Origin of the sequence: Mucilaginibacter galii (assembly GCF_014635825.1) — a bacterium.
In the GTDB taxonomy this organism is placed as follows: Bacteria; Bacteroidota; Bacteroidia; order Sphingobacteriales; family Sphingobacteriaceae; genus Mucilaginibacter; species Mucilaginibacter galii.
Genome location: NZ_BMDO01000001.1, coordinates 1037411 through 1095081, shown reverse-complemented (window position 1 = coordinate 1095081; position 57671 = coordinate 1037411). Strand labels below are relative to the sequence as shown.

General features: G+C 43.7%; 58 protein-coding genes (2 of these 58 running past the window's edge). 32 read left to right on the top strand and 26 right to left on the bottom strand.

What is annotated here, in order from left to right:
• Positions 1-739 carry the 5' portion of a glycosyltransferase family 2 protein gene (locus IEV61_RS04800; RefSeq protein ID WP_188414248.1) on the bottom strand. 176 nt of this gene lie to the left of the window's left edge, so the window shows 739 of its 915 coding nt (coding positions 1-739); it begins with the start codon at positions 737-739; its stop codon lies off the left edge, out of view.
• Positions 740-799: 60 nt separating this feature from the next.
• On the opposite strand from IEV61_RS04800, the gene IEV61_RS04795 reads away from it, so the two are divergent.
• Genes IEV61_RS04795 through IEV61_RS04780 form a run of 4 tightly spaced genes read left to right on the top strand, consistent with a single transcriptional unit; the run spans position 800 to position 3348 of the window.
• The gene (locus tag IEV61_RS04795; protein ID WP_188414246.1) at positions 800-1348 is read left to right on the top strand and encodes a hypothetical protein; all 549 of its coding nucleotides are present in this window, start codon (positions 800-802) and stop codon (positions 1346-1348) included.
• A complete protein-coding gene (locus IEV61_RS04790; protein WP_188414244.1) occupies positions 1348-2484 on the top strand; it encodes a fused response regulator/phosphatase in 1137 nt (378 codons plus the stop codon). The genes IEV61_RS04795 and IEV61_RS04790 overlap by 1 nt, the downstream gene beginning before the upstream one ends.
• 2 nt (positions 2485-2486) lie before the next feature.
• Positions 2487-2825, top strand: coding sequence for an STAS domain-containing protein (locus IEV61_RS04785; RefSeq protein WP_188414242.1), 339 nt, complete (start codon positions 2487-2489; stop codon positions 2823-2825).
• A 7-nt stretch (positions 2826-2832) separates the two neighbouring features.
• The gene (locus IEV61_RS04780) at positions 2833-3348 is read left to right on the top strand and encodes an ATP-binding protein (RefSeq protein WP_188414240.1); all 516 of its coding nucleotides are present in this window, start codon (positions 2833-2835) and stop codon (positions 3346-3348) included.
• Here IEV61_RS04780 and IEV61_RS04775 read toward each other — a convergent pair.
• Positions 3337-4203 carry a beta-1,6-N-acetylglucosaminyltransferase gene (locus IEV61_RS04775; RefSeq protein WP_188414239.1) on the bottom strand — a complete coding sequence of 289 codons (867 nt, stop codon included), beginning with the start codon at positions 4201-4203 and terminating at the stop codon, positions 3337-3339. The two genes, IEV61_RS04780 and IEV61_RS04775, sit on opposite strands and share 12 nt — an antisense overlap.
• Before the next feature lie 66 nt (positions 4204-4269).
• A complete protein-coding gene (locus IEV61_RS04770) occupies positions 4270-5634 on the bottom strand; it encodes an oligosaccharide flippase family protein (RefSeq protein WP_188414238.1) in 1365 nt (454 codons plus the stop codon).
• 75 nt (positions 5635-5709) lie between these two features.
• On the opposite strand from IEV61_RS04770, the gene IEV61_RS04765 reads away from it, so the two are divergent.
• Both IEV61_RS04765 and IEV61_RS04760 read left to right on the top strand, forming a co-directional pair.
• Positions 5710-6501 carry a glycosyltransferase gene (locus IEV61_RS04765; RefSeq protein WP_188414237.1) on the top strand — a complete coding sequence of 264 codons (792 nt, stop codon included), beginning with the start codon at positions 5710-5712 and terminating at the stop codon, positions 6499-6501.
• A gap of 133 nt (positions 6502-6634) precedes the next feature.
• Positions 6635-7396 carry a glycosyltransferase gene (locus tag IEV61_RS04760; protein WP_188414236.1) on the top strand — a complete coding sequence of 254 codons (762 nt, stop codon included), beginning with the start codon at positions 6635-6637 and terminating at the stop codon, positions 7394-7396.
• On the opposite strand, the gene IEV61_RS04755 is transcribed toward IEV61_RS04760, so the two are convergent.
• From IEV61_RS04755 to IEV61_RS04715, 10 genes are all read right to left on the bottom strand, one after another.
• Complete coding sequence (locus IEV61_RS04755; protein WP_188414235.1) at positions 7368-8588, bottom strand: glycosyltransferase; 1221 nt, start codon at positions 8586-8588, stop codon at positions 7368-7370. The two genes, IEV61_RS04760 and IEV61_RS04755, sit on opposite strands and share 29 nt — an antisense overlap.
• 5 nt (positions 8589-8593) lie before the next feature.
• The gene (locus tag IEV61_RS04750; RefSeq protein ID WP_229747035.1) at positions 8594-10120 is read right to left on the bottom strand and encodes an O-antigen ligase family protein; all 1527 of its coding nucleotides are present in this window, start codon (positions 10118-10120) and stop codon (positions 8594-8596) included.
• Positions 10121-10248: 128 nt separating this feature from the next.
• On the bottom strand, positions 10249-10398 hold the full coding sequence (locus tag IEV61_RS04745) for a hypothetical protein (protein WP_188414234.1): 150 nt from the start codon (positions 10396-10398) through the stop codon (positions 10249-10251).
• The gene (locus IEV61_RS04740; protein ID WP_188414233.1) at positions 10395-11585 is read right to left on the bottom strand and encodes a glycosyltransferase; all 1191 of its coding nucleotides are present in this window, start codon (positions 11583-11585) and stop codon (positions 10395-10397) included. The genes IEV61_RS04745 and IEV61_RS04740 overlap by 4 nt, the downstream gene beginning before the upstream one ends.
• A 26-nt stretch (positions 11586-11611) precedes the next feature.
• Entirely contained in the window at positions 11612-13783 is a 2172-nt protein-coding gene (locus IEV61_RS04735) for an exopolysaccharide transport family protein (protein WP_188414231.1), read from the bottom strand.
• Entirely contained in the window at positions 13780-14508 is a 729-nt protein-coding gene (locus tag IEV61_RS04730) for a TolC family protein (RefSeq protein WP_188414230.1), read from the bottom strand. Before IEV61_RS04730 ends, IEV61_RS04735 begins: the two co-directional genes overlap by 4 nt.
• Positions 14509-14655: 147 nt before the next feature.
• Positions 14656-15114, bottom strand: coding sequence for a DegT/DnrJ/EryC1/StrS family aminotransferase (locus IEV61_RS20675; protein ID WP_262890590.1), 459 nt, complete (start codon positions 15112-15114; stop codon positions 14656-14658).
• A 38-nt stretch (positions 15115-15152) separates the two neighbouring features.
• Positions 15153-15740 carry a DegT/DnrJ/EryC1/StrS family aminotransferase gene (locus IEV61_RS20670; protein WP_262890589.1) on the bottom strand — a complete coding sequence of 196 codons (588 nt, stop codon included), beginning with the start codon at positions 15738-15740 and terminating at the stop codon, positions 15153-15155.
• Complete coding sequence (locus IEV61_RS04720; RefSeq protein WP_188414228.1) at positions 15737-16111, bottom strand: sugar 3,4-ketoisomerase; 375 nt, start codon at positions 16109-16111, stop codon at positions 15737-15739. Before IEV61_RS04720 ends, IEV61_RS20670 begins: the two co-directional genes overlap by 4 nt.
• Positions 16112-16135: 24 nt before the next feature.
• Positions 16136-16975 carry a beta-1,6-N-acetylglucosaminyltransferase gene (locus IEV61_RS04715; protein WP_188414226.1) on the bottom strand — a complete coding sequence of 280 codons (840 nt, stop codon included), beginning with the start codon at positions 16973-16975 and terminating at the stop codon, positions 16136-16138.
• Positions 16976-17181: 206 nt separating this feature from the next.
• Between IEV61_RS04715 and IEV61_RS04710 the strand changes: the two genes are divergently transcribed.
• The 4 genes from IEV61_RS04710 to araA all read left to right on the top strand — a co-directional run bounded on the left by IEV61_RS04710 (position 17182) and on the right by araA (position 22072).
• Positions 17182-17889 carry an NUDIX hydrolase gene (locus tag IEV61_RS04710; RefSeq protein ID WP_188414224.1) on the top strand — a complete coding sequence of 236 codons (708 nt, stop codon included), beginning with the start codon at positions 17182-17184 and terminating at the stop codon, positions 17887-17889.
• 74 nt (positions 17890-17963) lie between these two features.
• Entirely contained in the window at positions 17964-19637 is a 1674-nt protein-coding gene (locus tag IEV61_RS04705; RefSeq protein WP_188414223.1) for a ribulokinase, read from the top strand.
• A gap of 130 nt (positions 19638-19767) precedes the next feature.
• A complete protein-coding gene (locus IEV61_RS04700) occupies positions 19768-20466 on the top strand; it encodes an L-ribulose-5-phosphate 4-epimerase (protein WP_188414221.1) in 699 nt (232 codons plus the stop codon).
• Between the two features lie 106 nt (positions 20467-20572).
• Positions 20573-22072: an L-arabinose isomerase gene (araA, locus tag IEV61_RS04695; protein WP_188414219.1), complete on the top strand. Its 1500-nt coding sequence runs from the start codon at positions 20573-20575 to the stop codon at positions 22070-22072.
• Positions 22073-22158: 86 nt separating this feature from the next.
• Here araA and IEV61_RS04690 read toward each other — a convergent pair whose 3' ends face one another.
• A complete protein-coding gene (locus IEV61_RS04690) occupies positions 22159-22755 on the bottom strand; it encodes a hypothetical protein (protein ID WP_188414217.1) in 597 nt (198 codons plus the stop codon).
• 174 nt (positions 22756-22929) lie between these two features.
• Between IEV61_RS04690 and IEV61_RS04685 the strand changes: the two genes are divergently transcribed.
• Positions 22930-23667 carry a head GIN domain-containing protein gene (locus tag IEV61_RS04685; RefSeq protein ID WP_188414215.1) on the top strand — a complete coding sequence of 246 codons (738 nt, stop codon included), beginning with the start codon at positions 22930-22932 and terminating at the stop codon, positions 23665-23667.
• Positions 23668-23947: 280 nt separating this feature from the next.
• Here IEV61_RS04685 and IEV61_RS04680 read toward each other — a convergent pair whose 3' ends face one another.
• From IEV61_RS04680 to IEV61_RS04670, 3 genes are read right to left on the bottom strand one after another with little or no spacing between them, the layout of a single operon-like run.
• The gene (locus IEV61_RS04680) at positions 23948-24220 is read right to left on the bottom strand and encodes a UBP-type zinc finger domain-containing protein (protein WP_188414213.1); all 273 of its coding nucleotides are present in this window, start codon (positions 24218-24220) and stop codon (positions 23948-23950) included.
• Positions 24221-24230: 10 nt separating this feature from the next.
• Entirely contained in the window at positions 24231-25268 is a 1038-nt protein-coding gene (locus IEV61_RS04675) for a lipid A deacylase (protein ID WP_188414210.1), read from the bottom strand.
• A 7-nt stretch (positions 25269-25275) separates the two neighbouring features.
• Complete coding sequence (locus IEV61_RS04670) at positions 25276-26991, bottom strand: ArnT family glycosyltransferase (RefSeq protein ID WP_188414209.1); 1716 nt, start codon at positions 26989-26991, stop codon at positions 25276-25278.
• Positions 26992-27512: 521 nt separating this feature from the next.
• Between IEV61_RS04670 and IEV61_RS04665 the strand changes: the two genes are divergently transcribed.
• Positions 27513-27692 (top strand): hypothetical protein, encoded by a 180-nt coding sequence (locus tag IEV61_RS04665; protein WP_188414207.1) that lies wholly within the window; start codon positions 27513-27515, stop codon positions 27690-27692.
• Between the two features lie 265 nt (positions 27693-27957).
• Here the strand turns inward: IEV61_RS04665 and lpdA are convergent, their stop codons facing one another.
• The 3 genes from lpdA to IEV61_RS04650 all read right to left on the bottom strand — a co-directional run bounded on the left by lpdA (position 27958) and on the right by IEV61_RS04650 (position 32071).
• The gene (lpdA, locus tag IEV61_RS04660; RefSeq protein WP_188414450.1) at positions 27958-29361 is read right to left on the bottom strand and encodes a dihydrolipoyl dehydrogenase; all 1404 of its coding nucleotides are present in this window, start codon (positions 29359-29361) and stop codon (positions 27958-27960) included.
• Positions 29362-29645: 284 nt separating this feature from the next.
• Entirely contained in the window at positions 29646-30038 is a 393-nt protein-coding gene (locus tag IEV61_RS04655) for a lysozyme inhibitor LprI family protein (protein ID WP_188414205.1), read from the bottom strand.
• A 92-nt stretch (positions 30039-30130) separates the two neighbouring features.
• Positions 30131-32071 carry a hypothetical protein gene (locus tag IEV61_RS04650; RefSeq protein WP_188414203.1) on the bottom strand — a complete coding sequence of 647 codons (1941 nt, stop codon included), beginning with the start codon at positions 32069-32071 and terminating at the stop codon, positions 30131-30133.
• Positions 32072-32261: 190 nt separating this feature from the next.
• Here IEV61_RS04650 and IEV61_RS04645 point away from each other — a divergent pair, with 190 nt between their 5' ends.
• The 3 genes from IEV61_RS04645 (at position 32262) to IEV61_RS04635 (ending at position 36905) form a co-directional block, all read left to right on the top strand.
• Entirely contained in the window at positions 32262-34127 is a 1866-nt protein-coding gene (locus IEV61_RS04645; protein WP_188414201.1) for a CocE/NonD family hydrolase, read from the top strand.
• An 83-nt stretch (positions 34128-34210) separates the two neighbouring features.
• Positions 34211-35029: a hypothetical protein gene (locus IEV61_RS04640; RefSeq protein WP_188414199.1), complete on the top strand. Its 819-nt coding sequence runs from the start codon at positions 34211-34213 to the stop codon at positions 35027-35029.
• 214 nt (positions 35030-35243) lie between these two features.
• Positions 35244-36905 carry a M1 family metallopeptidase gene (locus IEV61_RS04635; RefSeq protein WP_229747034.1) on the top strand — a complete coding sequence of 554 codons (1662 nt, stop codon included), beginning with the start codon at positions 35244-35246 and terminating at the stop codon, positions 36903-36905.
• Positions 36906-37006: 101 nt separating this feature from the next.
• Here the strand turns inward: IEV61_RS04635 and IEV61_RS04630 are convergent, their stop codons facing one another.
• Entirely contained in the window at positions 37007-38086 is a 1080-nt protein-coding gene (locus IEV61_RS04630) for an Ldh family oxidoreductase (RefSeq protein WP_188414197.1), read from the bottom strand.
• A gap of 183 nt (positions 38087-38269) precedes the next feature.
• Between IEV61_RS04630 and IEV61_RS04625 the strand changes: the two genes are divergently transcribed.
• From IEV61_RS04625 to IEV61_RS04605, 5 genes are all read left to right on the top strand, one after another.
• Positions 38270-39013, top strand: coding sequence for an AAA family ATPase (locus IEV61_RS04625; protein ID WP_188414195.1), 744 nt, complete (start codon positions 38270-38272; stop codon positions 39011-39013).
• A gap of 191 nt (positions 39014-39204) precedes the next feature.
• Positions 39205-41700: a M1 family aminopeptidase gene (locus tag IEV61_RS04620; RefSeq protein ID WP_229747033.1), complete on the top strand. Its 2496-nt coding sequence runs from the start codon at positions 39205-39207 to the stop codon at positions 41698-41700.
• A gap of 410 nt (positions 41701-42110) precedes the next feature.
• Positions 42111-43463, top strand: a complete 1353-nt coding sequence (locus IEV61_RS04615) for a M28 family peptidase (RefSeq protein WP_188414193.1) — start codon at positions 42111-42113, stop codon at positions 43461-43463.
• A gap of 12 nt (positions 43464-43475) precedes the next feature.
• Positions 43476-44039: an NUDIX domain-containing protein gene (locus tag IEV61_RS04610; protein ID WP_188414191.1), complete on the top strand. Its 564-nt coding sequence runs from the start codon at positions 43476-43478 to the stop codon at positions 44037-44039.
• 102 nt (positions 44040-44141) lie between these two features.
• Entirely contained in the window at positions 44142-44873 is a 732-nt protein-coding gene (locus IEV61_RS04605; protein ID WP_188414189.1) for a lysophospholipid acyltransferase family protein, read from the top strand.
• A gap of 127 nt (positions 44874-45000) precedes the next feature.
• On the opposite strand, the gene IEV61_RS04600 is transcribed toward IEV61_RS04605, so the two are convergent.
• Complete coding sequence (locus IEV61_RS04600; RefSeq protein ID WP_188414187.1) at positions 45001-45726, bottom strand: LytR/AlgR family response regulator transcription factor; 726 nt, start codon at positions 45724-45726, stop codon at positions 45001-45003.
• Between the two features lies 1 nt (position 45727).
• On the bottom strand, positions 45728-46741 hold the full coding sequence (locus IEV61_RS04595) for a sensor histidine kinase (RefSeq protein ID WP_188414185.1): 1014 nt from the start codon (positions 46739-46741) through the stop codon (positions 45728-45730).
• 201 nt (positions 46742-46942) lie between these two features.
• Between IEV61_RS04595 and IEV61_RS04590 the strand changes: the two genes are divergently transcribed.
• The 3 genes from IEV61_RS04590 to IEV61_RS04580 are packed head-to-tail and all read left to right on the top strand — an operon-like array spanning position 46943 to position 48849.
• Entirely contained in the window at positions 46943-47158 is a 216-nt protein-coding gene (locus IEV61_RS04590) for a hypothetical protein (protein ID WP_188414183.1), read from the top strand.
• Entirely contained in the window at positions 47152-48051 is a 900-nt protein-coding gene (locus IEV61_RS04585) for an ABC transporter ATP-binding protein (protein WP_188414182.1), read from the top strand. The genes IEV61_RS04590 and IEV61_RS04585 overlap by 7 nt, the downstream gene beginning before the upstream one ends.
• Positions 48052-48057: 6 nt before the next feature.
• Positions 48058-48849, top strand: a complete 792-nt coding sequence (locus tag IEV61_RS04580; protein ID WP_188414180.1) for an ABC transporter permease — start codon at positions 48058-48060, stop codon at positions 48847-48849.
• A 500-nt stretch (positions 48850-49349) separates the two neighbouring features.
• Here the strand turns inward: IEV61_RS04580 and IEV61_RS04575 are convergent, their stop codons facing one another.
• Complete coding sequence (locus IEV61_RS04575; protein ID WP_188414178.1) at positions 49350-50276, bottom strand: EamA family transporter; 927 nt, start codon at positions 50274-50276, stop codon at positions 49350-49352.
• A 78-nt stretch (positions 50277-50354) separates the two neighbouring features.
• Complete coding sequence (metK, locus tag IEV61_RS04570) at positions 50355-51605, bottom strand: methionine adenosyltransferase (protein ID WP_188414176.1); 1251 nt, start codon at positions 51603-51605, stop codon at positions 50355-50357.
• Between the two features lie 218 nt (positions 51606-51823).
• On the opposite strand from metK, the gene IEV61_RS04565 reads away from it, so the two are divergent.
• Together IEV61_RS04565 and IEV61_RS04560 are read left to right on the top strand one after the other, a co-directional pair.
• Positions 51824-52711: a diacylglycerol/lipid kinase family protein gene (locus IEV61_RS04565; RefSeq protein WP_188414174.1), complete on the top strand. Its 888-nt coding sequence runs from the start codon at positions 51824-51826 to the stop codon at positions 52709-52711.
• Positions 52712-52717: 6 nt separating this feature from the next.
• On the top strand, positions 52718-53062 hold the full coding sequence (locus tag IEV61_RS04560; protein ID WP_188414172.1) for a translation initiation factor: 345 nt from the start codon (positions 52718-52720) through the stop codon (positions 53060-53062).
• A gap of 426 nt (positions 53063-53488) precedes the next feature.
• Here IEV61_RS04560 and IEV61_RS20570 read toward each other — a convergent pair whose 3' ends face one another.
• On the bottom strand, positions 53489-53650 hold the full coding sequence (locus IEV61_RS20570; protein ID WP_229747032.1) for a hypothetical protein: 162 nt from the start codon (positions 53648-53650) through the stop codon (positions 53489-53491).
• A 7-nt stretch (positions 53651-53657) separates the two neighbouring features.
• Between IEV61_RS20570 and IEV61_RS04555 the strand changes: the two genes are divergently transcribed.
• The 7 genes from IEV61_RS04555 to IEV61_RS04525 form a co-directional block, all read left to right on the top strand.
• Positions 53658-54377: a MotA/TolQ/ExbB proton channel family protein gene (locus tag IEV61_RS04555; protein WP_229747047.1), complete on the top strand. Its 720-nt coding sequence runs from the start codon at positions 53658-53660 to the stop codon at positions 54375-54377.
• A gap of 94 nt (positions 54378-54471) precedes the next feature.
• A complete protein-coding gene (locus IEV61_RS04550; protein WP_188414168.1) occupies positions 54472-55083 on the top strand; it encodes an ExbD/TolR family protein in 612 nt (203 codons plus the stop codon).
• Between the two features lie 4 nt (positions 55084-55087).
• Positions 55088-55624, top strand: a complete 537-nt coding sequence (locus IEV61_RS04545) for an ExbD/TolR family protein (RefSeq protein WP_188414166.1) — start codon at positions 55088-55090, stop codon at positions 55622-55624.
• Positions 55625-55662: 38 nt separating this feature from the next.
• Positions 55663-56499 carry an energy transducer TonB gene (locus IEV61_RS04540; RefSeq protein ID WP_188414164.1) on the top strand — a complete coding sequence of 279 codons (837 nt, stop codon included), beginning with the start codon at positions 55663-55665 and terminating at the stop codon, positions 56497-56499.
• Positions 56500-56508: 9 nt separating this feature from the next.
• Positions 56509-56733: a hypothetical protein gene (locus tag IEV61_RS04535; RefSeq protein WP_188414162.1), complete on the top strand. Its 225-nt coding sequence runs from the start codon at positions 56509-56511 to the stop codon at positions 56731-56733.
• Positions 56730-57644: a PstS family phosphate ABC transporter substrate-binding protein gene (locus IEV61_RS04530; protein WP_188414160.1), complete on the top strand. Its 915-nt coding sequence runs from the start codon at positions 56730-56732 to the stop codon at positions 57642-57644. Before IEV61_RS04535 ends, IEV61_RS04530 begins: the two co-directional genes overlap by 4 nt.
• 25 nt (positions 57645-57669) lie before the next feature.
• Positions 57670-57671, top strand: a 2-nt sliver of a protein-coding gene (locus tag IEV61_RS04525) for a tetratricopeptide repeat protein (RefSeq protein ID WP_229747031.1). Its footprint extends 1699 nt past the window's final position; a 2-nt sliver of its 1701-nt coding sequence is all that appears in the window; its start codon straddles the right edge of the window (only 2 of its three bases are visible, at positions 57670-57671); its stop codon lies off the right edge, out of view.

Genomic DNA, 57671 nt, shown 5'->3' with positions numbered 1-57671 from the left:
GTGCATTACGCCTGATGAACAAGATGCGGTTACGGTTCATGAAATATTCTTTCAGTCCGCTTGCTCGGCCAACCGATACCGACTCTTTATGGTAGATCAACGCCTTTGGCTCTACCCATATTTGGTAACCCGCCCGTTTAATATGGTCGTTCCAGTCCATTTCCTCGTAGTACAAAAAAAAGTTTTCGGCCATTAATCCCGCCTTATCAATAGCATCGCGCCTAACCATCATGGCTGCACCGTGTATATAGCCAGTGGGGCCGGTGGTATTGTCGTACTGTCCTTTATCTTCCTCAAACTGGCCAATGCAGCTATTGCGCATGGTATAATAGTTCATGTTGGTAAAGCCGGCATACTGCAAAACGGTGGGCTGGTCATGGTACCTTATCTTGGGCGATACCATTCCCACCGTAAGATTTTTATCCAAAATATTTACCAGATCTTGTACCAGTCCGGCGGTAAATTCGGTATCATTATTCACAAAAAACAGGTAATCGCCTTTGGCTTGTTTAACCCCCAGGTTATTGCCTCCCGCAAAACCTAAATTAACTTCGGAGCGTATAAAGGTAATGTTGGGGTATTGGGTTATCCAGGCCGGTATAGGGTTATCTTTGCTGGCGTTATCAACCACAATAAGTTCAATGGCCGTATAGGTATTGGTCTCAAATATAGAGGCCAATAGTTGTTCTGTGATATAACTTTGGTTATAATTGACCGTAATGATAGAAACCATTTTCATTTAACAGGTTTACGATATTTGAGCCGTAAAAGTTTGATGGTATAAACGAGTACTTGTAAATTGAGTAAGCACGAAGATATAAAAAAAGAAGTGGTGCAGTTGCAGCAGGCAAGCAATAAACAGGCTGCTATTGACACCAAACTCGACGAACTGGTAAAACTGCTGGCACAAAGCGATATTGACAGTGAAAAGGTAAAACAAATAAGGGGTACTGTGAACGACGCGCTTGATAAAGCCGGCACTTACCGCCACCAGATTGATGCCTTTAAGCAAATAGATGAGCATGATAACGCCAACCGCGCCAACCTGTTAGATGAGTTCAGCGTTTTGCTGGCCAACCACCAGGTAGACAGTGCCATGTCAAAAAAATATTTGCAGGGCGAAAGGGTAAAGCAGGTGGTTCTTGCGGCCATTGGGCTGGTGCTTATTATGCTGGGCTTTGCCATGATTATTATGCCGGCACCGCCTTACTTTGAGATGTTTACCATCTTTTACTTTAACCCGCAAGATGGGGTTACCTTAATGGATGTTATCTCGCTGCTCATTATTCTTTCGGGCGTGTACCTGCTGGTCAAATCTATCTACAAACAATTAAGTACCGATAAATAATGGCTGTTGTGTCTAAACAGATCTTACTGGTTGATGATAACCCGCTGTTTTTAAAGCTGCTTGCACGGGCGTTTGATAAAGCGGGATTCAGCTGCCATAGTGCAAACTCTGGGCAGGGAGCACTGGCTTACCTGCAAACCAGCATGCCCGATGCCATCCTGTCTGACTATGAGATGCCCGAAATGAACGGACTGGAATTTAGGCGCAGTGTATTGCGCAATGATCGCCTTAAGGATATTCCTTTTATGTTCCTCACCGGTTTTGATGATGAAAAAATAAGGTATTCGGGGCTCGATTTGCAGGCCATTGACTATGTAATTAAAGACACGCCCGTTGAAGTAATTATAGCCAAGGTAAATAATCTGCTGCATGCCGTTAATAAACAACGCGAGCTTTCGGAAATGGAGATCAGGCAAACGGTAGCTGCTTTGAACATTAAAGCGGTACCCGAAAAGATACCGGTTATTAACGGGCTCACTATTGATTTTTGGCACCAGGATTACCAACAAATTCCGGGAGGCGACTTTATTGATTTTATTGAAGCCGATGACCGGTACTTGTTTATTGTGCTGGGCGATATTATGGGTAAGAAGTGGAAGGCCTGGTTTTTTACCTTCACTTACCTTAGCTACATAAGGGCGGCAGTACGTTTTGGTGTTTCGGATACTGATAATTCTACAGCTTCCATCCTACAAAAGATCAATAAAGTAATTTATCATGATGAAGGCCTGCGCGATATTTTATCGAGTGTGTCGCTCATTAGGGTTGACCGCCAAAGCGGGCAGTTAAGCTATGCCGGTGCCGGCGATTTACCCTTGCTGCATTATAGGCAGGCTTCGCAGCAGCTTACGCAAATTGATTCTTCGGGTCTGTTGCTGGGCTTATTACCCGAAGGTAATTATACCGAACAGGATATTGCCCTTGAACCCGGCGACGAACTGTTTATATTTACCGACGGCTTAATTGATTTTGCCTTTGCCGATGGTAAAAAAAGCGATTACCCCGCCTTTGCGCAAAAATTGCAGCAACATATAGCAAACAAACAAAGCTTTAATGAGCTTAAACATACGTTACAGCAGCAATCGGCCCAATTGGTAGACGATAGCAGCATCATACATATTTATAAAACAACCTAACAATGATCAATATCAGTAAAGAGGAAGCCGCTTATATATTGGTAGACGTAAATCTTACCGAGGCTAACCTAAGTCATTCAGATCAATTTAAAAGTGAGTTGATAGCGCTTTTGAATGATAAGCAGCGCAGCATATGGCTCAATATGCAGCACGTATCTTATGTAGACAGTTCTTTTTTAGGGGCCATGGTAGCCGGCCTAAAACATGCTATAGGCATGAAACGCGATGTAGTGTTAATTAACCTGCAAAAAGATATAGATGATATGCTGAAACTTATAAGGCTAGACAAGGTTTTTAAAATATACAGTACCGAAGAAGAGGCACAGCAAGCCATAGCTTAATTAGAATATGACAGCAACCCACGTATTTACGTTTGATAACCGGCCCGAAAACATTACCCGGTGCAGCCGTACTATACTGGCCTATCTCGAACCCCTGCTTACAGAACATGGCCAATCGAGGGCTTTATTATTGAGGGCCAAATTTATTGTAGGTGAGTTATTGAATAATGCGGTAAAACATTCGGGCACCGAAAAAACCGACATTGAAGTAAATTTAGGGGAGAAGGTATTAACCATTAATAAGATTGATACCGGTGCGCCATTTAACCTAGTGAGTAAAATAGAAAAGCAGGATGCCCAGCTTATTGTAAGTTCTGACGTAATGCACCTGCTTTATGCCATTAAGAAAGATGAAAATTCGGTAAGCTTTTTTTGTAAGGAAAACCTCACTTTTGAGCTTGATGTGAATAAACTGGCCGAGCACCTGGGCTTACTCATTATTACCAAAGCAGCCGATGAGTTTACCTATCATTACCACCAACCCACCAACATTTTTACCGTAAAGCTTAATTTAAGCCGATAGCAGTTCGCCTTTATTATCCAGCTTAAGGTCTATTTCTTCCATAACATCGGCATGGTTAATGATGTCGAATTTGCGGGCGTACAGTTTTTTTGAAGACAACAACGCATCTTTATCGGCTATAGTAAAGGTTTTAGGGCTGGCTCCGCCGGCAGACCAGTCTATATAGCGTAAATTGGTATTTACAATTTTTCCCCGATAGTGCGAGTTGTACAAAATGGTTTGAAAAATGAACTCATCGGGCCCCCAGGTTAGTTTCATAAAGTGCCTGAGATCATCGTTGCATTCTATATAGTCAACGATATATTTAATGCACTCTAACGGCGCTGTAAACCATTGTGAGCGCCCAACCGGAACCAAGCCACCCGGCATTTTACGTTTAGGAAGAAACATGTTGAGCATTTTTTGCACAGCATGACATCCCGGAAACGAATAGTTGGTTAAATGATATGCTTCGATCCGGGGTAATGCTTCCTGCCACTCGGTTTGAATGGGCAAATAGCTCATGAATGCCTTGCCTTTATTTTCTTGTAAAAAATGATGAATGTGCGCGGGTGTTTGCAGAGGGTAATCGCAGCCGCTAAGCAAGTTTACAAAGTTGTAATCAACCCTTGAGTTCAGAATAGCCTTAAACCCTTGCAAGGTTGCCTCTACAATACTGTAAGCGCCCCACTTAACAGTTATGCGGTTGGCTACAAAATGTACATTATCTAATTCTGCCAGGTGCTGGTAGGGGAGCATCGATGTCTTTTTATCCAAATGCACATATACGGCATCATCAGCATAGGTAAGCCTTCTAATCAGCTGTTCCAGCTGTTTAGGGTTGTTGTGAGCTAAAATTAAATGCGCTATTTTCATAACTGTGACAAGCAAAGGGTTGATTTAATACACCGGCAAGCGGCTTAATTCACTCTTGTAATTTTTTTATAATACGTCAAAAAGAGGGTTCCGGTTACCTGGTTTGTTATTAAACCATGGCTTTATCCACGCTTTAATTTGCTGGTAGCCTGTTACGTAAATGCTGCCTAAACTGAACGGGTGGTAGCGGCATAACGCCTTATACCCTATCATTACCCCAATCATTACCGGGAACACCGTGGCTATAGCTATTCCGTAAATGCTGCCCAGCAGGGTAACGCCCAGCCAATCAAAACCTACATTGGCAATCAGCATCACCACTACTTTGTAAAAGTTAACTTTAGGGTGATGGATCACATCGAGCGTAAGCGCAAAAAAGCGGTCGGCAGGGTAAAGCAGTGCAAATGTTAAAAAGAGACGAAACACGTTTGCGGCATCGGTACCCACATATTTACCTCCTCCAATTAAGTAAACAGGTAGGTCGGCAAGTATACAGCCCAAAATAACTGCAGGTATTAAAATTACGGTAAGCGTGCCGGTATACCTCTTCATAGTACCTATTACGGTAGACCGGTTGTTTTGGTTATAAGCGGCTGATAATTCGGGCATTCCGGTGGCGGCAAAGCTGCGCAACGGAATTTCTACCAGCTGCATCAGGGTTTGGCCCAGATTGTAAATGGCCACTGCCTGCTTATTCAATATAAAGTTGATGATAAAAGTATCTGAAGTACGAAACAGGTTTGATATCATGGTGGTACCTACACTGTACTTTCCAAAATGGAACAGTTCGGTGATGCCGTTAGTTGTGCGTTTGGCAATGTTAGAAATTTGGGTCCAGCGCATGAGCAGGACGTAAACACTGGTAAGTAAGTTGGATGCCAGGTAAACATAAAGCACGCCTAATACATTAATGCTTCCTGCAAAGTACAATGCGGCAACGCCTAATAAAAAGCTCAGTTGGTTTACCATGCGCACATATAAGAGTTTATCAAAGCGTTGTTGCCCCTGCAATATACAGGTGGCCATAAACCATGGCAGCGAGAAAATATAGCTCAATCCTGCCCATTTCATAAAAAGTACCAGGCTTTCGTCATGTATAAAGGGGATGAGCAGGTAGGCAGGTATGTTAAGCAACAGTAAAATGCCTGTAATGATAAGGCTTATCCACCAGGCAGAACCCGCCACCTCGGCCATGCGCTGCGGACTGGCCCCCGCATAAAATTTTATAAATGCGGTGGTAATAAATCCTGAACGGAAAGTATCGACCAAAATTAGCACCGATTGAAAGAAAACCCACACACCAGCATCGCCCAACGATAATGCATGATAAAGGATGATCATAGTCACCAGCGACAGGCCCGACATGATCACGTTACCCGCCAGCGAGAGAAAATGTTTGTTTTTGATTAGGGGAACAACTTTTAGCAACATAACACGTACAATTGGCAAGCAAACCAAGAATAATGCCCTGCAAAACTGCGGCACACTATTAGCATATTAACCATTATGGATGTTAACGTAAATTCCTTTCCAGAAGTTACCTTATTAATTACACATTATAACCGCAGCCAGTCTTTAGAGCGGTTGTTAATTACGTTTAAACAGCAGGGGATAGCTTTTGGAGGTATTGTGGTATCTGATGACGGTAGTAAACCGGAACATCAGCAGCGGTTAAAAGAGTTGCAATCCCAATATGATTTCAATTTGGTAACCACCCCGAAAAACCGGGGATTGGGTAATAATATCAACAAAGGGCAAGATGCCGTTACCACACCCTACACATTATATGTACAAGAGGACTTTGAACCTAAGCCGGTTTTTATGCAGCATTTCAAAGATGCGCTAAATTATATGCAGGCTGATGCCGGGCTGGATATTGCCCGCTTTTACGCTTACTTTAGTTACCCGTACACCAAAGCTTATGGTAAGGGTTTTGTAGAAATGGTATTTAAGCCGCAGTTAGGGGCTAATAACCACTTGAAATTTTACGTATACAGTGATCATCCGCATTTGCGCCGTACCTCGTTCTTCCAAAAATTTGGCCGTTATGCCGAGGGTGTAAAGGGTGATATTACAGAATATCGAATGGCTAAATCGTTCATCCAGCATAAAGGCAGGGGATTATTCTTTGAGAACTTTAATGACCTGTTTTACCAGAAAAACTCGAGCGACGAACCCAGCACCATGAACCGTGCTGGCTGGCGCGAAAGCAAAAATCCGTTTGCGCTTGCCGCACGTTATATATACCTGCAGGTAAAGTTAGTCAAGTGGACTTATGATGTGCTGTACAAGAAGTAACATTTTATTCCCCTCTTGAGAGGGGCAGGGGTGTGTTTTTAACGCTTTGCAATAACCCACCCAACTAAGACATAAACCCAACCACACCCCTCCATGGAGGGAAATTTGAAGTTAAAATTATTAAGTTTACAACATGCCTTTCCATTTTCCAACCATTACCCTTTTAGTTACCCACTATAACCGCAGCCAGTCTTTAGCCCGTTTATTGCAGGCTTTTCAAAAGCAGGAAATAACTTTTGGCAACATTGTGGTATCTGATGATGGCAGTAAACTTGAACAGATAGATAAGCTAAACGACCTGGTGCCACAATATCAATTTAACCTGGTAACCACGCCGCAAAATAAAGGGTTGGGCAATAATATTAATAAGGGGCAGGATGCTGTAACTACTGCTTATACGCTATATGTACAGGAAGATTTTGATCCGTTTCCAGACTATGGCAGGCATTTAAAAAATGCACTTGGCATTATGAACGAGCGGGCTGATGTTGACATGGTGCGCTTTTACGCTTACTTTAAATACCCGTACTTAAAACCTTACCGGGATGGCTTTTCGGAAATGATATTTAAGATATGGTATCCCGGTTATAAAAAATTTCATGTATATAGCGATCATCCTCATTTGCGCCGCACTACTTTCTTTGAAAAGTTTGGCCGCTATGCCGAGGGCATCAAAGGCGACCGTACCGAGTTTTTAATGAACTTATCATTCATCAAAAAGAAAGGCAAGGCCATGTTTTATGAAGATTTTAAAGGCGTGTTTAACCAGGTAAATTCATCAGACGAGCCCAGCACCATGACGCGCAGTGATATGCGGCAAAGCAATAACCCGTTAATTGCAGTGGCCCGTGCGGTTTACCGCAACGTTAAGCATACGTGGGAAGTACTTTTTTAATAGCCTTATAAATCTCATCTACGTTATTAGTCCAGGTGTGTGTGCCCGCAAAACGGATGCGTTCCTGCTGCAGAGCTTCGCTGTTTTCGGCAAGGGCCTGGTCTATGAGTTTAACGTAGTCTTCTTTGGTATCGCCCAGGTATACATGGTCGGCAAAGGCGCTCATGGCTTCGGTACGGGTAGCCACAACCGGTTTGCCCATAGCCAAGTACTCGTCAATTTTGCGTGGGTAATTGCCAATGGTTACCTGGTTAACTATCTGTGGGTTAAGGCACACGTCAAACGCGCTGATGTAGGCCGGCAGCAGGTCGGGGTTCTTTCCGCCCAAAAAGTGAATGTTATGAATATTGTGCAGATCGCTTTTTTGGAACTCGCCATCTTCGGGCCCAACCAGTACAATGTTCCATTGCGGCCGTTGCTTAGCTATATGGCGTAGTATTTCCATATCCAGCCTAATATTCTGCAATGCACCTACGTAACCAATTACCGGTCCCGGAATGTACATAATATCTTTAGGCGGGTTTTGTTCCTGGTTATAACCCGTAAAAGTGTCGAGGTCGCAACCCTGGCCTACGTAAAAAGAATTAGGGTTGTACTGCCCGCAATAATTGGCCAGGTAGGTAGAGTTGGCTACACACAAATCGCTTTTGGCAATTAGTTCGGGTTCCATTTTGGTGCCGTGCAGTTTCCAGTAGTCTACCGCCAGCATAAAATCGCGCGAGTAATAAATGCTTAGGGTTGGCTTCAGTAGTTCTTTAAGGTAAAAGCTGCGAAACATATCATTATCATTAAACAGCACAAAATCTTTAAACCCTAATTGCTGTGCAGCTTTTTTAATACTGCGGGCAAAGCGCTTGTTATTAAGCTTGTTTAAAAGGGTATAGGCGGTATTGTTCTTGATCCAGTTAACCGATTCGATGATCTCGTCCGGGTAGTAATTCCACAGGTTTTCCTGTAACCTTACCAAGCCGTTACGCTTGCCTTTAATTACCTCTACCCGTTTTTTAACGTTGGCCGAATCTTTATGCTTCAACAGCGTAATACGGTCAAGGGGAGAGTTTACGTACAGTACACGATTGTGCTTGCTTAGTTCGAGCGCTATGTTTTTGCAGTTGCTGCCAATCTCCACATCCCAGGGCTGCTGCCCTACAATAATGATATCCTTGTTTTGAATAATGGCGCTACTGCTCATATTGCTTATAATACGTTTGAAGTGTTAAAAGATTGTACTTGTACAGCCTCTTTTTGCTTAGCCTGATCTAACCGGAAAGTGATCTCAATTAAAGCTACTTCCAGGTAAAAGAAAACGTTGGATGGATACTGCACCAGCGCTTCCTGCGGAAAGTTAGCAATATTATAAGCAAATACAATCAGCGTCATGGCCAGGCAATAAGTTTTCAGTTCCGGGTCTTTCATCTGGTAGTAATTGTTAATGCCCCGTTTAAGGATGGTGAACATCATTAAACAAAACAGGAACAAACCTATCCAGCCTTCTTCTACCGCCACGCGGATGTAACCGCTATCGGGCGGAAAACTGGCCAGCATAGAGCCCGGTGCAAATTTTTTACCCCAATCGCCCGTGGCGCCTAAGCCGCCGCCCATGGGGTGGGTTAGTATGTAAGGTTGTATGCGCTTTTGGTTTCGCTTCCGGAGGATGTAAGAATCATCGTTATTAGGGCGAAATGCCGTTTGAAAGCGCTGTATATTGGCATTGCCGGTAGGTATATTAATGAGTATGACCAAGAATACGGCAGCAATACAGGTAAACACTAACACCTTTTTGCTGTAATTTAAAATTGCAAAAAGCAGTAAAGCCGCAGGCAAAAGCACGTTAGCACCCCGGGTACCCGAAAATAACATAGAAGACATGTACAAGCCGGCCAGTATAGCAAGTACCACTTTTTTCCAAAGCTTCATTTTACCCGCAATAAGGCAAATGCACAAGATGGTAGGCATTACCATGTTATAAGAAAACGAAACAGGATCTGAAAAGGTGGAGAACTTACGCCAGTGCCCGGCAATAAATAGTAGTGATGCAATAGCAGGGTCGGAGTGGAGGTACGCTTCTTCGGCATCAGAAAAGCCAATGTATTCCTGTTTATAGGCGTACAAAGCAGCAATGAGGCTCATGAAAAGCCATAGCTTTAACAACGTACGCACATAAGTAACAGAACGAATACTATAAATGTGTACAAAGTAACCCAAGAGTACAATAGCCACAGTACGTATGGTATACATCCAGGCCATGCGCGATTCGGCAAAGGGGTTGCCAAACTCAAGGATGTTATAAATTAGCCAGATAAGTAGTACAGTGGTAATGGGGTTCTTAAAGTAGGTCCAGTCGTTACCGTTTTCTTTTACCCTAATAATCAGGCCCAGCAGAAGTAAAGCTTGTATACCATCCATAAGCGTACCTATAGGCCCCGGTACGCCAATACGCCCCAGCATGAACAGGAAGTAGGCCATGATGAGTTGCAGGATGATGCCGAACTTGGGATAGTTAACAATGCCGTTCAGTAATGGCAAAACTCCGACACCTAAAATTAGCAAGATACCAAACGTTAACCCCATTTTGGCCGTTCCGGCTGCAATAATACCTGCTACGGCTAATAACAGGGCAATACCCACAGGGCTCTTCAGCTTATCAATAAGAAACAGCCTAACCAGCCGCTGCCTTATGCTGCCGCCCGTTTTACTGCCCGGTATGGTTGCCTGAAATTCCACTGGTTTTTTCTTTTATATTCCTCACCGTCATTGCGAGGTACGAAGCAATCTCTGAACTGTGTTATCGTCACTTATCTGCGCAGGGATTGCTTCGTACCTCGCAATGACGTTTTTTATTTCAATGTCCTCTACAAGAACAAGATCTTGATAAAGAAAAAGAACGTGCTTAAAAACGCTACTACAATAGCCACTATCCGTGTAATATGGTCTATCTTTTTTTGTACCGACGGATCGGGTTTGTAGTCGCGCAGCGCTTTATCTGATGGTTCTATTCTCATATCCCGGTTTTATTGTCCTCAGTGTCTGTAGTGCTTTGCGCACCGCGGGTAGCTACCGAATACTGGTTAGCTTTCCGCGATTTCAGCAGTGAAAGAATTTGGAAGTAGATAAACTTTGGAATATTGATCAACGACTGGTATATCCGCTTATCGGTGTCAGACTTAGCCAAGGCTATATAAAAGCCCAACACAAATAGAAGGAAACCGGTTAGCCATAACGCCACCGCAATAACGCTGATAAATACATTAGCCAGCATACAAAATACGGCCAGTATTAAGAAAATGAACAACGGCGGCCTTAACAAGATCAACCCAAACAAGAACTGGTTCAAGCTGAAATTTTTAACCGAATTTAACAGCAGGGTAAAACCATATTTAAAATACTTGAACCAGGTATTGATCCACCGTGCGCGTTGTTTTACCAACTGCTCGGAGTGGGTGGTTTTTTCGTCGTATACAATAGCCTTGCCGGTAAAGGCAATGCGCTTGTTTTGGTTGAGGATGGCTGCCTGTAACACTTTGTCAAAACCGGCACCGCTTACATTCAAATGTTCTAAACACTGGCGGTATAACTGCGTGGTAAAGGCCATGCCTGAGCCGGCCAGCGTAGCCGATGAACCTACACCAAACAATACTTTGCCATCATAAAAATGATAATAAATATCGCGCGCTGCATCTAAGCAAGCATAGGTAGTGTCCAGGTTTTTGGCTTCGCGTATGCCTTGTACGGCTTCAAAGCCCTGGTTAAACATTTTGTTGAGTTCGTTGAGGTATTCAGGTTCTACAAGGTTGTCGCTGTCGATGATCGTTAAACGTTCATGCGCACGCTGAAAGCGGTTAATGGCGTAAAAGTGCGAGCGTACATTGCCACCCAGCGTTTCTTTGGGCCGTAAAACTATTACGCGTTCGTCGGTAAAGTTTAGCGTGCTGATGTCGCACTTATCGGCCACTATATAAATAAGATAATTGCTGTAATTGAGTTTTAATAATGAAGCTACCACATCAGGAATAGCCGTTACCCATTCATAGGCGGTTACGATGATGGCATAATCGGCCTCGGCAGGTGCAGAGAGCAATACCTGCTTAGGCTTTTTGAGGCTGTAGCCTAAATACAGCAGTATAGGCAAAATTAGGTTGTACCCAATAAGTACCTGAAACAAGATCCATAATGCGTTAATTACTGCCATGTAATATTATTTAAGTACAGTTGAATTTAAGCCTGCTGGTCGGTAGGTACCTGGCCTTTGTCTACCTCGTTCAAAACCCATCCAATAAATTGGTTTGTAAGTCCTTTTAAATAATTAATGTGGCCTTTTTTATGTTCCTTAATGCTTTGGCCGGCTTTCATAACCGTAATTACTTTGTCGGCTACGCTTACCCACTCTTTTGATTTATTGAGGGTATTTAATGCAGGGGCTTCCACAATAATTATATCGAAAACATTTTTAAGCAAATCAAACTCGTGCTTTACATCAGCCTCTGAAGCTAACTGATACAATGAAACATCTTTACCGCGGTTGCCCAGTGTTGTAATTACCGAGTTAGAGGCAATATCGGTATTTTGTAAGGAGCAGTTAAAATAGTCTTCAATAAAGTAAGTGGCTTTAACGGCTTTGGTAATGTCGGGCCGGGTAAAATCACCATCAATAAGCAATACTTTTTTATTTACCAAAGAATAGGCATAAGCCAGGTTAAGAGCCAAAAAGGTTTTGCCTTCGTCTTGTGCAAGGCTGTTAATAAGCAATACTTTTCCGCCGTTCATTTCGGTATCAATTTCATACCTTATAGATTGCAGCAGGTTACGGAAACGCCTGTTCTCTTCACTGCCCTCATTCTCCATCCATATCTGGCGAAGGTCTAAAGTGGCGCCGCTTAACCTGTGCAGGTAGCCCAGCACAGGCGTTTTTGTAGCATTAGCAAGCTCGCGCGGGTTTTTGATGGTGTTATCCAAATAAAACAATACAAACAACACCAGTACGCAAAATATACCGCTCACCACACCGCTAATGATAACCAGTAGCATCTTTTTAGAGGGTTGTGCGCCGCCTGGCATAGCTGTTTCTATTTGGCGCAGCATAACCGAGTAGTTAGATTGCAGGCGGCTTTGGTTATACTTGTTTAGTATATCCATGTACTCGTCCTGGGCAATTTTAATAGCACTTTCATCGGCCTGTACCACGGCTTCATGCGGTACCAGTTGTTTCAGGCGGTCGTTCAGGCGTCCCAGTTCTTTTTCAATCGATCCTTCGCTGCTTTTAGCCAGGTCGTACTGAATTTGCATGGTTAGCTTTTGCTGTATCAGCGCCTGCTTGTTCACCAAAGGGTTTACAATATATTTATCGTTAGAGCGGCCTATCTGGCTGCTGATAACACGGGTAAGCGAATCGGCACGCTCTTTCAGTTCAGGTTGAAAGCCGCTTTGCACGTACTCGTTGGTCACGGTTTCCAGCTGTGCACGGGTGCTGATTACCTGCTGGTTCAGGCGTACCATGGAGGCTTCTACGTAGCGGCGGTCGGCAGGGTCAAACTGGTTATCAATATTGTTTATAGCCACTTTATAGGCTACAGCATCTTTTTCGGCTTGCTGGCGGCGGGTTTCGAAATCAGATATTTGCGAGTATAGCGAAGTAGCCTGCTCGCTCAAGTTCAATACCTGGTTTTTGATCTTGTAATCTTTAAGTTCGTTAAGGCGCTTATCTAAAGTATCTTTTTTATCTTTTGAAAGTTCGCTGTAAAAATCAACTGCCTTTTGCTGATTTTCTTTCACCATTAAAGTGTAGTACTTGATAAAGTTTTGGCATAGATTATTAACCACCAGTGCCGACATGTTAGCGTCTTCCGACTCAAACTGCACAAAGATGAAGTCGCTGTTACCGTCGCGGTATACTGTTAGTTTTTGCAACAATGATTGCTCGTCATAACGCATAGAACCCAGCAGGTCATTCAAACCGCGCTGATCGGGGTTGAAGAGTGAGAGCGGTTGGCGTTTGTCGTAAAACTCTTTAAATAACTGCAGTGCATGTGCCCTGGCGTCGCTGTTGAGCGATAGCAACGTCTTGCTGGGCTTACGGAATGGTGTTTTGCTCGATAAGTCGTGAATAATGAGCATGTACGAAAGCTGATCCATCATCCGCTTAGACCGTATCATGGCAATGAGGTTGCCAAATTCCTGACTTACTTGTGTTTCCTGTAAAAAGCCGGCATCGGGGTTTAAACTTTTAGAGGTTTGATCAACAATACCGGTGGCTATCTGCGCGTCAGATAAATAGGTATCGGGCTGGTTGCGAACCAAAAAATAAGTAATGATGACCGTTACCAGCGGTATAATGATCAGGGTGAACTTATGCCGCAGTAAAACTTTAAAGAAAGTACTTAAATCTATCATTTAATATTTTCTAATTTATCGCCCAATAGTTCTTCCAGATCTGCTTTGGCCATAAACAGGTCGGCCTCGGCGGTAATTTTAGCTTGGCTTTGCTGTGTTTGGTTAATGCGGGCTTTCGTATAATTGTCTAACGTTTCTTCGCCTTTTTCAAAGCGGTACTTTACATCTTTTAATACACTCTCGCCATCAATAGCTGCCTGCGATTGCAGTTTTACGGCAGCCAGTTTTTGAATGTACATATAGTAACGCTTTTTTACCTGCGTGGTCAGGGTAAGCATGTATTCGGCAATATCGTTACTGGCAATATTAAGCTCTTGCCTGGCCTGTTTTACGGCGTAAGGTTTTTGCAGGTACGACCCTAAATTGAAAAACAACCCGAACTGCGTACCACTAAACAGACTTGTACGGTTATTGGTACCCACAGAACCATCGGTGGTGCCGGGCTGCAGGGTATTTAAATTAAGTGTGGTATTAGGCTGGTATACATAAGAAAAGGTTAACGCATCCAGGTAAGAAATTTTTGCCCGGCTTACGTTGTTTTTGGCAGTAACCAACCTGCTATCTAAAGATTTTACGTGCGGATAGTTGGCTTTGGCTGTATTGATCAGCTTTTCGAGGTAAGGCTCAGATATATCTGTTATGATCGTATTTTGAGCCTTGAGGCTTTGGGGTACGGCAAAAACAGTAAGCAGTAAAGCAATAATAATAGTATAAGTTCTGTTCATTAATATCTGTTTACGGCAAAGGCTATAAAATAGACCTACAACGGGTAAAGTACTTAAATTACCTTTATACGGCAAAATATTTGTCGCGGTTTATTTTTTTCAAATTTAATGAGCTTTTAAATAAATTAATCAAAACCCTGCCAAATATTAAAAAGCATTAAGCGTGGCAATAACCTGTTCAATTTGCTGTGGCGTGTGCCAGTACGAACAGGGCAGGCTTAACGTGGTTTGATGAATTTCTTCGGCTATAGGGAAAGTTTGCCCGGTAATAATCGGCTGCATAGCCTTTTGGCGGTGCGGTGGTACAGGGTAATGTATTTCGGTGCCAATGCCATGTTCTAACAGGTAAGCTTTAAGCTTATCGCGCTTGGGGTGGCGTATGTTAAAAATGTGGTATACATCCTCATAGCCTTGCTGCACCACAGGCAAAATATAGTCTTCTTTTAAATTTTGAATATATAGGGCGGCCAGTTGGCGCTTATGAGCATTAATTTGATCCAATGCCTGGAGCTTAACACTCAAAAATGCGGCCTGCAATTCGTCCAGGCGCGAGTTGGTGCCTATGCGTTCGTTATAGTATTTTTTATCCGACCCGTAGTTGCGCAACTGTCTTATAACGCCCGCCAGTTCGGTATTGTTAGTAGTTACGGCACCGGCATCGCCAGGGCGCCCAAGTTTTTGGTGGGGTAAAAGCTAAAGGCGCCAAACTCACCAAAAGTGCCTGTTTTTTGCCTGTTAAACGTAGCACCGTGCGATTGTGCGCAATCTTCAATAAGTAGTAAGTTATGCTTTTGTTTGATCGCCATGATGGCATCCATTGCACAGCTTTTACCATACAGGTGTACAATCATCAACGCCCTGGTACGCGGCGTAATGGCCTGCTCTATCAACACCGGGTCAATGTTGTAGGTATGTATATCGGGCTCTACCAGTACCGGCACCAAATTGTTATTGAGGATAGCTAATATGGTGGCAATGTAAGTGTTTGATGGTACAATAACCTCGCTGCAGGGCTCAAAGTTGTAGGCTTTGAGCGATAGCGTAAGGGCATCCAGCCCGTTGGCTACGCCAATACAATGTGCCGAATTATTCCAGGCAGCAAATTCTTGCTCAAACCTGCCAACGGCCTTACCTAAAATGTACCAGCCCGAGTTTAAAAAATCATCAAACTGTTGTTTAAAACTCTCTGTGAACGGTTTGTTCAGTTCCAGCAAGTTCTCGTAAGCTATCATGCCTGGTGTTCGTAGGGGGTAAATATATAATCGGATGCATCAAAGTTAGTGCTGGCCAGTACCAGGAGTATGGCATCGGCGCTAAAGTTGGTCATTACATGCCAGTCTTTGGTCTCCAGGATAAGGCACTTACTGGGCTGATCGAGCTCTATGTGTTCAACGGTGTCGCCATCATCATTAATAATGGTACACTTACCCTGTATGCAAATAGCAGCCTGTATGGTTTGGTGATGCCTGTGACCACCGCGGGCCGAATTGTCGACCCCGTATATGTAAAACAAGCGTTTGATTTGGAAGGGGATGGCTTCGTCTAATACGGTAAGGTTGCCACGGTCGTCGCTAAAAGTTGGGATGTTTATTAAATAAGCCATAAATATACAGGTGTACCAAAGTTATTAAAAACTTTTATCGAGCGCATCTAACAAGGCGCTGCTCTTCTCTGCATTAACCTTGCGTGCAAAAAGATCGTCGCTTTGCTGTAGTTTTTCCAGATCCTTTACCTCTAAAACCTTGGGATGAGCGCCACCGGCAGACCAATCAATATAACGGTAGTCGTTATTTACCAATTCATCTTTATACTTTGAGTTCATTAATATGGTTTGAAAAACAAATTCATCGCTTCCCCAGGTAAAGAGGAAAAAACGCTCTAATTGCGGATTGCTTTCTACATAGTTTACTACGTACATAGCCCTTTCAGGGTTCATCATCCAAAACATAGCACGGCCATAAGGCTGCAGATCCAGGGGCATTTTACGTTTAGGCGTTAGTAAATTTACCAACCGCTCTATAAGATGCCTGCCTTTAAACGTGAAATTGGTGAGGTGATATTTGGTAATACGGGGCTGCGCTTCCACCCATTCGCGGTCAATGCTTTGAAATTCAATAAACTGTTTGCCTTTGTTGCGCTCAAAAAACCCGAGCATATAAGCAGCCGATTTAATAGGATAATCCTGACCGCTTAAAAAGTTAATATATTCATATGGCACGCCCGAAGCCACAATTTCCTTGATGCATTTAAAGGTTGCTTTAATCGTATTATAACCTGCCCAGCGTACGTCTTCGCGGTTTTTAATAAAGTAAACGTTTGGGTATTTTTGCAGGTACAGGTAAGGCTTAATGCTAAACTTTTTATCGACGTGGATATAGAAGTCGAATTGCTCATGAGTTATAGCTTTGATTAAACGTTCGGTTAATTGAGGGCTGGTATACGTAAGAATGAGATGTGCAACTTTCATATGTTAGTATCGGCTTCGTTGCCATATTTGCAAGCAAGCATAATTTAAGCGGTATCGATGGAAATATCGTGCCACGTTGATTACTGAGGTGTTACATTAACACTTTGATGACTATTAGTTACGAAAAAAGTGACTGAACAGACTTTAAAGCCCCACGGGTTTTTATTGTTTATCTTATTTATTACATTAGCTACGGTTACACACGCATGAAGAATAAAGCAGCGCCACACATTACCGTGGCTATAGATTGTATTGTATTTGGTTTTGATGGTTCAGATTTAAAGCTTCTGTTGGTTAAACGCGGGTTTAACCCCGAGATGAACAAATGGAGCTTGATGGGCGGTTTTGTTAACGAAGACGAAAGTGTTGATGATGCATCTACCCGTATTTTAAATAAGCTTACCGGCCTTCATGGTGTATACCTGGAGCAATTGCACACCTTTGGCGCCGTTAAACGCGATACCACCGAGCGCACCATTAGTATAGCATATTTTGCGCTGATAGATATTGCCAAGTATAAACAGCAGCTAAGCCACGATTACCATGCCGAGTGGTTCCCCATCAAGAACGTGCCCTCGCTCATCTTCGATCATGATGCAATGGTAGAAGAAGCCAAGAAACGCCTGCAATATAAAGCCGCCCTGCATCCCATCGTATTTGAGCTTTTACCCGAAAAATTTACCCTGCCACAAATACAAAGTATGTACGATGCCATTTACGAGGTGAATTTTGACAAGCGTAATTTTAGCCGTAAATTGCTTTCTACAGGTTTATTAATAAAGCTTAATGAGAAAGACAAAGCAGGGTCGAAAAAGGGAGCTTTTTACTATATGCTGGATAAAGAGAAGTATAACGAGAACCTGTACAAGATTTTTAGCCTTATAATTACGCCCGATCATCTTCAATTTTTATAAAAATTTTTATCGTATGGTTTAGAAGTTTACATTTACATTCTATTAAACGTCAAAATAACGTTTAATGTTAAACCATGACTGATAAACCTCAATATGTGATCGGTGTTGACTACGGTTCGGACTCTGTTCGCTCTGTAATTGTGAACGCTGCCGATGGTAAAGAATTAGCCACCTCGGTATTTTATTACCCCCGCTGGCAAAAGCAAATGTATTGCGATGCTGCCAAAAATCGTTTTCGCCAGCACCCGTTGGATTATACCGAAGGGCTGGAGCATACCATTAAAGAATGTATTGCCAAAGCCGGAGCCGAAGTAGCCGCACAGGTAAAAGCCATAGCGGTTGATACCACTGGCTCAACCCCGGTTGCCGTAAACGAGCAGGGTGTACCCCTGGCCTTACTGCCCGAGTTTGAGCAGGAACCTAACGCCATGTTTGTGCTTTGGAAAGACCATACCTCTACCGCCGAAGCTGCCGAAATAAATACACATGCTACTAAGTTTGATACCAACTACCTGCAATACGTAGGTGGTATATACTCGTCGGAGTGGTTTTGGGCCAAGCTGCTGCATATTTTGCGTGTTGATGAAAAAGTACGCGCTGCCACCTACTCGTGGGTAGAGCATTGCGACTGGATTCCGTTCGTGTTAACAGGCGGTACCCAGGCAAAAGATATTATGCGCGGTCGCTGCTCGGCAGGGCATAAAGGCCTTTGGGCCGAAGAGTTTGGCGGTTTGCCTCCGAACGATTTTTTTGCCTCATTAGACCCGCTGCTGGATGGTTTTACCGACCGTTTATATAAAGAAACCTATACTTCAGATGTATCGGCAGGTAACCTATGTGCCGAATGGGCCGAACGCTTAGGTTTAAGTATTGATGTGTTGGTAGGCGTAGGTGCCTTTGATGCCCATATGGGTGCCGTTGGCGGACAAATTGAGCCTTACCACCTGAGCAAGGTAATGGGTACTTCTACCTGCGATATTTTGGTAGCCCCTAACCGCGACATGGAAGGTAAATTGGTTAAAGGTATTTGCGGACAGGTTGATGGTTCGGTTATTCCCGGCATGGCTGGTTTGGAAGCCGGTCAATCGGCCTTTGGCGATACCTATGCCTGGTTTAAAAATTTAATTGCCTGGCCATTGCAAAACCTGTTAAGCTCATCAAAAATTATTGATGCCCAAACCGCAGGTGCTTTACAGGAAGAAATGATTGGAAAGATCATTCCTGAATTGAGCCGTCAGGCAGCCGAATTACCTTTAGACGAAAAAGCCGAACTTGCAATAGACTGGTTTAATGGTCGCCGTACTCCCGATGCTAACCAGCTGTTAAAAGGAACTATTACCGGTTTAGGTTTAGGCAGCGATGCTCCCCGCGTGTTCCGTTCCCTGGCCGAGGCAACCTGTTTCGGTGCCCGCAACATTGTAGAGCGTTTCCGCAGCGAAGGTGTACCGGTTGAGGGCTTGATAGGCATTGGCGGCGTGGCCAAAAAATCGCCTTACATTATGCAAATGATGACCGATGTATTGCAGATGCCTATCCGTATACACCAGTTTGAGCATACCTGCGCTTTAGGTGCCGCCATGTTTGCCGCAACGGTAGCAGGCATCTACCCTAAAGTTGAAGATGCCATGGAAGCCATGGGCGGAGGCTTTGAAAAAGAGTATCAACCACAAACTGAAAATGCAGAGTTTTATAACAAACGCTACCAGCAGTATTTAGAGTTGGGTGCGTTTACTGAAACCTTAGTATAAATAATTCCCCTATGTCATTGCGAGCGATAGCGTGGCAATCTCACGAATATATGTAGTACTGAGATTGCCACGTCGTTATCACTCCTCGCAATGACATATAAAGACAACAGACCACCGACAACAAAAAACAATGTACGAACACATACAACAAGCCGCTTACAAAGCCAACATGGAGCTGCCTAAACTGGGACTGGTGATCTTCACCTTCGGCAACGTGAGCGCTGCCGATCATGACCTGGGCGTATTTGCCATTAAACCAAGCGGTGTAGCTTACGAAGAGCTATCGCCCGAAAAAATGGTGATCGTTGATTTTGACGGTAATACCATACAGGGAACGTTAAGGCCATCGTCAGACACTAAAACGCATGCGGTACTCTATAAACACTGGGGTAAAACAGTAGGCGGCGTATGCCATACGCATTCTACTTACGGTACCGCCTGGGCACAGTCGCAACGCGATATTCCCATCTTCGGCACTACCCATGCCGATTATACCACGGTAGATATCCCTTGTGCGCCGCCTATGATAGATGAGTACATTAAAGGCGATTACGAGTATCAAACCGGTTTCCAGATCATGGATGTATTCCGCGAAAAAGGACTGGACTACAAGGAAGTGGAAATGGTGTTGGTAGGTAACCACGCCCCCTTTACCTGGGGTAAAACAGCTGCTAAAGCCGTACACAACAGCGCCGTGCTCGAAGCTGTAGCCAAAATGGCTCTGCTTACCGAACAGATTAACCCGCAAGCCCCTCGCTTGAAACAAGCCCTCATTAATAAACACTACGAACGTAAACACGGTCCTGATTCGTATTATGGACAATCTTAGTTTTTAGTTATCAGGTTATTGAGTTATTAGTTGGACGCTGACTCACTAACCTGTAATACATCAACGTCCAATAACTTAATAACCCATTAACTCAATAACTTCCTCAATGATAAACTTAAAAGACCTCGAAGTTTGGTTTGTAACCGGTAGCCAGGATCTGTATGGCGAAGAAACGCTGAAACAGGTAGCCGAGCACTCGCAGGCTATTGCCACCGGCTTAAATAATACGGCAGGTATCCCTGTTACGGTGGTTTTTAAACCAACCGTTAAATCGTCTGACGAGATATACAGCTTGATACAGCAGGCCAACAACGCCACCAACTGTATTGGTTTAATTACCTGGATGCACACTTTTTCGCCCGCTAAAATGTGGATTCGCGGGTTAAGCATTTTAAAGAAACCTATACTGCACCTGCATACACAATACAACAGCCAAATACCTTGGAGCAGTATTGATATGGACTTTATGAACCTGAACCAAAGTGCCCACGGCGACCGCGAGTTTGGTTTCATGATGAGCCGTATGCGCCTGCGCCGTAAGGTAGTGGTTGGCCACTGGCAGGAAGAAGAAGTAGCTGCACAAATAGCCGTTTGGGCCCGTGCTGCTTCCGGCTGGCACGATTGGCAAGGTGCCAAGTTTGCCCGCTTTGGCGATAACATGCGTTACGTTGCCGTAACCGATGGCGATAAGGTAGAAGCCGAACTTCAATTTGGTTTCTCGGTAAATACTTATGGTATTGGCGACTTGGTGAGCGTAATTAATGCGCTCGATTATTCGTTAATTGACCAGCAGATAGCCGAATACCACGACTTGTATGATGTTGCCGCCGCTTTACAAAAAGGCGGTGCCCAGCACCAGTCGTTAGTTGAAGCTGCTAAAATTGAAGTAGGCTTGCGTACGTTCTTACAACAAGGCAACTTTAAAGGTTTCAGCGATACGTTTGAAGACCTGCACGGCATGGTGCAGCTGCCGGGCATTGGTGCACAGCGCTTAATGGCCGAAGGTTATGGCTTTGCCGGCGAGGGCGATTGGAAAACCGCTGCCTTGGTACGTGCTATGAAAGTAATGGGTGCCGGCCTGCCGGGTGGTAACGCCTTTATGGAAGATTATACTTACCACTTCGATGGTGCTAACTCTATGGTTTTAGGTTCGCACATGCTGGAGGTTGATCCTGCCATTGCTACTGGTAAGCCTAAGGTAGAAGTTCATCCATTAGGCATTGGTGGTAAAGCCGATCCGGTTCGTTTGGTGTTTAACGTAGCAGGCGGACAAGCGCTTAACGCGTCTATTGTAGACATGGGTAACCGTTTCCGCATGATTGTGAACGAAGTGGAAGCCGTTGAGCCGGAGCACGACCTGCCTAACCTGCCGGTAGCCCGCGTATTATGGAAACCATATCCTGATATGAAAACCGGTGCCGCGGCATGGATTCAAGCCGGAGGTGCACACCACACCGGTTACAGCCAAAACCTTACCGATGAGCACATGCACACCTTTGCCGAAATGGCCGGTATTGAATACCTGTTGATAGGTAAAGAAACCAAACTGCGCGAGTTCCAAAAAGAAATTGCCTGGAACGATGCTTATTACAAACTGATCAAGTAAACGGTTTCTTGAATAAATTAAAGCCACACTCATTGTATAATGAGTGTGGCTTTATTATTTGTGCTCAAGCCATTTAATGCGCTGTTTTAACGTTTATCTACCTTAGCCCTGAAATAGCCATAGCCAATATGATGTATTTTTTGGCCGTTATTTGTTTCGATGATCTTAAAGTTTATTTTTCCATATACCGAATCATTGATTTGGTAATTGTACTTACTTAAAGTTAAAGATTGGTTTATTACCTGAAAAGTAACCGGCTTTTCTTCCTCACCAACAGTAATTGCATCTGTTTCATGATAGGGCAGTATGGTAAATAGCCTGTTATGACAATTTATAGTAAAACCGTCGGCTACAAAGCCCGAGCTTATACCTATATTAATTTTAAGTGTTTCGTTTATCAGGTAGCTTCCGCAGTTATTTAACCGAGCATAAGCTGTATCATCAATACTGCGGTACCTATTGGTACGGTAGCTCACATTACTGGTTTTAGATCGTAAAGTGTCGGCACCCCTGTGAAATATTGTACGAAAATCTCTTTGCTTATCCAGCATTTTGTAAACAGGGCTTTGAGCAATACCAGTGTCGATTTTAATATTGCCTGATTGCAACTTCGCTCGTATTTGATGCTTGCAGCCAAATAGCAGTACAGCAACTATTAAAATATAATAAGGCTTACGTTTCATACAGTTGATAAGCAGGTAACACAATATACGCTATTTAGTAAATGTGTTGCAAATTCAATGATAAGGCTATTCCATAATTTGCATGTATATACCTGCCTTAAAAATAAATTTCCACGAAAGCGTAACCATTGGCAAATTGCTCGCGTCTTATAACTATACAAAATACGAATAACCATGAAATCGATCACTAAAATCTTATTGGCCGCGGCCTTGGTAGCAGGTACAACCCAAACGTTTGCAAAACCGGCTCCGGTAGTAAAATCATATCATTTTGATACGCAAGACCGACATTTATCCGGTTTCAACTCGGTTAATATTGCAGGTTCTTTTGATGTTTATATTACCCAGGGCAATACCGAATCGGTTATTGTTGAGGCTGATGATGAAGCAATAGACAAAATCGTCACCGAGGTTAAAGGCGGGTCGTTGAAAATCTATACCAAAAGTACCAGCGGTTTTAATTGGAGCTGGGGCAACAACGACAAAAAAAGAATTGTGCGTGTAGTGGCTAAAGATTTAAATACTATCAGCCTTACAGGATCAGGAGATGTATTTTTCAAAGATGGATTTCGTACACAAAGCCTGGCCGTTAAGTTAAGCGGATCGGGCGATATTACCGGTAAAATAGATGTTAAAACTTTAGAAAGCAGTGTAGTAGGTTCGGGCGATGTTACCCTGACAGGCCGCGCCGAAACGTCATCAGTTAAAGTATCCGGTTCGGGCGATTATACAGGTAAAGACCTGTTAACCACCAGCACCACCGTAAGGGTAGTAGGTTCGGGCGATGCTTCGGTGAACGCCAGCCGGAGTGTTGATGCTTCGGTAGCAGGATCGGGCGATATTCGCTATACCGGCACTGCTAAACAGATTTCTACCTCAAAATCTGGTAGCGGCGATATTCACCGCTTCTAATCTTAAGATCTACCCCTATATATATTAGAAAGGCACATTTTATTGTGCCTTTCTAATATATGTCAGTCTGAGCCTGTCGAAGACTTAGCAAAGCGGCGAATAGTTCGACAAGCTCACTATGACAGGGTGACTATGTCATTCTTCTTACCGAAGACTTAGCAAAAAATGGGTTTAATTAGCTACTATGATATGTGGAGAACCATGTCAGTTTGAGTCTACCGAAGACCTGGCAAAGCGGCGAATAGTTCGACAAACTCACCATAACGAACTGAGCGAGTAATTAATACTCCACCATCTCTTCATCCGTGTAGCACCATAACCAGCGCTCGCCTGGTTCGGCCGATGCTATAACGGGATGCTGGCTGCGATGATAATGTTTGGTGGCGTGTTTGTGAGGCGAAGCATCGCAGCAAAGCGTAACGCCACAGGTTTGACAGGTACGCAGGTGTACCCAGCTGCTGTTGCTTTTAATACAATCTTCGCAAACGTATTCATTACCAATGTTAACTTCGGTAATGGCGCTCAGGTGGGCGCAAAGTGGTTGGTCTGCCATATGGGTTGGTTTAGTTATCGTCTTTAAATTTAAACAACTTTTTGCGGCCTAAGTCATACACTAATCTAAAGGCTTGCTGGTTATCGTTCCATTGCCCCGGCGATTGGTGGAAACTGAAAATAAATTGTCCCTTAATATGCTTGAACAGGAAAGGGGTGTACATAAGATCTATACGGTTGTAAGTCTTCTTTTCGTAAAACGAATCGCCGTAAGTAACCCGGTGCCCTTCGCCTTTGTAAAATTCATCATAAACCGCAAAGCGGCCCTTGCTGCCGTATATACTGGCTACCACACCCAAAGGTTTCTTAAACCCACCGCCGTCGTTAGTGCGCGTACGTTCTAAAGAGAGCATCCCCCCGGCTTCAACCGAGAGCGAATCAAAGGTGGTACGTTTACCAAAGTCATATCCCAGTCTTACCTGTGCTGCACCATTGTCGCGAATATGATCGCCGGGGATGGACACCGCAGGGCCGGCATCGTGCAATAGCATGAAATAGTATTTTCCATACAGCGGGCCAAACTCGTTAGGCTTGTATTTACCCGAGGAGCCGAACAGGAACTGCTCGCGGTCGGTATTGGTTTGCCGGCTTACCCAATCTAACCATATGGTAACATTGCCATGCGCACCCTGGAAGCGGGTAAGCAATCCCTCTACATTGGGGCGGTAATACATGAGGGTATCGTTCAATATAGCGCGTGGATAATCGCTTAGCAAGCCTGCCCGCGGAAACATACCTGCGTTGAACAGCCACTTACTGCTTTCAAACTTATAATAAGCCACTGGGTCTACCCGTAAAAAATAAGGTTTGGCGCCCCACTCGTGTATGCCGTTAATACCCACTACAAAATGATTCAGACTGTCGAGGTTCAAGCCAAAGTCTAAAGCTAACCGCGTGCCCGAGTAAGTGCGCGAACGTTCGGTAAAAGCTTTATACTCGCGGTTATCTAAAAAACTGAAGCCGTTAAAATTAACATCAACACTTTGCTGGGCCCGTGCCGCAAAGCTGAAAAGTAAGGCAATAATGAGGAGGTAGAAGTTTTTGATCATGCAATAGTTATTGAACGGTAAAGTTAACGATCCTGCTGTTTCGGCCGCCCGAAAAAGGTACCGTGCGGATAGAAAATATCAGATCGTAATTGCCTTTTTGGAGAGGTGCCTTGAAAATAAAAGTGTAGGGCACTTTTTGATGCGGTGCTATGACCAGGTTGTTAAAATTTGGTTTAGCCCGTTGAATGTGTTTAAGTTCTTCGCCCTGAAAAAAGCAGGCGCGTAATACTGGGCGCATCAGCGTGTCGGCACTGTAAAAATTAACTGGTTTATTGTAAGGATTTAATACCTGCAATTTAACGGCTATCTTTTCGCCGGGTTTAGCTTGTATTTTATAATGAGTGGGTTGGAAATCAATTTTTTGATAGGTTCGAACATCATTAACCCATACTCCATACCATTTACCGTTAACGGTTTCCATGCTGTCGGTAGCAATCCGGGCAATATAAGGCGACATATAATAGGCCCTTTTGTGCTGCAAACTATCTTCTATAGGCCAAATATCATATTGGGTGCGGCGGTAATGTGCCTCATCATAGGCAAAGGCTTTTAACGTATGGGTATAATAATTGTATTTGGAAGCAGATTGAAAACCCACCGGCATTACCACATAAGCATTACCTATATGCTGCTGTATTTGCTTTGCCCAAACATCGTTTTTGTAGTAACCTTCTAATGCTCTTAAACCGGTAACAGCCGGTATGCCCGCAATAAGCGCCAGCCGGAACGCAATAATGAGTGCGGAATTAACCAGCGCCAGTTTATATACCCACCTGGGTGGCTGGCTGCTTTGCCGCATACGTATCAATACTAATAATACCAGTGGAACAAAGCCTATGAGGGTCCAGTGGGGTTGTACGTTGCCTTTGAGTGTATTAAACAAAAAGAACAGGAATATACCGATACCGTTATAGATCAACGCGCGTATAAAAGCGTCTTTTTTTACCCTGACACCCAGCACATAATAAAACAGGAACCAGCCCACTAGCGGACCTGCCATGAGCAACTGACCCGGGAAGAAAAGATAGGTATGGGCAAAATCGTAAGTTTCGGATGAACGCTCGAACAGGTGATAGGCTACTGAAGGATAACCATGGTGCACCTGCCATAAAATATGCGGCAAATACAAAATAGCGGCCAGCACCGGTATTACATAAAACGAACGTCTTCTAAGTAATTGTAAATTAGAAAACACGGTAAAAACTATCAGCAGCACCGCATGGTATTTACTGTATAGCAAGCAGGCTACCACCAGGCTTAACAACAAGGCTGTGCGCAGGCTATCTCTGCGGGTATATTTTAGGTATAGGTAGTAAAACAGGACGGTAAAAAATAACAAAGGCGCATCGGGCGTGGTGTTGAAGCCATAGATATGGAAAGCAAATATGCTGGCCATAATTACCAAAAACCACCGCACATCGGCCTGGTAACGGCGGGCTATTAACCACATTACATACACCGAAATACTGCTGGTGATCACAGTAAGCATACGCAAACCTAATTCGGTAGGCAGCAGGCTATCGCCGAGGCGAATGAACAGCGCCACCATAGGCGGATGGTCATAATAGCCCCAATCTAAAAAGCGGGAATAAACCCAGTAATAAGCCTCATCGGAGTGAAGCCCCAGGGTAGCAGCCTGCAACGCGTTCAGCACCGTCCACCCTAATAAAAAATAAAGAATATATCTGGCAGACGTATGGTTACTCAGCTTATCAGCAAACATGTTTTAACAGTTGTGCGGCAAAGGTAGGGATTTATAGTGGAGAAGCTTATATACTCAAGTTAGTGCATATTGAATTCGTGTGTTGCTGATGAAGTTACTTCGTATGCTATGGCCGCAGAGGCCTTTGTTCTTTTTCTTGATAAAAAGAACCAACAACTAAGCGTTAGCGACCTCATGAACGCCTATGAAACAAACAACAGTGAATTATCAAGTCACCTACCTATGCTTCTTTTCGCACCATGCCATTGCGCTGAAAAGAAGGGTACTACCATGGGTGGGCAACCCCTCCATAACCCTCCCCAAAAGGAGAAGGGGTAAGAATTTTTTCAATTCCCTCCTCGGGGAGGGGTGCGGCCGGATAGTGCGGTGGAGGGAGGGGTTTGACAGCTATGGTTAGTGAGCCACTTCATTAAACCCCTCCCTGCCCTCCCGAGGGAGGGAATTGAAAAGGCCTATTAAAAAGATCCCTCCTTGGGGAGGGTTGCGGCGGGATAGTGTGGTGGAGGGAGGGGTTTGACAGCATGGTTAGTGAACGCTTCATTAAACCCCTCCCTGCCCTCCCGAGGGAGGGAATTGAAACAAGACATAAGAGAGAAGTAGCGTTGTTCGGCAACACTACTACCAAAAAGAAGCGCGGGGCTGCCAGCGCACCCGGCCGGGAGTTGGCCTTGTGGGCAAAGGCAGGGATTGCGCTGGCTTGATTTTTTTGTTACTTTTTGTATCAAGACAAAAAGTAATGGGCTTCTCGCGGCCAAGAGCGAGACGAAGAAGGTTCATCAGCCCAAAACAAAGTTCAAAACGCACTAACAAATGGACCTGACTAACCGCTCGAACAGGATTTCTCACTATCCTTTGAAATGACGAGATGAATTGAAATTAAAAAAAGTGCAAGATCATCAGACCTTGCACCTCAAAATTTTAAAGTCAACCGAGCAACTACTCACTCGATCAACCATTCCCCAACCCTTAAATATGTATAGCCCTGTTATCCGTAGCCGCTAAACAAGCTTCGCGGATAGCCTCGGTATAGGTAGGGTGGGCATGGCTCATGCGCGAAATGTCTTCGGCACTGGCACGATACTCCATGGCTACTACACCTTCGGCAATCATATCGGCCGCACGCGGGCCAATCATGTGCATGCCTAAAATTTCGTCGGTGGTGGCATCGGCCAGTACTTTCACAAAACCGTCAATATCCATGCTGGCACGTGCGCGTCCGCTGGCTTTGAACGGGAATGAACCCGATTTATATTTTACACCTTTTTCTTTCAACTGCTCTTCAGTTTGGCCAACGCTGGCTACTTCTGGCCAGGTATAAACCACACCGGGGATGAGGTTGTAATTAATGTGTGGTTTTTGTCCTGCAATAATTTCGGCTACAAAAGTACCTTCATCTTCGGCTTTATGGGCCAGCATAGCACCGCGGATCACATCGCCAATGGCATAAATACCTTTAACGCTGGTTTCCAGGTGCTCGTCAACCGTAATTTTTTTACCGCGTTCTTCTACCGTAATGCCAATGTTTTCTAAACCTAATTTATCGGTATAAGCCACACGGCCTACAGCTACCAGGCAGTAATCGCCTTTCAGTTCTTTTTGTTCGCCTTTAGGAGTATCAAAAGTAACGGTTACTTCATCGCCGGCAACACTGGCGCCGGTTACTTTATGGCCCAGGTAAAACTCCATGCCTATTTTAGTGAGGCTTTTTTGCAGTTCTTTACCCAATTGTTTATCCATGGTAGGGATAATGGCATCCATATATTCGATCACCGATACCCTGGCACCTAAGCGGGCGTAAACCGAACCTAACTCCAAACCAATAACACCACCACCAATAAGGATCATGTGTTTAGGTACTTCGGGCAGATTTAAGGCTTCGGTAGACGTAATAATGCGTTTTTTATCAACAGGTAAAAACGGCAGGCTCGATGGTTTGGAACCGGTGGCAATAATCACGTTCTTACCGGTAATGGTTTCCTGGCTGCCGTCTTCTTTGGTTACAACAATGGTGTTTTTGTCTTTGAACGAACCCATACCCTGGTAAGAGGTAATTTTGTTCTTTTTAAACAAAAAGGTAATACCGCCGGTGGTTTGCGCAACCACTTCGTTTTTACGGTTTACCATCTGGCTAAAATCAACCGAAAGGTTATCGAGGTTAATACCGTGCGTTTTAAAGGTGTGCGCTGCATTGTGGTAGTGCTCGCTCGAATCAAGCAAAGCTTTTGACGGTATACAGCCTACGTTTAAGCAGGTGCCGCCAAAAGTGCTGTACTTTTCAATACAGGCAGTTTTTAAACCCAGTTGGGCACAACGTATGGCAGCCACATAGCCACCCGGGCCCGAACCTATAACGATAACATCATATTGCATAACAGGAAAGTATTTGTTAGTGCCCAAAGGTAATATTACCTGCTATAAAACGGGTAATATTTTAGTAAAGATTAAGCAGGATTCGCTAAATAAGGACAGTGCATGACGGCTATACGTTAAGCTTATCCTTTCTTTCTACTGACGGACTCCAGACTCAAAACTAACTGACTTGTTACGGGCGTTTCCCTTCGGGCCGGGCCATTTGCTCATACTGCACAGGCCTTAGCCACGTGGCCGGTATCCGCGCCTGTCCCTAACGCAAACTGCTGGCTCCAAGATATACCTCACCTGGTTTTTACAGAACCGTTGCACACGTCGCCCTCGGGGATGCCTTCCAGCCATACCTTCAAAAACTTGGTGCGGTTAAGCGTGTAAACTTCCAGGTAACCGGCCCTGCACATAGGCTCTACGCTGCCATAGCTACCCTCTTGCGGAAACTTGGCGGCTACATCAGCATCCCTCAATTGTATCCATAGGCGCTGCGCCGCTTTCAGGTTTTTAATAAACTTAGTGTCTTTGGCATATTGCCGCAATATCATTTGATAAACGGTATTGAGCTGCTTATCGGCCTTGGTATAACCAGCGTAAGCATCGGCATTCATCTGTCCCTGGCTTTGTGCGTAGCCTCCTGCAGAAAGCATGAATAAAAATAACAGTGCGGTAAGTAAGATTTTCATAGTAGTGTATTGCGTGATTTATGTTTTGCTATCACATTTTAAGCCAAACATTATTTAGTAGGCATTACACTAATATGAATACCGCACCTTTTTTAATTTCCGGCCATTAACAGCGGTTTGGTATAAGCGAACTGTATGGTTTTGGTTCTCCACGAAATTACCGATTGCTTATCCTCTCCCTGGTTTATCCTGAAAACGATGGGTTTAACCGGGATGCTGAGTTCTTTAATTTCATATTGCCCCGAAGCCGAACCGGTTAACAATAATTTTTGTTCGGGCGCAAGCTTTACCACACCCAAAAAGTTACCTACGGTAGCGCCTATGGTACCCGCCTGCATTAATGTTGAAAAAATAGGGCACTGCGCTCTGAAAGTAACATCACTAAATAGCTGTTCAAGCGGTCCGTTATTCATGGTAGCCCGGTAGCTAACAGGGTCAACCTGTACGTTCAACAGTAAGTTGTTGCCCTGGGTAACCGGTGTTATGTTAAGTGTTGATGAACTTGCAGGGATACTGGCCGCAATACTGGTTCTTATGGTTTTGCTGTACCTGGCGAAGCATAAAAAAATATGACCAAGGTCCAGCGGAGTCATTTCCAGATCGGCTTTAAAATTCACATTGACATTACCGTTGTACTGTAACGAAATTTTAGAAAGGTCATCGTTAAGGTGAATTGATGAAAAATTAACACTTCCGTTTCCACTGCCGCCGGCATCCACTTTAAAACGGCCCAGTGCTACAAAATCTGTGGCACTACGCCAAATGTTGCAGGCACCTATTTTTGCTATATTTTCAGCCTCGTGAGCAAGATTTGCTGCGTTACGCGCTGTTTGCCAAATTACTCTTTCTGCTTCACGTTTTATAACACAAGCTCTTCTGGAAGCTGCACAAGCCGGATCTTCAACCCTAACTCTTCGACAAAATGGACATACACCTATGGTAATCCTGCGCATACAATTCCAATCGCAGGCATCACCATTAAAAGCAGGGTATGAAAAATCGGTACGTACGGCCTGACAGTTAATTTTTGATTTTTCCAGTTCCACTTTTTCGTTCACCTGCATGGGTGGCAATAACAGGTTACGGCTTACGGTAACAGGGTTTGATAAAGCTTGGTTAACCAAACCTGCCAGTTCAGATTTTCTTACCATGGCTACCACCGCTGCGCCTTTGGGCAGGGTATCTAAATTGTTTAACCAGTGTTGTTCAAACTTTTTGGTGTACTCGTTAAATTTTTCCTTCAGTTGCTTTGGACTGTAGCTTGCTATACCTGCCGGCGGAGCCGGTGGTGTGTTTGGTTGCTTATTGGTAAGCTCTATTAACGTAGTAATACCTTCGCTGCCTATTTTAACGGCACTTTTTTTATTGTAACGGGCCAGTTCAACAGGAGTAGCACTTATCCGTAGCGCTGTATCTTTAAAAAGCCTGGTTACATCAAACTGGTAAACTTGCTTTAGCGGTACATAAAAGGCGAACGGTTTTCGTAAGAACAAGGCATTAGCGGTGGTCATGAAATTGCGAAGCGCAGGCACAATAATGGCCACTAGTGCCTTTTTGGTAAGGCCGGGCTTTTTTATGTATTTAATGTTTTGAATATCCAGCCAGTTGAGAGCGGTTCGTAAAAATAACGAGTCGCCTTCTAAAGAGGTGGCCGCTACGCCTTTAAATTCGCCTGCTATAGTAATATCATACTTAACAAGCGTAATGTTGAAATCGCCCCTGATAAACACACCTTGCTGGTCAAGCTCCACAGTAGGGTCAAGTTTGGTGATGATCAGGTTTTCATCGTTGATAGATTCTGCGTTCTTCTTTATCTCGGCAGGCAGGTACTCCATTAAAAAAGACTTATCAATATGGGCTCCTACATGCGGCGACATGCTATCCAACTGCGCCAGATTTTTTTCAATAGCGAGGTATTGCTGGCTGGTGGTTGAAACCGGTTTAAATTGGTTAACCTGTTGTTCAAGCGTTTTACAACTGTAAAAGAGTGCAAGCAGCACTACGCCTGTAAAAATAGCAAGGTTCTTTTTCATGATAATGGGTTGAAAGTCTGCATGCTAAGTTGCAGCTATTACCCGGAGCGCAGCTTCCTGAACCACCTTAATAATAAGGGTATTTTTACCTTATGCAACCATTTACAAAACAGACAAAATTCCCATTGAAAAATCTGATTAGGCACGAAACCATTAACTGTGTATATTTAGCAAGCTAAACTATTAACTGATGAAAAACATCTATTCCCTGCTACTGGCGCTTACTGTAGCCTGCACTACCGCATTTGCACAAGGCGGCAACTACGCACAAGAACACTACACCAAAAAAGACGTGTACATTACCATGCGCGATGGTATTAAGCTGTTCACCTCTATTTATACGCCTAAAGATGCCTCGGCCAAAAAGAAGTACCCTGTTATTATGCAGCGTACCTGCTACAGCGTGGCACCTTACGGGGCAGATAAGTTTCCGTCTAAATTAGGCCCGTCTGATGAAATGATGAAAGCCGGCTACATTGTGGTTTACCAGGATGTGCGCGGCCGCTGGAAAAGTGAAGGTACCTGGACCAACATGACCCCGGTTATAGACAATAAGAAAACCAAGAAAGATGTAGACGAAGGCTCCGACACTTACGACACCATTGACTGGCTGGTCAAAAACGCCGCCTTTAATAACGGTCGCGTAGGGCAGTGGGGTATTTCTTATCCTGGCTTTTACACCGCAGCGGGTATCCTGTCAAACCACCCGGCGTTAAAAGCTTCATCGCCGCAGGCACCTATATCCGATTTTTGGTTCGATGATTTTCACCATAATGGTGCGTTGCTTGAGTCTTACTTTTTTACCTACCCGGTGTTTGGTGTACAAAAGAAAGATACCACCAGTAAAGCCTGGTATACCATGGTGAATACTGCCGGCGCTAAAGATGGCTACCAGTTTTTGCTGGATATGGGCCCGCTAAGCAATGCCGATAAATATTATAAAGACAATTTCTTTTGGCAGGAGACCGTAAACCACCCTAACTACGACGAGTTTTGGCAAAAGCGCGATCTGCTGCGCCATTACGGTAAAATAATGCCGGCCGTGATGCTGGTAGGTGGCTGGTACGATGCCGAAGATCTGCGTGGTCCGCTGGCTATTTTCAAGACCATTAACAAGCAAGATCCATCGGCATACAACACCATTGTGATGGGACCGTTCGGGCATGGCCGTTGGTCGCGCGAAACGGGGCACACCCTGCACAGCAACGTTTACTTTGGCGATAGCATTGCTACTTTCTATCAAAAGAATATCGAGGCTAAATTTTTCGACCACTTTTTGAAAGGCAACGGCGATAAAAACAGCGGACTGCCTAAAGCCTATATGTACGACACCGGCAAAAAGCAATGGCAAACCTACACCCAATGGCCGGTACCCGCTGCCAAACACGAAAAACTGTTTTTAAGTGCCGATGGCAAACTGCCCATGAGCCAGCCCGATGCCACCGCTTCTACATCTTTCATAAGCGACCCATTGAAACCGGTGCCTTACACCGAGGATAATACCACCACCATGGGCTTCACACCGCACAATTACATGAGCGAAGATCAGCGCTTTGCAGGCCGTAGACCTGATGTACTGGTGTTCCAAACCGATGTATTGAAAGATGATGTAACCCTGGGCGGCGAAATTATGGCCCACCTCAAAGTAGCCACCACCGGCACCGATGCCGACTGGATTGTGAAACTGATAGATGTTTACCCCGCAGATGAGCCAAACCATGCCTATATGCCTAACAAGAATATTATTTTGGCCAATTACCAGCAAATGGTACGTTCCGAAATTATGCCCGGCCGGTTCCGTAATAGCTTTGAAAAACCGCAGCCTTTCATCCCAAATACCAAAACCAATGTGGATGTAAAACTGCAGGATGTACTGCATACCTTTAAAAAAGGCCACCGCATTATGGTGCAGGTACAAAGCACCGCTTTCCCGCTGTGGGCACGCAATCCACAAAAGTTTGTAGAGAATCCGTATAAGGCTGCTGAGGCAGATTATATCAAAGCCACGCACACGGTTTACAATGATAGTTTTATTGACGTAGAAGTGCTAAAATAAATCATGACGAGTTTAATTAACAAGCACTTACGCAAACAAAAATGCGGCATAAGTGCTTGTTAATTAAACTTAAACATCATGATATGGGCTACGATATTAGTTACCATCCTATAACCGAAACGGAAATTGATCAATGGTATTGGGGACTGGATTTTACCAAAATTGTTGAGCGCGATTATGCTGCCATTGATGAATTGGCACGGCAATACGGATTAGAAGATTTTTACCGGCAAAAATATGCCGAGCTGCTTGATGTAGCGGTGAATACACAGCCTGATGACGCTTTTGAAAATACGCATGGCTATTATATTGCAGTAATTCAAGGCTTGTTTCGTAAATACTTTTATACCAGGGGATCTGCATTTTCATTCTTAATGCTCGAAAAGCCCGATTTTAGGAAATATACTAAAGCTTGGGAAGATGTATTGGGCAGCAAGGCCGAAAATAAGATACGCAATCAATTGAACAGCAATTACAGTTCGGGTGTATTTATCCCTGCCGATCAAGTGGTGCAGCTGTTAAACGATTATGAGCATGATGCCCTGGTAAAACAGCATTTGGATGATTTCTATTCCGAAAAAAGGATCAACGTTTTTGTTAAAGCATTAACATTTGCCGCAGAAAACAATTGTGGCCTGTTAGAAGCCTCGGATGTGGTGGAACCTAATCCGCTTGACTTAGATAAATCGGTGTGTTATTCTGATCTCTTAAATTGCGATATTGAGGGGGCGTTACTGTACCAGGAAGTGGCACGGGAACAGTTAAAAGAAATTGAACAGCGGGAGAACTTGCCTGAAGGGCATATAGAAAGAAATTCGACTTACCAGGTAAATAACATTGCACCTGTTGATGAGCCCGTGGTAGAAAAGAAAGGATTTTTTCAGCGGTTGTTTGGGAAGTAGGGGAGCGAGGTTTTAAAGAGCGGAGAGCGAGGTATCCCACTTGTCATGCTGAGTTTGTCGAAGCATTCACCGCTTGGTTAGGTCTTCGACAAGCTCAAACCGACAGGTAGAAACAAGACAAGGTTTAAACCCACGAATTATACAAATGAATACAAAGAGGTGCTTTACTATGCACCTCTTTTTGTTTATTTGTAATACAACACGTGCCAATCAAATGAAATTAAAACACCTCCTCTCCGGAATCATCATAGTCACCTTTTTCAGCACTATTGCATCGGCCCAGTTGATGCAGAAAAAGGAAACCTATACCCGTGCCGATACCCTGCGCGGCATGCTTACCCCGCTGCGCACCTGTTACGATATCAACTACTATCATCTGGATGTGAAGTTCGATCTTGATAAAAAATACATCAGCGGCAGCAACCTGTTTAAGTTTACGGCTAAGCAGAATTTTACCAAGCTGCAGTTTGATCTGTATGCTAATTTAAAGGTTGATAAAGTGGTTTACCAAGGTAAAGATCTGCCTTTTACCCGCGAGTTTAATGCGGTGTTCGTTACCTTTCCCAAGGCTATTGCCAAAGGCAGTAAGGATGAATTTACGGTCTATTATTCAGGAAACCCTACTGTGGCCAAACGTGCTCCATGGGATGGTGGCGTGGTTTTTACTACCGATTCGCTGGGCAAACCCTGGGTAGCTACGGCCTGCCAGGGTGCCGGTGCCAGCATTTGGTGGCCCACTAAAGATCACCAGGCCGATGAGGTAGATAGCGCGCTCATCAGTATTAGTGTACCTGCTGGTTTACAAGATGTATCGAACGGCCGGCTGCGCAAAACCACCACCCTTCCCGATGGCTATACCCGGTTCGATTGGTTTGTGAGCAACCCCATTAACAACTACGATATTGCCGCCAATATTGGTAATTATACCCATATGGAAGATAGTTACGATGGCGAAAAAGGCAAGCTATCCATAGATTACTGGGTGCTTACTTACAACGCAGAAAAAGCCAAAGCACAGTTTGGGCGCGATGTTAAACGCATGCTCAAAGCCTTTGAAAACTGGTTTGGCCCGTACCCCTGGTATGAGGATGGCTATAAACTGGTAGAAACCCCGCACTTGGGCATGGAGCACCAAAGCGCCGTAGCTTATGGTAATAAATACAAGAACGGTTACCTGGGGCGCGATCTTTCGGGCACCGGTTTAGGTTTAACCTGGGATTTTATTATCGTGCATGAAAGCGGCCACGAGTGGTTTGGCAATAATATTACCTCTAAGGATATTGCCGATATGTGGATCCATGAAAGCTTTACTAATTATTCCGAATCGCTTTTTATTGAAACGTATAGCAACAAACAAGCGGGGCTTGAGTATATACAAGGCCTCCGTAAAATCATCAGGAATGATGAACCTATCATAGGCCCTTACAATGTGAACAAAGAAGGCTCGGGCGATATGTACCCCAAGGGGGCCAACATGCTTAGCATCGTGCGCACCATTATTAATGATGATGCCAAGTGGCGCAGTATTTTACGCGGTTTAAACCAAACGTTTTACCACCAAACGGTAACTACGCCGCAAATTGTAAACTACATTAACAAGCAAGCCGGTATCAACTTTACGCCTATTTTTGACCAATACCTGCGCTATACCCAAATACCCCAACTCGACCTTAAATTTGAAAATGGTAAAGTATACGCCAAATGGACAGCCGATGTAAAGGGCTTTACCATGCCCATTAAAATGCGTAAAAAAGACGGTGAGTATTACTTCATCAAAGTTACGTCGGACTATGCACCTGTTGCTTTGCCCGGCTTAACCAAAGAAAATTTAGAGGTTGATACTTTTGAATATTACATTAAAGTTAAAATGGAGTAGGGCTTACTCCATTTTAAATGTTGACAACGTCGATATTCGGAAATAAGTTCCCTCCCCTCGGGAGGGTAGGGAGGGGTTCGCCGCCACGGACAGGCAGCTAATTACAATCGTTCTATGCCAAAACGTACGGCCAGCAGGTTCAAATCATCTATCACGGCTTGTACCAGTGGTATGCCGTTTACCTGCCGGTCTAATTCTGCGGCCAGTTCGGGCTCGCCGGGTATGATCACTTTTTGATCGGGGTCAACTGTTTGGGCGGCTTTGAAGCGTGCAATCCAGTTGTCTAAATTGTCTTTAAATTCATCTACAGGTCTAAAGCCATCTACCCGCATGGCACCCACAAAGTGGCCTATACCTTGTCCGGGCGGGTTGGCCGAAGGCTCCATAAAAGCTACAAATGGCGGCACCCATGGGCCATAGTTAGCACCCGATAATACGCCCGATAAAATATCTACCGTAGCACTCAATCCAAAACCTTTATGGCTGCCATGCTCGCGGTCGCTGCCCAGGGGCAGCAGGGAGCCGCCTGTTTTAAGAGCGTGTGGGTCGGTGGTGTAATTGCCGTTGGCATCCTGTATCCAGCCTTCGGGCACAGGTTTGCCCAAGCGTTGGGCTATTTCCAATTTACCGTTAGCTGCAGCCGAGGTAGCCATATCTACAATAACCGGTGGATATTTGCCTGCCGGGAAAGCGTAGCACATAGGGTTGGTGCCCAGCATACGTTCGTTGGCAAAGGTGGGCGCCACCAGCGGACTGGCGTTGGTCATGGCAAAACCTATCATGTCTTTTTCAACAGCCATCAAAGCATGGTAACCCGCAATGCCAAAGTGGTTGGAGTTTTTAATAGCCACCCAGCCCGAACCATAGGTTTCGGCTTTTGCCATGGCCACCTGCATGGCAAAAGGGGCCACCACGAGGCCCAAACCGGCATCGCCGTCTACAGTGGCCGTGGTAGCAGTTTCATGCACCACGCGGATGTTGGGTGTAGGGTTTATGCGTTGCTTTTCCCACAAACGCACATAGCCGCTCAAACGCGCTACACCATGCGAGTCTATGCCCCGCAGGTCCGACTTTAACAAAACATCGGCAGCCAGTGCCGCGTGTTCTGCCGAACAGCCCATCGCCAAAAAAATATCCCGGGTAAAAGTGCGTAGCGAGGTTTCGGCGAAGATGTTTTGCATAGTGCTGCAAAGCTACAGCATTAGCAGGTGCCAAGCAATGGGAACGCGCAGTGCATGATGGGTAGATTACCGATTGCTATCACGCCGAAACCTCGCAGACGAAAAAGCAATTCAAATGCAAAAAATGATTAACTTTCTGCCATCAAAAGGCAGCCGGTAGCCTAATTAAAACAACTAAAAAACATGATCTCGAGGGGAATACTTCAGGATATTTCTTTTAACCAGGGCGATGCCGACCTTGGCAGTTATCCTTTTTCGTTGCCTTTCATTAAACACCTAAACAAGCTTAAAATAGGTGCCGAAGTTACTTTCTTTGTAGGCAGCAACGGTACCGGGAAATCCACCTTGTTAGAAGCTATTGCCGTTGCATCCGGTTTTAATCCCGAAGGTGGCAGCATCAACTTTAATTTTAATACCCGCGCTTCGCATTCGCCCCTGCATAAACACATCCGCACCTCGCGCGGCATTGAGCGGCACAAAGACGGGTTTTTCTTGAGAAGTGAAAGTTTCTTTAATTTGGGAACCGAAATTGAGCGCCTGGATAAAGAACCGGGCGGACCGCGCATTATCGACTCGTATGGCGGCAAATCCCTACACGAGCAATCGCACGGCCAATCGTTTTGGGCACTATTTAAACACCGGTTTCAAGGTAATGGCTTCTATATTTTAGATGAGCCCGAAGCCGCACTTTCGGTAGAGCGGCAAATGGCCATGCTGGTGCGTATGCGCGAGCTGGTGCTTACTAACTCACAATTTATTATCGCTACACATTCACCCTTATTGCTGGCCTATCCGGGTGCCTTAATTTACGAGTTTAGCACGCAAGGTATAAAGCAATGCAGCTACCAGCAAACCCTGTTGTATCAGCAATACAGCACCTTTTTTAAAGATCCGGCGTTAATTGTAAAGCAATTGCTGAACCGTTAACACAAGCCCGTAAAGTGCCGCAAAATGTTACCTTTGTGCTAAGAAGCTGTTTACAAAAAGCTTGTCATCTCGAACGATAGTGAGAGATCTTGTTTAACAATGCAAGATTTCTCGTTACCACTCGAAAGAACAGTTGGAAGAATGTAATGGCGTATGATTATAATTAAGAACTATTTTATTACTAAGCTCATATGTTGATAAACAAACCTAAGGCATTATTATGGGTTGCCCTGTGCATGGCGGCTATTAATGCGCCCGCTTTGGCACAAACCACTGCGCCTGCGCCGCCCGAAAACCCTAACCTGAAAATTTACCGCGCCACGCCCGAAAAGATCAACGATTTGGTACACACCAAGCTCGATGTGCGTTTTGATTATAAAAAACGCTTTATGTACGGTAAGGAGTGGGTTACGTTAAAGCCGCACGCTTACAAAACAGATTCGTTGCGTTTGGATGCTAAGGGAATGGATATTAAAACCATTGCCGTAGTAAAGGCCGGAAAAAATACGCCGCTGAAATTTACTTACGATAGCCTTTCGCTCAACATTAAGCTGGATAAGGTTTACAATCCCGGCGAAAACTATATCGTTTACATCGACTATACCTCCAAGCCCGATCAGCTAAAAGTGCAAGGCAGTATGGCTATTAGCGATGCCAAGGGTTTATATTTTATTAACCCCGATAGCACCGTAAAAGGCAAACCGGTACAGATCTGGACACAGGGCGAAACCGAAAGCTCATCGGCCTGGTTTCCAACTATTGATAAGCCAAGCCAGAAAACTACCGAAGAGATTTACATGACGGTGCCATCCAAGTACGTTACCCTGAGTAACGGTAAACTGGTATCGCAAAAAAGTAATGGTAACGGCACCCGTACTGATTACTGGAAAATGGATCTGCCGCATTCGCCTTATTTATTCATGATGGCTGTGGGCGATTTCAAGATCACTAAAGACGTTTGGAAAGGTAAAGAAGTAAGCTATTACCTAGAACCTAAATATGCTCCTTATGCTAAAAATATTTTTGGTTACACGCCCGAAGTAATTGAGTTTTACTCCAAAACCTTAGGGGTAGATTACCCGTGGAACAAGTACGCACAAATTGTAGTACGCGATTACGTGAGCGGTGCTATGGAAAATACCAGTGCCACCCTGCATGGCGATTATGTGCAAGGTACTCCACGCCAGTTATTAGACCGTTATTACAATACTGCACAAGGTGAAAGCACAGTAGTGCACGAGCTGTTTCACCAGTGGTTTGGCGATTATGTAACCGCCGAAAGCTGGAGCAACCTGACCGTGAACGAATCGTTCGCTGATTTTAGCGAAACCCTTTGGGCCGAGCACAAATACGGTAAAGACGAAGGCGATGCCCATATTAACGGCGACCGTAGGTCATACTTAAATGCCCCTGATGCTGCCACCAAAAACCTGGTTCGTTTCTATTATAATGACAAGGAAGACATGTTTGATGTTGTGACCTACCAAAAAGGTGGTTCTATATTATATATGCTGCGCAACTATTTGGGTAACGAAGCTTTTTATAAAGGCCTGAATATTTACCTCAAAACCAATGCCCTTAAAAATGGTGAAGCGCAGCAATTGCGTTTAGCTTTAGAAGAGGCAAGCGGTAAAGACCTCAACTGGTTCTTTAACCAATGGTACTACAACGCCGGTCACCCTATTTTAAATATTACTTACGGTTGGGATGCTGCTAACAAAACCCAATCGGTTTATGTGCAGCAAACTCAGGCAGGCAATGCCTTTACCTTGCCAATAGCGGTCGATTTGTATGTAGGGGGTAAGAAAACCCGCCAGCAGGTATGGTTGCGCACCAAGTCAGACACGCTTACGTTCAAGGTAGCTGCCAAGCCCGAACTGGTAAACGTAGATGCCGAAAAAATGCTGTTAGCTAAAAAGACAGATACTAAAACCGGTGATGAGTTTGCTTACCAGTATGCTAATGCACCATTGTACCTGGATAGGTTAGAGGCGGTAACCTGGGCACGCAACCAGGCATCAAGCGATGCCAATGGCCGCAAGATTATTGTTGCTGCGTTAAAAGACAAGTACTACGGTATACGCATTGAAGCCATCAAAGCCCTGAAATTAAGCAACGATGATGTGCGCAACGCTGCACAACCTATCCTGGTTTCAATGGCCCAAACCGATCCTAACAACCTGGTGAAAGCAGCAGCCTTAAACGCTTTAGGTGGGTTGAAAGCCTCGGGCAATACTACTTTGTTCAAACAAGCACTGGGTAGCCAGTCGTACGCCGTACAATCGGCCGCGCTTAACGGTTTAGCCGCTTTAGACCCTGCTGCCAGTTTAACTATGGCTAAAGGTCTGGAAAAAGATAGTGAAGGCGATTTGTCTCAATCTATCCTGAATATTTATGCTGCCAATGGCACCGACGCTGAGTGGCCATACGTAAACCAAAAGTTTGAGGAAGCCGATGCGCAAGGCAAATTTTCTGTAATGCGCAACTACGCCGCTTACATTGGCCGTTTGCAAAGTTCGGCTTATGCACTGCAAGGTATTGAGCAGATCAAGGCAACAGGCGTACGTTACAAGCAATATGGCGTAGCCCCTGCGTTGGTTACCATTTTAGAAGGTATAAAAACCCAACGAGCTAAAGACGAAGCTTCGGTAAAAGCCGCAGATGCCGCCATTGCCGCATTGAAGTAAGCTTACCGTATATAACATTATAATAGGTCGCCCCAAAAGGGCGGCCTTTTTTACGCTCCGAAAAAAGAGATCTTATAATTCCCTCCCACGGGGGGGGGGTGCGGCCGGCTCGAGTTTTGGGAGGGAGGGGTCTAATAAACTTTTGAAAATCTTTTAACCAGTTTTCACCGGTCTTGAAAAGTCTTCGATATGACCCCAAACCCCGAAAATCAAAGCCTAATTTTTCCCATCTACTTTTTTGAGGAAATATGAAGTTTTTTGTAATTATTGGAGGAGTTTCGGTAATTATATGAACTTTTGAAAAGCCCAAAATGGCATTTTACAGGTAATATTTTTAAGTAAAAATCTTGTTTCGCAAAGTGTACTTGTTGGGGCTAAACAGTATCTTGCTATGATAAATACCCCGTTTCATGAAATTTAAACTTTTACTTCCCTTGTTGTTTGTTGTGCCTGCTGCCATGGCGCAAACCACGGTTAAACAAGATGCCGCCATTAAGCAAATGGATAACGAGGTGTCTTCTCAAAATATAGAAGCTATTGTGCGTAAGTTGGTTACCTTCAAAACCCGCCACACCCTGAGCGATACCACCAGTAAAACCACCGGTATAGGTGCCGCCCGCAACTGGATCAAAGCCGAAATGGAACGCTATGCCGCCGCCTCTAACGGCCGCATGAAAGTAGAATTTGACACCTTTACTCAACCCGCAGGTGGCCGCATAGGCAAACCCACAGTACTGAAAAACGTGCTGGCCATCCTCAAAGGCGCCGACCCAACCGATACCCGAATCTACATGGTATCAGGCCATTATGATTCACGGGTAAATGATATAAAAGATTCATCTTCAGTGGCTCCAGGTGCAGTGGATGATGCTTCAGGTACCGCCGTATCTATGGAACTGGCCCGGGTGATGGCTAAACGTTCATTCCCGGCAACTATTATATTTATGACCGTAGTAGGCGAGGAGCAGGGCTTAAACGGCTCTACCAACGTAGCCAAACGTGCCAAAGCCGAAAAATGGAACGTAGATGCCATGCTCAATAATGATATTGTAGGTAACACCTACGGCATGGAAAACGGACTTAAAAACAACAGCACTATACGCGTATTCAGCGAAGGGGTGCCCTCTACGGCTGCCGGTGATGCACGCGCTATTAACAGCCTGATAGGAAATGGCGGTGAAAATGATAGTCCGTCGCGCCAGTTAGCGCGTTATGTAAAAGAGATTGGCGAGCGTTATGTGGACCACCTGGATGTGAAAATGATCTATCGGCGCGACCGCTTTTTGCGTGGAGGGGATCAAACACCTTTTCTGCAAAATGGGTTTACCGCAGTGCGCTTTACCGAGATGAACGAAGATTTTAACCGTCAGCATCAAAACGTGCGCAAGGAAAAGGGCGTTGATTATGGCGATATGCCCGATTTTGCCGATTACGATTACATTCAAAAAGTAGCGAGGATGAACTTATCGGTGCTGGCCAACCTGGCCATGGCACCAGCACAGCCTCAAAATGTGGGTGTAAGCACCAGTGGCTTAACCAATAAAACTACACTGAAGTGGGAAGCTCCCAAAGCAGGCAAACAACCGGCAGGCTACTACATTTTAATGCGCGAAACCATTAACCCCTATTGGGAAAAGAAGATATTTGTAACCGGTACTGAGTTTACTTCAGAATATTCGAAAGATAATTATTTCTTTGCGGTACAGGCTGTGGACGCCGATGGCCATGAGAGCCTGGCCGTTTACCCCAAGCCGGTAAGATAAAGAGGATATATTATGGTAAATAATTCGGAAGAAAATCCCTGGCAAATAACCTCTCAAGAAGAAGTATACAGTAATCCATGGATCAGCCTTATTCATCACGAGGTGATCAATCCATCGGGCAATCCCGGTATTTATGGTAAGATTCATTATAAAAACCGGGCTATAGGTGTTTTACCGCTCGATAAGGATATGAACACTTACCTGGTGGGCCAATACCGTTTTGTGCTTAACCAGTATAGCTGGGAAATGCCCGAGGGTGGTGCGCCGTTGGGTACCGATCCTTTGGATAGTGCCAAACGCGAGCTTTTGGAAGAAACCGGCTTAAAAGCCCACCGCTGGACCGAACTTAACCGCATCCACCTTTCCAATTCGGTAGGGGATGAATATGGCAGCGTTTATTTAGCCCAGGATTTGGAACAGTTTGAAGCCGAGCCCGAAGAAACCGAACAACTCATCATCAAAAAACTTCCTTTCAGTGAGGTATACCGCATGGTATGCAATAGCGAAATTACCGATTCATTAACGGTAGCTGCCGTTTTGAGAGTGCAGCTAATGATCATGGAAGGTAAACTTTAACTTAGGTATTAGGTACAGAATATAGAATCGGGAATATAGATTTGTTTAATCTGTACTCTTGATTCTCTACTCTTTACTCCAAAATATTACCTTTGTAGTTTAATGAAAAAGTTTTTCGGATACATTCTTTCGGCCATTCATTATCCTGCGTTTGGGTTACTTCTCTTGATATTTCAACCCATACAGTGGGTTTGCTATACGGCTTTTGGCTATGCCGCACACAAAAGATCGGTAGATATTTTAAATTACTTTCTTACTAAAACTTACTATTTGTTGGGTAACCGTGTTACATTTACCAACAAACAAAACCTGCCCATAGGCCGCCCTATCATCTTTATTTGCAACCACCAAAGCATGTACGATGTGCCGCCGCTTATTTATTACTTGCGCAAGTACCATGCTAAATTCATCTCCAAAATAGAGCTGACCAAAGGTATTCTTTCTATTTCCTATAATTTAAAAGTAGGCGGTGGTGCCAACATAGACCGCAAAGATCCGCGTCAATCAATTACCGAACTGGTTAAGTTTGGTACCCGTATGAAGGATAACAATTGGTCGGCCGTAATATTTCCGGAAGGCACACGATCTAAAGACGGGCATGTAAAACCCTTTCAATCGGCAGGGGTGGCTACTATACTTAAGAAATGCCCCAATGCTTTGTTGGTGCCCATTGCTATTAACAATGCTTGGAAAATGGTGCAACATGGCATTTACCCGCTTGGCCCGTTTGAGCATTTAACCTTTGAAGTGCTTACCCCTATTGAACCTAACGGCCGCACTGCAGATGTATTAGTTAAGGAAGCCGAGGAGGCGATCCGAAAAAGAACACCCTAACACCCTTAAAGGGGAAGCAAAAGATCCAAGAGACAAGAGCCACGAAACAAGAGTATTTTGAGCCGTTTATCTAAGTTCTTGCTTCTTGGCTCTTGTGTCTATCCTCCCCCTTTAGGGGGGCTGGGGCTTATATGTTCTTCTCCTCTACCATCTTAAAGAAATCGTCGCGGTAGGTATCTCCGATTGGAATCACTTTATCGCCTATAAAAATACGGCTGCGCTCAATGCTGTCAATTTTGTTAACGGCCACAATGTAGGAGCGATGCACCCTGATGAAGTGGCGCTCGGGCAAAGCATCTTCTACTTTTTTCATGTTTTGTAGCGTAATAATACGCTCGGCCGGTGTAAATATGGAGATGTAATCTTTCAACCCCTCAATAAAAAGGATGTCTTTAAGATATACCTTTTGTATTTTATGCTCGGTTTTAACAAAAATAAAATCGTTAGAGAAGTCTGATTGTGGTTGCTGTTCCTCTTTTTCTACAGGCTTATTGGCCGGGAACATGGTAGCCTGTACCTTTTGCGCAGCTTTGTAAAAACGGTCGAAGGCAATAGGTTTAAGCAGGTAATCGGTAGCATCAAGTTCATACCCCTGCAAAGCGTATTGAGGGTATGCGGTGGTTAATATAACTCTGGCCTTGCCGTTGGATATCCGTAAAAATTGAATGCCGGTAAGCTCGGGCATCTGTACATCTAAAAAAACAAGGTCAATACCGCCGTCCTGCACCAATGTAAGTGCTTCAATGGCGCTGGTGGTGGCTTTTACCAGCTGTAAAAACGGAATTTTTGATATGTAGTCCTCTACCACATGTAAAGCCAAAGGCTCATCATCAACTACCAGACATCGTATCATGCTATAAAATTAATGATAATTCGCAAGTATAGGTATCAACCGTATCATTAATAATTAAATGATATTGGTTAGGATATAATAATTTTAATCGGCGCTTAACATTGTTTAGGCCTATGCCGCCGGCAGCATCGCGGTTGTGCAAGTGTTTGCGGTTGTGCATGTAAAAATGCAGGTGACCATCGTCGACCGTAATTTTAAGTTGTATTGGCGATGCGGCATCATTAGCTACACCATGTTTAAAGGCATTCTCAATAAAAGATATAAGCAGCAACGGCACAATACGCTGGTTGGTAATTATTCCCTCTACCTGAAAATTAACGTATGAATTATCGCCAAAACGAATCTTTTGCAGATCTATAAAGTTTTGAAGGTACTGTAACTCATTGGCCAGGTCAACCTTATTATCGTTACATTCATACAGCATGTAACGCATAATTTCCGATAGCTTTAAGATAGCCTCGGGCGTGTTTTCGGCACGCTGATAAGCCAGCGAATAAATACTGTTAAGCGAATTGAACAGAAAATGCGGATTAATTTGCGACTTGAGCAAGGCCAATTCGGCGGTAAGGCGCTGGTTTTCCAAATCGCGCTGTATACGCTCGTTTAAAAACCAGTCTACTGTAAAGCGTAAAATTATACTTAACAGTATAAATATTAAGCTGGTAAATATGGTACTTACAAAGTAAGAGGCAAAACTTATCGTATTGCCGTTGCGGCTGGTTAATATATGCTGATGAAAAAGCAGTCCCAGTCCGTATTTAAGAAACCCGAAAAGTATAACGGTGATAAGTACTACAAATATGTACTTACCATAAATCTTTTTATCGAGGTAGCGGGGTATAAGCTTGAGGTAGTTCAGGTAAAACAAACCAATGTTGATCAACCCGTATCCGGCAAAAGTGACCGCCAGGTCGGTAGCGGTCATTTTGGTATTATTATGCGCAACAAATACAAAAAAGGAAATGATGCTAACCCAAAAAAACGTATGCCAAAATATTTGCCAGCTTTTTTTCATTTCTCCTAATATAAACGTTGCAACTCACTTTATGCGGCAAATTATATGCACCCCGTAATTTTACCGATAAACAGGTTATAATTATCGATGAACGGTTTAATAGGGTAAAATACCCGTTCATCTATAATTCCGGTCAGTTGGTCTAATTAAATTTATGGTGACATTCTTTTGACTTTACTTTGTATCATCAAATCAGTCACAATGAAAAAGTTTACATCAAACCTTAACCCTTTTATATTATTATTAATCCCTGTATTTTTTGCAGTGATCTTGGGCGTAAGCTACCAATTTGAGCAAGCTAAACACTTCGCCGAAAATAATAGCGTTGCCAGTGTTGAACAAACCACCTCTTTGTTCTCAAAAGGTGTACATTTAGTAAAATTTGTTTGTTCAGTATCTAAAGATCAATTATGGTAATTCAAACGCAGGATCTTAACTTTTACTTCGGCAACCAGCTGGTGGTTAAGTCGCTTAACCTACAGGTGCCCGAGGGGAGTATATACGGTTTTTTAGGTCCTAACGGTGCCGGTAAAACCACCACTATAAAAATGCTGCTCAACCTGTTAAAAATACAGGAAGGCAGTATAAATATATTCGGGCAAGAGCTGCAAAGCAACCGTATTAAGATACTGTCGCAAATAGGTTCGCTTATTGAGCAGCCTGCTATCTATACCCACTTAACCGGTAAAGAAAATCTCATTAATCGTGCACGCTTGCTGCAAATGCCTACCAGCCGTGCCGATGATATGCTGAAGCTGGTGCATTTGAACGATGCCGCCCATAAAAAAGCAGGTGCTTATTCACTGGGTATGAAACAACGCCTGGGTATAGCCCTGGCGCTGCTGGCCGATCCTAAACTATTGATTCTGGATGAACCTACCAATGGGTTAGATCCTAACGGGATTATTGAAGTTAGGGAACTGTTGGTAAAACTGGTTAAAGAGCAGAATAAAACAGTTTTTGTAAGCAGCCACTTACTGGCCGAAATTGAGCGCATGGCTACGCATGTAGGCATCATTAACCACGGTTCTATGTTATTTCAGGGTAGTATTAAGGATCTCGAGGATATAAGTCAACCTATGGTACAGGTAGAAACCGACAACACGGTTGATGCTGCCAATTTCCTGAAAAAAGGCGGGTATGAGGTTACTAACGTTACCGACAACTTTTTAACACTGCCTTATGCCTCTAAAGAGGTTACCGCTGCCATTAATGCTGGTTTACATGAAAACGGACACAAGGTGTACAGCATTGGCAAAGTACAAAAAGATCTGGAACAACTGTTTTTGAACATCACTAAAGAAGCCTAACCCACAATGAAAGGATTTTTACTCTCTCTGCAATCAGAATTTTATAAAAGCCGCAAAACACTGGGTTTCTGGAGTGCTATACTTTTGCCTTTGATCTTGATGTTGCTGGTAAGCTTTGGCTTCTTTATGAAAGCCGATAAGCTGGCTATGCTGCCTCCAGTAGCTATATGGGCACAGTTTGCCGGTATTCCCATTGGTATTATGGGGTCGTTGTTGTTACCTATGTTTATTGTATTTATTGCCTACTCGGTAAATAGCATTGAGCATAAATCAGACACGTGGAAAACCTTGTTCACCTTACCTATACCCAAATGGAGTATTTACACCGCTAAATTTTTATACGCGGTATTGCTGATACTGATAAGCTTGATGCTGTTTGCCACATTTACCTGGGCTTTCGGTAACCTGTTGGGAGCCATTCAGCCAAAACTGAAATTTAGTGGCTACCATATGGAAAAGGAGCTTTTCCAGATATATTTCAAACTATTTATGGCCTCCATGGGCATTTTGTCGCTGCAATTTATCATGAGCCTTTTGTGGAAGGATTTTTTGAAGCCTATGGGTATTGGCTTTGTAGGCGTTATTGTAGGTGTAATATTAGTTACCTCCGCCAGATGGGAATATGCTTATACATTTCCATACTCGCAACCACTGTTAGCTGTTATGGGCATGAGTAAGAAGATGAAAAATTCTACAAGTTTAGATTTATTTACCAACGATGTATTGTTCAGCTTAGGTACCGCCGTTGTGATCTTCTTTATCGGATATTTTATTGTAGAGCGCAAAAGCATAAAATAGCAACACCTTAACCATATCATATATTGAATTAAGAGATGCCTTTGGGTGTCTCTTTTTTTATTTTGCTGGGGGATTGACTTAGGATATGAAAACTTTTTGTGCTTTAAATTCCCTCCTTGGGGAGAGTGCGGCTGGAAAGTGTAGTGGCAAGGTGGGGTTTGACATCCATGGTTGATGAACCGTTTCATTAAACCCCTCCCTGCCCTCCCTAGGGAGGGAATTGAAAAAATACAATATAAAAAAGTTGAGTTATGCTATGATCCTTCAAATGGTCAAAAGAAGCGAGGGCCTGCCAGCGCACCCGGCCGGGAGTGGGCCTTGTGGGCAAAGGCAGGGATTGCGCTGGATAGGCCTTTTGGTTACTTTGTGGCTATGACAAAGTAACAGCCTCTGCGGCAATTGAGCAGACGAAGTGAGTTTACAAGCATAAGCCGAAGTTCAAAACGCACTAACTCAGGGAAATAGGAGCAACGTTCGAAATGACAAGATAAATGCAAGCATTATTCAACCTTACTCTTCCTATATCCCGGCACATTAACCAGCAAAATCCCAATCAATATCACGGTCAAACCAATAAACTGACCGCTATAAAACTTTTCATCGGCTAATGCCCAGCCTAAAAATACGGCTACAACCGGGTTAACATAGGTGTAGGTGCTAATTAACGCAGGGGCAACGTGACCCAGCAGCCAGATATAAGCCAGGTAAGCCACCAACGAGCCGAACGTGATCAAAAAGATAAGCCCCAGCCATGCGTTTAGCGGCACATGGGTAAAACTATAACCCGAATACTCGCCCGCAACCAAAGCCACCAGTGCGCTAAATATGCTGGCTGCTATCAGTTGAATGCTGCTGTTCATAATAACGCTGCTGCTGCCTTTACTCTTCTTGGTAATTAACGAACCAACCACCCAAAGCATAGCACCAATTTGTACCCCTATCATGGCAATAACATTCATCGTAGAAGTTTTGCTGGCTTCTTCATGGCCCAATTTCATAAACAGAAAAATACCCAAAAAACCGATAAGTAAACCTGTAATGATGTATTTCTCTGAAAAATATTGTCGCCAGTTGGCTTTATCCAGTATCAGGAACCATAAGGGCTGGGCTGCAATTAAAACCGCAACTTGTCCCGAGGTGATGTATTGCTCGGCCCAGGCTACCATGCCGGTACCGCCTACCAGCATGAGTATACCACTTATAGCTTGCAGGTTCATCAGTTTAATTGGAGGGAAAGCTTCCCGTTTAATTTTGCAGTAAGCCAGCATAAGTATACCTGCTACAATGTAGCGTAAGGCTACTAAAATGAAAGGCGGAAAGCCGGCAAGCCCAAAGCGTACGGCCAAATAAGTTGATCCCCAAATAAAATATACAGCTATAAACGCCAATATAACGAGCAAGCGGGGTGGTGGGGCAGGAGCAGACATAATTAGTGAGCAGGTTAAAATAAAAAGAGCGGCAGATACTATCTGTCGCTCTTTTCAATGCATTAGCGTATCAAATGATTACAAGCCAAAAGCCTGCTTTACTTTTTCAACGTAGTCTAATTTTTCCCAGGTAAACAGTTCCACTTCCTTGGTTACTTCGCGGCCTTCGGGGCTGACAAAAGTTTTGGTAACGGTTTGGCTTGGCTTACCAAAGTGACCGTAAGCGGCAGTTTCGCTATAAATAGGGTTACGCAGTTTAAAGCGGGTTTCAATAGCGTATGGGCGCATATCAAACAATTCTTCTACTTTGCGGGCAATGTCTCCATCGTGCAGATCAACTTTGGCGGTACCATAAGTATTGATATAAATACCCATAGGTTGTGCCACGCCAATTGCGTAAGACACCTGTACCAACACCTCATTGCAAACACCGGCCGCTACCAGGTTTTTGGCAATGTGGCGGGTAGCATAAGCAGCAGAGCGGTCTACTTTTGACGGGTCTTTACCCGAAAATGCGCCACCACCGTGCGCACCTTTACCACCGTAAGTATCCACAATAATTTTACGGCCTGTTAAACCGGTATCGCCATGCGGACCACCAATTACAAATTTACCGGTTGGATTGATGTGGTAAGTGATATCATCGTTAAAGAAGTGGGCATATTTAGGGTAACGTGCCTTAACACGCGGAATTAAAAAGCCAATAATATCCTCACGAATTTTAGCCAGCATAGCTTCATCCTCATCAAAATCATCATGCTGGGTAGAAATTACAATGGCATCAATACGTTGCGGCTGGTTGTTATCATCATATTCCAGTGTAACCTGCGATTTCGCATCCGGGCGAAGGTATTTAATATCTGTACCTTCGCGACGAACGGCAGCCAGCTCAATTAATAAAGCGTGGGCAATATCTAAAGCCAGGGGCATGTAGTTATCGGTTTCAACTGTAGCATAGCCAAACATCATACCCTGGTCACCTGCACCTTGCTCTTCGCGGTCTTGCTTGTCAACCCCCTGGTTAATATCGGGAGATTGCTCGTGAATAGCCGATAGTACACCGCAAGAACTACCATCAAACATATACTCGCCTTTGGTATAACCAATACGGTTTATAACATCGCGGGCAATTTTTTGAACGTCTAAATACGCTTTTGATTTTACTTCTCCGGCTAAGATAACTTGTCCGGTGGTTACCAGCGTTTCGCAGGCCACTTTCGAATCGGCATCAAAGGCTAAAAAATTATCAATGAGTGCATCCGATATCTGGTCGGCTACTTTATCCGGATGTCCTTCTGATACGGACTCTGAAGTGAATAAATACGGCATAATATTTTCTATATATAATATAAATGTAATTGAAAAAAGCAGCTGAAACGAAGAGATTGCGGTAAAAAAGAAGAGTTGGTTTTAGCACTTTTTTACGTGGTTGCAATCCGACTGCTTAACGCAGTTTTATCAAATCAGTCCACCTTCAGTGGGCAAAAGTAAAACAATTTTACAAAAGCCGAAAATAGGGTTACTTTTGATGCCGAAAATAAAAGTAGTTGAAAAGGAAAGCTTTATTTATTATAAACCCCATTGCGGGCGGTAAAAGCAAGGAACATGTGCCCCAGCTTATACAGCAGCATTTGGATAAAGCTACGGTTGAGCATACTATTGTTTTTACAGAAGAAGCCGGGCATGCCCATTGGCTGGCTAAAGAAGCCGCTAAAACATATCAAAGCATTATAGCTGTTGGTGGCGATGGCACTGTAAACGAAGTGGCATCGGCAGTAGTGGGTACGCAAGCCGCCTTGGGTATACTTCCATTTGGTTCGGGCAACGGCTTGTCGAGGTTTTTAAGTATACCTATGGATACTGCTAAGGCCATTCAAAATATTAATGATAATAATATTGAATTGATAGATGCCGGGCAAATGGACGGGCAGTGGTTTTTTAACATGGCCGGTATGGGCTTTGATGCTCATATAAGCCAGGTTTTTGCACAAAAGACAAAAAGAGGCTTTATTACCTACTTTAAATCGGCATTGCAGGAAATCATTAGCTATAAATCGCAAAGCTACCATATGGAAATTGACGGTAAGCAATATGACCGCGATGCGTTTATGTTAAGCTTTGCCAATTCGTCGCAATATGGCAACAATGCACATGTATCGCCGCAGGCCTCTGTACAGGATGGTTTGCTGGATGTATGCGTAATCAAACCTTTCCCCTTATACCGTTTCCCGGAGATGGGCTTGCGGATGTTCACCAAAACGGCCGATAAATCGAGTTTTGTAGAGATCATACGGGGTAAAAAGATACAAATTAAACGTAAAGCCGCAGGTCCTGCACATATTGACGGCGAGCCGCAAACTATAGGTGCTACTGCCGAAATAAAGGTGGTACCGCTATCGTTAAAAGTTATTGTAGGCCGCCAGTACAGCCGGTAAAAAGCCATGTCGAAAAAAAACAAGAACAGCAACGGTGGAATGATCTACTCTACCAACCCCGATTTTGAACTGGATAACAATTCAACAGAAGGCACTGTAACTCCTCCGCCGCAACAGCAAAACCTCAAAATATACTTAGACCGTAAGGGCGGCAGTAAGCTGGTTACCCGTTTAACCGGTTTTGCCGGTGCCGAAGCCGATCTGGATGAACTGGGCAAGAAGCTAAAGACCAAATGCGGCGTAGGTGGTTCGGTAAAAGATTATGAAATATTGATACAAGGCGATTTCAGAGACAAAATTCTCACTCTACTACAAACGGATGGCTACAAAGCCAAGAAAGCCGGCGGCTAAATCCCATTTTTATTGTTTACAACATATTTATAATGCTCGTCATCAAGCCTATTTTGGCCCTGAGGCATGTTTCTATAAAATTATTGCAAACTTTTTATAAAATCAGCGCTTGCTTTATCATTAACAACAGCAAATACACGTATATTAGGCAATCAATTAAAATGATAATAGCGCTTTAAGCAGGCACATATCATTTTAGTTACACATTTTTAATAAGCATTGCTTGTTATTATTAAAAAAAATGGCTTTCATTGCAAAAAAATGTTTGTGTAACATAATATATGTCACTGATTACGTTAAGTAGTATATTGCAGAAAATTACATACCTAATAATCTGACATTAAATAATTGTAAAGAATAACATTTTGACTAAATTTATATTCATAAAATTATAAATTTGTTATTCGTTGTAACTCGTATATTTAATTAACTAAATAGATAAACAAAAACTAAAACTAAATTTAAAGTAATGGCAACCGCACCATCAAAACCAACTACCCCTGTTAAAAACGAAAGCTCAGGCAACTCAGGCGCTTTCGCTTCATTAGTAATTCCAATTTGTTTCGTAATCGCAATATTGATTTTCATGTTTGTTTTGGGAGATCCAAGCCATTACAAAGGTGGTGATGTAGAAAAAGGCGCTCCTGTAGATTACTTCGGTACTGTACATAAAGGTGGTGTTATCGTACCCGTGTTAATGACCATGTTCCTGATGCTGATCGTTTTCTCTATCGAGCGTTTTGTAGTTATTGGCAAAGCCTCTGGTACAGGTAACGTTGATGCTTTCGTTAGAAAGATCAATGCTTTCTTAAACCAAGGTAACATCGACGCTGCAAACACTGAGTGCGACAAACAAAAAGGTTCTGTAGCTAACGTTATCAAATCGGGTCTGAAAAAATACCGCGAAATGGAAATTGAGCCAAACCTGGATGTTGATCAAAAAACTTTAGCTATCCAAAAAGATATTGAAGAAGCAACTGCATTGGAAATGCCAATGTTAGAGCAAAACTTAACCATCATCGCTACTTTAGTATCTATTGGTACGTTAATGGGTCTGTTAGGTACTGTAACAGGTATGATCAAGGCCTTCCAGTCATTAGGTGATTCTGGTGCATCAAGCTCATCTGAGTTAGCAACCGGTATTTCTGAGGCGTTAATTAACACTGCACTAGGTATCAGTACTTCGGCTTTATCAATTATCATGTACAACTTCTTTACATCAAAAATTGATAAACTGACTTACGCTATTGACGAAACAGGTTTCAGCATTGTACAAACATTTGCTGCTTCACACAAAAATAAAGATAAATACTAAACGTTGGTTTTATAGATACTGCTTCGCTGCTGCAAGTAGCGGAGCAGTTGATAATTAACCAGTTATAGTATTGATTTTTAAAAGATAAAGCAAAATGCCAAGAATTAAAGTTCCAAGAAAGAGTACAGCAATTGACATGACCGCCATGTGCGACGTGGCTTTCCTTTTGCTTACCTTCTTTATATTAACGGCCAAGCCCAAGGTAGAAGATCCGGTTGCTGTTGATATGCCGAAATCGGCAACTGAGCAAACTTTGCCTGAATCAGGAGTTGCCATTTTAACTGTTGGTAAAGGAAAGGTTTTCTTTACCATAGATGGTCCTGAAAACCGCAAACAAACTTTGCTGCAAATGGGTACCAAATATAGTATCGGTTTCACGCCAAGTGAGGTTAAGCAATTTCAGAATCTGGATAACGTAGGTGTTCCTATTCAACAGCTTAAGCAATACCTGGCTATGGATTCCGAGCAACGCAAAGCTGTTATTACTGCCGGTAAAGGTATTCCTACCGATTCGGTAAGTAACGAATTGTATAACTGGGTACACGAAGCACGTGTAGTAGAAAAAAACTTAACCAACAAAGAATTATTGTTTTCTATTAAAGGCGACAGTAATGAAGAGTATCCTACTATGCAGCGTATTATAGCCATATTGCAAAAGCAAAAAGTAAATAAGTTTAGTTTAATTACTACATTAAGAGGAAAATAATAAAATGGCAGAATTAGATACCTCCGGCGGGGGTGGAAAAAAAGGCGGGAAGGTTAGAAGTAAGAAGCAAAGTACACGTGTTGATTTAACAGCAATGGTGGATCTGGCTTTCTTATTGGTAACATTCTTTATGCTTACTACCACCCTGAACAAGCCCAAAGCAATGGACTTGGCCATGCCGGACAAAGATGATAAGAATACACAGGAGCCAATTGCTGCTTCGCGTACAATGACCGTTTTATTAGGTAGCGGTAACAAACTGGAATGGTTTGTTGGCGAGCCTGGTAAAACTCCTCCAACCGTTGGCGATTACAGCAAAGGTGATAAAGGTATACGTAAGGTTTTAATAGATCAATCGCAAAGAGTTAAATCAACAACTGGTAAAACTATGTTTGTAATTGTTAAGCCGAGTGAAAAATCAGTTTACAAAAACGTGGTTGACGTGCTTGACGAATTACATATTACCGATAACATGGCCTTTGCCATAGTTGATATATCGCCGGTTGAAATTGACCTCCTGAAACGAGACAATCTATTTTAAGAACCACACTTTGTTAAACGTTAAAAACTAAAAAAGCCATGGCTATATTAGGATCAAAATTAGACATATTAAAAACAGAGTGGATTGATGTTGTTTTTAATGATAGGAACAAAGCCTATGGCGCTTACCAGTTACGTAAAAATAACGCGCGTAACACTATAGTAGCTTTGGTTATTACAGCGGTGCTGTTCGTCTTCGCAGTTTCGTTGCCAACTATCATTAACAAGATCAAAGGATTGATTCCTCCTCCGCAAGAGAAGGTTAAAATTCAGGAAGTGGTATTAACACCTCCGCCACCCATTAACAAGAGCGAACCACCTCCGCCACCTCCGCCAACTGCTGAGCCTCAAAAGCCAAAGATTGACCAGGTGAAGTTCCCTCCTCCGATAGTAAAACCGGATGAGCAAGTACGTGAGAAAGATCCACCAACACAGGAAGATCTGAAAGTGGCTGACCCAGGTCAGAAAGATATTAAAGGTGACCCTACACAAACCGTTCGTATTGACGAGCCTGTTGGTAACGCTCCGGTTAGCGCCGCGGTAGTAGAATCAAACCCTAACGAGATCTTTACTTCGGTTGAGCAATTACCGGCCTTTAACGGTGACTTTAACAAGTATCTGTCAAAATCGGTAAGATACCCGGCTGTAGCACAAGAGAACGGTGTACAAGGGCGTGTTAACGTAACGTTCGTAGTAGAGCGCGACGGTAGCTTAACCGATGTTAAAGTGGTTGGACGTACTTTTGGTTCAGGCTTGGAAGAAGAAGCTATCCGTGTGGTAAAATCTTCACCAAAATGGACGCCGGGCCGTCAAAATGGTAGATCTGTACGTGTACAATACACGGTACCTATCGTATTTACATTGAATGATCAATAAGTTATTTGAATGTTAAATTCAGATTTTAATAAACAAAAATCGCCCAAAAGGCGGTTTTTGTTTATTTTAGGAGCAGCCCTATTTATAGGGATATTTATTTTAGGTGTGCTTATCATGTTTTGGAAAGCACTGCCTTTGAACCTGAGCGATACGCAACGCTATACTTTTGGCGGTTTGTTCATCGCTTATGGAATACTGCGTTTTACCCGTATCATGAAAACAGAGATACCATGAGTAACAGTTTGAAAATAATTGCAGGATGTATGGTTGTGATGGTTGCATTTGTAATGTGCAACCGTAAATCGGGTAAGTTAAAGGAAAACGACACCGCTATATCGGGTAAAGCTTTCTTAATGGCCGATGAATCTTTCAAGCCCATACTTGAGGAAGAGCAATATGTTTTCAAGTCACTCTATCCTGATACAAAGCCCGAACTATTATTCAAACCTGAATCTGAGGTAATTAAATTATTGCTGAGCGACAGCATTCGTACTGCAATTCTGTCACGCGAATTGAATGCAGAAGAGGTCGCTTCACTTACCAGCCGTACCCTGCCGCCAGAAACTACGCCCTTTGCACACGATGCTATTGCTATTATAGTGAATGAGCGCTCAAACGATACTTTAATTACAGTAAACGAGTTAAAACAGGTGTTGAACGGAAAACTAATGACGGATAAGAACGTTGTTTTTGATAACCCTAATTCAAGTTTGGTAAGGTATTTGAAGGAATTATCGGGTAGTAAAGAGTTGAAGCAAAAAAATATTTATGCTTTAAATAACAACAAAGACGTTATTACTTATGTTAGTGAAAATCCGAATGCTATTGGCATAGTAGGGTTTAACTGGCTAAATGAGCCTGATGATGATTATGCTGCAGCGGCCGCAAAAGTTAAGATTGTTGCAGTGAAAGGTAGCGATCGTGACAAAGCGTCGACACAGTATTTTAAACCATCGCAGATAACATTGGCTCTAAAACAGTATCCGCTTAGTCGCAACTTGTATTATATAAATTGCACGGGCAGAGAAGGCTTAGCCACAGCCTTCGCCGATTTTTTGCACAGCGACCGTGGGCAAAGAATCATACTAAAATCTGGTTTATTACCGGATTCTATCCCTTCGAGGGAAATTAATATTGTTAAATAATTAAGTTAAACTATAAAATTGAGCCAT

Coding starts and splice junctions, on each gene's coding strand:
- IEV61_RS04790 (WP_188414244.1), top strand. CDS start 1,348: ATGGCTGTTGTGTCTAAACAGATCTTACTGGTTGATGATAACCCGCTG.
- IEV61_RS04785 (WP_188414242.1), top strand. CDS start 2,487: ATGATCAATATCAGTAAAGAGGAAGCCGCTTATATATTGGTAGACGTA.
- IEV61_RS04780 (WP_188414240.1), top strand. CDS start 2,833: ATGACAGCAACCCACGTATTTACGTTTGATAACCGGCCCGAAAACATT.
- IEV61_RS04775 (WP_188414239.1), bottom strand. CDS start 4,203: ATGAAAATAGCGCATTTAATTTTAGCTCACAACAACCCTAAACAGCTG.
- IEV61_RS04770 (WP_188414238.1), bottom strand. CDS start 5,634: ATGTTGCTAAAAGTTGTTCCCCTAATCAAAAACAAACATTTTCTCTCG.
- IEV61_RS04765 (WP_188414237.1), top strand. CDS start 5,710: ATGGATGTTAACGTAAATTCCTTTCCAGAAGTTACCTTATTAATTACA.
- IEV61_RS04760 (WP_188414236.1), top strand. CDS start 6,635: ATGCCTTTCCATTTTCCAACCATTACCCTTTTAGTTACCCACTATAAC.
- IEV61_RS04755 (WP_188414235.1), bottom strand. CDS start 8,588: ATGAGCAGTAGCGCCATTATTCAAAACAAGGATATCATTATTGTAGGG.
- IEV61_RS04745 (WP_188414234.1), bottom strand. CDS start 10,398: ATGAGAATAGAACCATCAGATAAAGCGCTGCGCGACTACAAACCCGAT.
- IEV61_RS04740 (WP_188414233.1), bottom strand. CDS start 11,585: ATGGCAGTAATTAACGCATTATGGATCTTGTTTCAGGTACTTATTGGG.
- IEV61_RS04735 (WP_188414231.1), bottom strand. CDS start 13,783: ATGATAGATTTAAGTACTTTCTTTAAAGTTTTACTGCGGCATAAGTTC.
- IEV61_RS04730 (WP_188414230.1), bottom strand. CDS start 14,508: ATGAACAGAACTTATACTATTATTATTGCTTTACTGCTTACTGTTTTT.
- IEV61_RS20670 (WP_262890589.1), bottom strand. CDS start 15,740: ATGATAGCTTACGAGAACTTGCTGGAACTGAACAAACCGTTCACAGAG.
- IEV61_RS04720 (WP_188414228.1), bottom strand. CDS start 16,111: ATGGCTTATTTAATAAACATCCCAACTTTTAGCGACGACCGTGGCAAC.
- IEV61_RS04715 (WP_188414226.1), bottom strand. CDS start 16,975: ATGAAAGTTGCACATCTCATTCTTACGTATACCAGCCCTCAATTAACC.
- IEV61_RS04710 (WP_188414224.1), top strand. CDS start 17,182: ATGAAGAATAAAGCAGCGCCACACATTACCGTGGCTATAGATTGTATT.
- IEV61_RS04705 (WP_188414223.1), top strand. CDS start 17,964: ATGACTGATAAACCTCAATATGTGATCGGTGTTGACTACGGTTCGGAC.
- IEV61_RS04700 (WP_188414221.1), top strand. CDS start 19,768: ATGTACGAACACATACAACAAGCCGCTTACAAAGCCAACATGGAGCTG.
- araA (WP_188414219.1), top strand. CDS start 20,573: ATGATAAACTTAAAAGACCTCGAAGTTTGGTTTGTAACCGGTAGCCAG.
- IEV61_RS04690 (WP_188414217.1), bottom strand. CDS start 22,755: ATGAAACGTAAGCCTTATTATATTTTAATAGTTGCTGTACTGCTATTT.
- IEV61_RS04685 (WP_188414215.1), top strand. CDS start 22,930: ATGAAATCGATCACTAAAATCTTATTGGCCGCGGCCTTGGTAGCAGGT.
- IEV61_RS04680 (WP_188414213.1), bottom strand. CDS start 24,220: ATGGCAGACCAACCACTTTGCGCCCACCTGAGCGCCATTACCGAAGTT.
- IEV61_RS04675 (WP_188414210.1), bottom strand. CDS start 25,268: ATGATCAAAAACTTCTACCTCCTCATTATTGCCTTACTTTTCAGCTTT.
- IEV61_RS04670 (WP_188414209.1), bottom strand. CDS start 26,991: ATGTTTGCTGATAAGCTGAGTAACCATACGTCTGCCAGATATATTCTT.
- IEV61_RS04665 (WP_188414207.1), top strand. CDS start 27,513: ATGGTTAGTGAACGCTTCATTAAACCCCTCCCTGCCCTCCCGAGGGAG.
- lpdA (WP_188414450.1), bottom strand. CDS start 29,361: ATGCAATATGATGTTATCGTTATAGGTTCGGGCCCGGGTGGCTATGTG.
- IEV61_RS04655 (WP_188414205.1), bottom strand. CDS start 30,038: ATGAAAATCTTACTTACCGCACTGTTATTTTTATTCATGCTTTCTGCA.
- IEV61_RS04650 (WP_188414203.1), bottom strand. CDS start 32,071: ATGAAAAAGAACCTTGCTATTTTTACAGGCGTAGTGCTGCTTGCACTC.
- IEV61_RS04645 (WP_188414201.1), top strand. CDS start 32,262: ATGAAAAACATCTATTCCCTGCTACTGGCGCTTACTGTAGCCTGCACT.
- IEV61_RS04640 (WP_188414199.1), top strand. CDS start 34,211: ATGGGCTACGATATTAGTTACCATCCTATAACCGAAACGGAAATTGAT.
- IEV61_RS04635 (WP_229747034.1), top strand. CDS start 35,244: ATGAAATTAAAACACCTCCTCTCCGGAATCATCATAGTCACCTTTTTC.
- IEV61_RS04630 (WP_188414197.1), bottom strand. CDS start 38,086: ATGCAAAACATCTTCGCCGAAACCTCGCTACGCACTTTTACCCGGGAT.
- IEV61_RS04625 (WP_188414195.1), top strand. CDS start 38,270: ATGATCTCGAGGGGAATACTTCAGGATATTTCTTTTAACCAGGGCGAT.
- IEV61_RS04620 (WP_229747033.1), top strand. CDS start 39,205: ATGTTGATAAACAAACCTAAGGCATTATTATGGGTTGCCCTGTGCATG.
- IEV61_RS04615 (WP_188414193.1), top strand. CDS start 42,111: ATGAAATTTAAACTTTTACTTCCCTTGTTGTTTGTTGTGCCTGCTGCC.
- IEV61_RS04610 (WP_188414191.1), top strand. CDS start 43,476: ATGGTAAATAATTCGGAAGAAAATCCCTGGCAAATAACCTCTCAAGAA.
- IEV61_RS04605 (WP_188414189.1), top strand. CDS start 44,142: ATGAAAAAGTTTTTCGGATACATTCTTTCGGCCATTCATTATCCTGCG.
- IEV61_RS04600 (WP_188414187.1), bottom strand. CDS start 45,726: ATGATACGATGTCTGGTAGTTGATGATGAGCCTTTGGCTTTACATGTG.
- IEV61_RS04595 (WP_188414185.1), bottom strand. CDS start 46,741: ATGAAAAAAAGCTGGCAAATATTTTGGCATACGTTTTTTTGGGTTAGC.
- IEV61_RS04590 (WP_188414183.1), top strand. CDS start 46,943: ATGAAAAAGTTTACATCAAACCTTAACCCTTTTATATTATTATTAATC.
- IEV61_RS04585 (WP_188414182.1), top strand. CDS start 47,152: ATGGTAATTCAAACGCAGGATCTTAACTTTTACTTCGGCAACCAGCTG.
- IEV61_RS04580 (WP_188414180.1), top strand. CDS start 48,058: ATGAAAGGATTTTTACTCTCTCTGCAATCAGAATTTTATAAAAGCCGC.
- IEV61_RS04575 (WP_188414178.1), bottom strand. CDS start 50,276: ATGTCTGCTCCTGCCCCACCACCCCGCTTGCTCGTTATATTGGCGTTT.
- metK (WP_188414176.1), bottom strand. CDS start 51,605: ATGCCGTATTTATTCACTTCAGAGTCCGTATCAGAAGGACATCCGGAT.
- IEV61_RS04560 (WP_188414172.1), top strand. CDS start 52,718: ATGTCGAAAAAAAACAAGAACAGCAACGGTGGAATGATCTACTCTACC.
- IEV61_RS20570 (WP_229747032.1), bottom strand. CDS start 53,650: ATGAAAATCAATATTGCGATTACGAAACAAATTGGAATTACTAATGAA.
- IEV61_RS04550 (WP_188414168.1), top strand. CDS start 54,472: ATGCCAAGAATTAAAGTTCCAAGAAAGAGTACAGCAATTGACATGACC.
- IEV61_RS04545 (WP_188414166.1), top strand. CDS start 55,088: ATGGCAGAATTAGATACCTCCGGCGGGGGTGGAAAAAAAGGCGGGAAG.
- IEV61_RS04540 (WP_188414164.1), top strand. CDS start 55,663: ATGGCTATATTAGGATCAAAATTAGACATATTAAAAACAGAGTGGATT.
- IEV61_RS04535 (WP_188414162.1), top strand. CDS start 56,509: ATGTTAAATTCAGATTTTAATAAACAAAAATCGCCCAAAAGGCGGTTT.
- IEV61_RS04530 (WP_188414160.1), top strand. CDS start 56,730: ATGAGTAACAGTTTGAAAATAATTGCAGGATGTATGGTTGTGATGGTT.